Here is a 56,399-nt window from a genome sequence, read left to right as displayed (position 1 = left end):
GTTCCCACAAGTCATCAGGCACAAGTTCAGCAGCCACCCAACCAATCCTGCCGAGACAACACTCAACTGCCAAGCCCCACAACGAACGTCATTCTGAAACGGTCAGTTACTACGCATATGAGTTGATGCTCTGCTGCTATCGCCGAATGGTATCGGTACGAACGAGCCCAGCCTTCCCGATACTCGTCCCGACCGGGAGCTGCACACCCAGATCCCGGTCCCGGGCTCCGGGCACTCTTGTGTCCCGGAGTTCCCGGCCGCCCGGCCAACCCGGCCACCGGACATCCGGAAGGGACACACCCCCATGAACAGATCCCGCACCAGACTTCACGCCGTTCTCGGTGCCGCCGCTCTCATCGGCTCGCTCGCCGTCGCCCCCTCGGCGTTCGCGGCGCCCGCGGCCGGCGCGGCCGAGCCCGCCTCCACGAACGCCACGTCGGCGTACGCGGGCTCCGCCGAGAACGCGGCCGCCAACCGGGCATTCTTCGACGCTGTCATGAAGTCGGCGCTGAAGAAGCAGGCGGCGCAGCCGGGCATACAGCTCGTCACCGTCCGGTACCGCACGACGCGGGCGCCGAGCTTCCGCAGCCAGATAGCGCGGAGCACGCAGATATGGAACTCCTCCGTCAGTAACGTGAAGCTCCAGGAGACCAGCTCCACCGCCGACTTCGAGTACCGCGAGGGCAACGACTCGCGTGGCTCGTACGCCTCCACCGACGGGCGCGGCCACGGTTACATCTTCCTGGACTACCGGCAGAACCAGCAGTACAACTCGACGCGGGTGACGGCCCACGAGACGGGCCACGTGCTCGGTCTGCCCGATCACTACTCGGGCCCGTGCAGCGAGCTGATGTCCGGTGGCGGCCCCGGCACGTCGTGCACCAACGCCTACCCGAACGCGCAGGAGCGGCAGCGGGTCAACAGCCTCTGGGCCAGCGGGATCGCCACCTTGAAGGACAAGGGTGAGCTGACGAAGGTCCGCTGACCCCCGCACGTCATCGCCGGGCGGACGGTCGTCCACCGCTCACGGCCTTCGTGCCGAGCCGGCCGCGTGCGGCGCACTCTTCTCCTGCGGGGGTACCGACACCCGGGAGGAGAGGTTGCGCCGCCGCGGCCGGTGGAGATCCGCGGTCTATCCGTGCAGCGGCCGGAGCGGGGTCACCGGACTATCCCGTCCGGGCGCCTTGTGCCGTGCGCCGCGAGAAGCGATGACCGCGGTTGCCGCGTTCAGCAGGTGCCGTCCGACACCGCGAGGCCCGTGCCCGCTCCCGCCGTTCTGGCCACGATGTTCGGCACGCAGGCGGCTTTGTCGAGGGAGTGGGCGTAGGGGATGCTCACCGTGGTGTTTGACGTCGGGTTGGGGCCCGCCGGGTTGTATTCGTCGTCGGCGGGGGACCAGGTCACCGAGTCGAAGGTGTTGCCGCTGACCTGCCAGTAGCCGGCCGCGTCGGTGTAGAAGGTGCCGAGGACGTCCTTGGAGTTCTTGAAGTAGTTGTTGTCCACCCTGGCCTTGGCTCCGGCCCGGGAGTTGATGCCGGACTCGTTGAGGCCGGTGTAGTAGTTGTTGTAGATGTGGGCGGTTCCGCCGCGGAGCAGGGGCGTGCGGGAGTCGATGTTCTCGTACTTGTTGTGGTCGTAGGTGATGTAGCTGTTGGAGACGTCGCTCTCGCTGGAGCCGACGAGGCCGCCACGCCCGGAGTTGCGCAGGATGCTGTACGACAGCGTCACGTACTGGGTGTTGTTCTTCATGTCGAAGAGGCCGTCGTAGCCCTCGGACTCCCCGCCGGACGCCTCCAGGGTCGTGTGGTCGACCCAGACGTTGCGCACGTCGCTCTCCATGCCGATGGCGTCGCCGCCGTTGGAGGTGGGGGAGCCGGACTTCTTGACGTTCTTGACGGTCACGTTCCGGATGATGATGTTGCTGGAATCGCGGATGTGGATGCCCAGTTGATCGAAGACGGCGCCACTGCCGACGCCGATGATCGTGACGTTGCTGATCTGCTTGAGTTCGATCACGCCGGCCGCGGTGTTGCAGCTGTCGCCCGACACCTTCGTGGTGTTGGAGTGCTTGATCGTCCCCTCCACCTCGATGGTGATCGGGGTGTCGTCGGCGGCGCGGGTGCACAGGGCCGTGTGGATCGCGGTGCCCGTCGTGGCCCGCACCGTCTTGCCGCCCGCGCCGCCGGTGGTCCCGCCGTTCTGCGTCGCGTAGCCGGTGGCGCTACCGGCAGCGGCCGTGGCCGCGGCCGGGGTGGTGGGTTGCGCCGACGCCCGGGGCAGCGTCAGTGCGGTACCACTCGCGGCGGTGACGGCCAGCGCGGCCAGCGTGACCTGCAGTCTTCCTGAACGTGCTCGGCTCATGGTCGGCTCCCTGTTCATCGTCGGATCCCGGGCGTCCTTGTCCCGTGTGCCGTAGTCGTCGCGGTGGCGCCGGGGGTTGCCGCCTGGGCGCGGGTAATCGAGGATCCCCGGGAGGGCGGGCGGCGGCACCGCGACCTGGCGGGTGTGGCGGTTCAGCGGTCCGACGGCCAGGCAGATCGCCGTCGAGGACGTCTTTGCCTTCGAGGATCTGCACCTCAAGCCTTCGAGGACCTGCACCTCAAGTCGTCCCTGTCGTTGGACAAGAAGGACTATCCGACCGGCGAGGAGATACAGCTGGCCGTGGAGGCGGCGGTCAGCGCCACCACCGCAGCCAAGCACCACTTCCACCGCCTGCGGCGCAGCGCACGCCACCACCTCGGCTTTGTCGCCGCCCGCATCCAGCCGTTCCTGCTGGCGCTGTGTGTTCCCGGCTTCGGCTGGGCGGCAGCCCAGCGGGAACTCGACAGCGCCGAGCGCCCCGCCGAGGTCCTCAACTGGCTCATCACGGCTCAGCCGAATCGGCGAGCACAAGCGGCTCGCAAGCGAAGTACGGTCAGCGGCACGTCTTTCGTCACCGCCACGGCAAACCCGCCAGCCACACCGGTGGCCGATCGCTCCCAGCCGCAATCCCTGCAAAGGGGACGGTGACGCGGAGGCTGGCAAGCCCGCTTAAGGAGCGTGCCTCGCTCGATATCGAGCGGAGGCACGGACACCTTCCCAGTCACCGATCCGTTTTGTGTACACAGACTTTGCCCGGATCGTGCACCATGGTCTTGGCTCGACCGCACCTCTGGGAGCCGTCATCTACCTGCGACCTTCCCGTCAGATCGGCTACCCTACGTGCTACGGGTGGGACTAGGGGTGATGAGGCTGGCGGGAGCATTGCCCTTTCCTGTTACGAGGACCTGCCCGTCAAACATGAGACAGGGCTCTACCCACCCCTGCAATATCGCAGCTGGAACCTCAACCCCAGAGCCAGGACGACCTCGCCGCCGGGGGACTGACGCCGGGAACACGGGTGTACCCCAGCGATATCAGCCAATTCAACGGGATCGACTTCACATCTCCCTTCACTGAGGCTGAGGGTGAAGTGGTCCTGCGTGTGCCGGAGGATGTGGTGAAACACGCCTTCGCCGGACTGATCGGCGAGTCGTACGTTCCGAAGGACTGGGGTGGCGAGCGCTCCGACCTCTACACATCACGAGTGTTCGTCCGCGGGCGCCAGGTTTCGGCCGCCTGGCTGTTCAAGGGGCCCGGCCACCCGCGCGCCATGGACGTCAAGGCCCTGGGCAAGAACGGGACCAAATCGATCGACTGTTCACCGAGCCCGCGGAGCTACTCGTTCTGCAGCACTGTCATCAGATCAAGCCGAGCGTGGTTGGCATGATGGACGCTTACGCCCACGACGCCCGACGCCCGCGCTCCTACATGACCATCGACGGGGCTGACACCGGACGCATCCTGAGGTCGCTGGGCATGCTCGCAGCAATCCCAGCAAGTCTGCCTCAGCAGCACCAGCGAGCGGGAGCCCCAAGGCAGGGTGAGCTCTTTCACCGCGACCACTTGATTGAGTGACGAGCTCGATACCCGCAACGCACAAGGCTCCCGTGCCGTTGGCGGTGATCTCGAAGCCTCAACCAACAAGCTCAGGCGTCATGTCGGTCCGTATTCACTCGACCTTCCGCACGTCTTGGTCGAGTGGGGCACTATGCGCATCAGGCTGCTGCCCTCGCTGCTCGTGGCAGTGAGGGCAGCAGTCGTCAGGCGGCGTGGGCTGCGGGCAACTGCGAGGCCCACGTCGTGACCTCGGTCAGGTGCTCGGGCTGCAGCCCGAGGTGCGGCTCGGGCTGAATGAGGATGGTCGCCGTTCCCTTCGCAGTGCGCTCCACCGCCCATTCATGGTCGAGACTGGTGAAGTCGTCGTCGATCCAGACGGCGGGGCTGTCGCCCAGCCAGGCGTCGACGTGGTCGCGCTTCCACAGGTAGCCGTTGGGGTGGCTGGTGGTGATCTGCGGACGTGGGAGATCGATATACGGCAGCGTCGGGAGGCCCAGGAGGGGCCCGATGAGGGTGGTGGCGTCCTGGCGCCAGCTCGTGCACCAGACCGGGGTGACCAAGCCGGTGCGGACGACGTCCAGGAGCAGACGGCCGTGGTCGGGGTTGAGCCAGACCGTGACCGGGTTGTCGGCGCTGCGGCCGGCGGGGACGACCTCGTGGCGAGCGTGTGTAGCTGGGGTGGTCCCGTCCGCGTCGGGGAAGGGTATGAGGACACCGTCGACGTCGAGGAGCAGGTAGGGCGGGCGCATCGGTCCTCCAGAGGCCGGGCGAAGGCGGCTGTCAGAGCTTGCGGGCGCGGATCAGCAGGGTGGTGGGCCAGTGGCCCATGCGGGGGTCGTGGAACTTCTGGGCCGAGGTGAGCCAGAAGCCAGCCTGGCTGAGGTGCTTCTCCCACCGGTCCGTGGAGAACTCCCAGCGGGCGATGGGGAGCCGGGTGCGGTCGGGCAGGGTGACGAAGTCGCGGCGGGGCCGGTCGTCGCCGGAGGGGCTGCGGCCGCCGCGCTGTGGGTGCGGGACGGAGAAGGCGAGCACCCGGCCGGGCGTGAGGCGCTGGGCGACAGCCGGGAGCAGGAGCTCGGGGGCGACGAGGCCGACGGCGCCGAAGACGGAGTAGACCGCGTCGAACTGCTCGTCGGAGGCTTGCAGGTAGTGCAGGGCGTGGCCGGCTACGAAGGTGAGGTTGTTCAGCCGTCCGTAGTGGGAGCGGGCGCGGCGGACCTGGAGGCCGACCAGGTCGACGCCGGTGACGTGGGCGCCGTGGCGGGTGGCGAGGTGGGCGGCGTTGTGGCCGGGGCCGCAGCCCAGTTCCAGGAGCCGCTTGGCGCGCAGGTCGGGGCCGAGGATCTCTGCTCCGGGGCCATGGCCGGGTTTCGTGGTCCATTCCATCCGGGCGGGTACGGAGAGGGCTTCGGCGAGTCCGGCGGCGGTGCGTTGGAGGGCGTGGGCGTGCCATGGGGATGCCCGGGCGAGCACGTCAGATCTCCAGGAGGTGGAGGACGTCGGTGAGGTGGCGGCGGACAGCCTTGATATAGGCGGGGTCGGTGGCCGGGTCGTCGATCCAGCGGACGGACTGCTCCATGAACCACTCGACGGCCCACATGCGGTGCCAGCCCAGGGCCCAGTTCTCGGCGGTGACCCCGCCACGCGGGGCTAGGGCGTCGGGGGTGCCGCCGGCGGTGACGTACTGCTCCAGGAAGACGCGCAGGCGCACGGGGTGCGGCGGATCGATGGTGCCGTGCCAGCTGGCGAGGTCGAGCAGGCCGGGGCCGGTGAAGGCGCGGGCAAAGTCGAGCAGCCGCCAGCCGCGCTCGCCGATGTGGAGGCTGGTGGGATGGAACTCGGAGTGCACCCAGCCGAACGGCTCCAGTGTCGCTCCGGCCGAGCGGGCCTCGGCGGCCTGGGCGATACGGCCGAGCGCGTCCTCGACGTCGTCGGCGTCCTGCCACCGGTCGGCCTTGCGCAGCCGTTCGAGATGCTCCGTCGCCCGGACCGGCAGCGTCCGCAGCCGCTCCTGGTCGAGGACGGGCAAGGGCGGAGCGGTACGGGTGCCGTGCAGGATCACGGCCGCGGCGACGCCGTCGAGGTCGTCGGCCTCGCGGACGGACGGTCCGAGGTCCTCCATGAAGATGCCGAGCCAGCCGTTCAGGACGGCGGAGGCGTGGACCTGGGGGACGGGAACCCCGAGGGTGTGGGCAAGGCGGAGGGCCTGGTCCTCGCTGTCGAACGGCTTCCTGGCGTACTTGAAGATGGCGGTGGCACCGTCGTGGAAGGTCACGCGCTCGACGCCGGACATGGACCACACGCGTACCTCCTCCCGTACGGCGGTGGTCTGGCCGGTCATGGTGAGCAGGTTGTCGAGGAGTTCGGCGCTGGGGTTCGTGGTCACGAGAGGGCTCCGGGGGGACGGTGGCGTCCGGGGCGGGCGAGAGGTGCCGGCCCGCCCCGGAGCCTGATCGGGTGGGGGTTACGCGGCGGGGTTCACGCGGTGGGCGTAGATCTGCTCGATCCAGCCCTGCTTGAACGCGGCGAGGTCGTCGCGGAAGTTCGCCATCGAGGCACCGTAGGGCGCGACCACGCCGCCGGACTGGTCCGGCACGGACTGGCAGCCGTGCACGAGCCGGCCGCCGAGCGCGGCGTGGGCCTTGATGGACTCGATCCGGCGGTGCTCGTTGAACCAGCCGCCGTGGTAGACCTCGTCGAGCATCCCGCCCATCTCGTCGTCCAGGTCGAAGACGACGGACGTGGCGGCAGGGAAGAACCAGCACGGGCCGACGTTGGAGATGTGCCCGTCCAGCCCGACCTTGTTGAGCGCCATGAGCGTGGCCGCCTCGCGGAGCATCCGCAGGTGGTCGGCGGTGATCTGCGGCAGGCCGAGGCTAGCCAGGTGCTCGTCGCGGAAGAGGTACGCGTACACCTCGTACGCGGTGGCCACGACGCGGGCGGGGTCGGAGGTGGACTCGCTGTGCTGCTTGATGAAGTCGAGCGCGAGCTGCTCGACCGCGCTCTCGGTCGTCTCGTCGACGTCCAGGAGCTGGGCCTTGACCAGCTCCCAGTCGGCGACGAGCCAGGTGTTGGACTCGAAGCGGAAGAAGTGCTGGGCCGGGTCGATGGTGATGCGCCGGCCGTCGACCTGGATGCCGGGCAGGCGGCTCCAGCGCGGGTCGAACGCCGCGGGCAGCTCGACCGTGATGGCCGTGGTGTCGATGGTGGTCACCGTGTCTCCGTCTCTGATTGGCCGGATTCGGGCACAGGAATGCTCGAGCCTGGTGTGTGCGTACGGAACTTCGGGGTGCCGCCCGGACCAAGGTGGAGCCTGGATCACGGTCGCACCATTCCGGGCGGCTGCTGATAAGTGAACCGGTGGTCACGCTCAGTGGGTACGGTGGAAGGCAGTTGAAGCGGTATACGCGGTTTACAGCTCCAGGGCGGAGGCGATCGTGGCAGCCCAGAGAGACCCCAACTCCCGTTTGCGTGACGTCATCGCTGCGGTCGACTGCACCTACGAGGGCCTCGCCAGAGACGTGCGGTGCATTGCGTCCGAGAACGGCGAGATCCTCCAGACCAACAAGTCGGCCATCTCGCACTGGGTGAACGGCACCCGTGCCCCGTCGGGCCGGGTAGGCCAGTACCTGGCCGAGGCGTTGTCCCGTAGAGCGGGGCGTACGGTCACCCGTACCGAGATCGGCCTGCCCGTCGGTGATGCCGAGGAGCCGGCGGAATCCGACCCCGTCCTCGCCGTCGCCGACCTGGGCCGCGCCGACGTCGAGCGCCGCCGCTTCCTCGCCATCGCGGCCTTCACCACCGCCGGCGTCGCCATGCCGCTCGGATACGACCACGAAGCCACCGCGCGCATGCTCCGCGCTCGCACCGGCACGTCCTTGGTCGGTGCGGGGGACGTGGACGTCGTACGCCAGATCACCGCGGCCTTCAGCGCCGCCGACGAGCGCCTCGGCGGTGGGCACGGCCTGACCACCGTCACTGCGTACCTCGCCGACACAGCCGCCCCCATGCTGCGCGGACGCTTTCCCAGCGAAGCGTTACGCCGGGCCGCCTTCGGTGCCGTCGCTGAACTCGCCTACCTCGCAGGGTGGAAGCACCACGACCTCGGCCAGGAAGGCGCCGCCCAGCGCTACTACCAGGTCGGCTACAGGCTCGCCTGCGAAGCCGACCCCCACGGCCACGCCGCCTGGATGATGCGCGCCCTCGCCCACCAGGCCCTCAGCCTCAAACAGCCCCACCACTGCGTCGACCTCGTCGAAGGCGCCCTCCGCACGGGTCTCGGACATGTCGACGGCCAGACCGAGGCTCTCCTCCACATCACCCACGCCCGCGCCTACGCCGCCACCGACGAGAACCCGTCGGCCGCACGCGCCCTGCTCGCCGCCGAGGACGCCCTCCTACGGGACGACGGCCCCCAGCCCAGCTACTCCCACGTGAGCGGCCCCGCCGCCGGCACCGTGGCCAGCCACACCGCCCGCACCTTGACCGATCTCGCCGACCACATCGGCACCGAACAGCAGCACCGCGACGCCCTCACCCGCTGGGACCCCGAGAAGTACAAGCGCGTCCACGCCCTCACCCACGCCGACCTCGGCGACAGCCTCGCCGTACAGGCCCGCGCCGACGAAGCCGTCGCCGCCTGGACCCAGGCCCTCGCCCTCATGGAGGGCATGACCTCCGACCGCACCCGCAAGGCGATCACCTCGATCCGTTCCACCCTCGCGCTCTACCAGCGGCGCAAGGTGCCCGGCGCCGCCGATCTCGCCCGCCGCGCCCGCGAAGCCCTCGCCTAACATGCCCAACAACCCGCCCGACGAAGGGAACACCGTGACCCAGCGGACCGACGACCAGCCGAAGGCCCTCAAGCCGGCGCTCGAATCGATGACCCTGCTGGTCGCCGCCGTCATCGTCCACGACAAGGCCACCAACCGAGTCGTCCTCCTCCAGCGCAGCGAGAACGCCAAGTTCGCCCAGGGAATGTGGGACCTCCCGGTCGGCAAGAGCGAGCCGGGCGAGCCCATCACCGAAACCGCGGTCCGCGAGCTCTATGAGGAGACCGGCCTCACGGTGAAGCCCGAGTCCCTCAAGGTCGCCCACATCATCCACGGCGCCTGGGGCGTCGAAGCCCCCAACGGTTTCCTCACGGTCGTCTTCGCCGCCCACGAATGGACCGGCGAACCCGAAAACCGCGAACCCCGCAAGCACTCCCAGGTCCGCTGGGTCAATGCCAACGCCATCCCCGAGACATTCGTGGAAACCACCTCAAGCGCCCTCCACCGCTACCTCGCGGGAGGCCCAGACGTCTCCGTGGATGGCTGGCAATAGAAAGGTGCAGCGCCCAGATTTGGACCCTTTCACTTCTATGCGTCCGCGGCCGCTCTAGCCATATCTTCGGAGCTCCGGCAGTACTGCCACAGCTGAGACCTCCGTCGTATGCTTTGCGGGTGACACTGCCAAATTGCGGACCCTCCCCTATCTCGATTAACACCATGCGGGCAACTTTCGCCGTGCGCTGGTCCCCTGGCACGTCACCCGGAGAGCATATTTCCGCATCAGTAGGAAGCGCTCTGGGCGGGGAACCGGTCGCCGCTCGTGTAGTCCTGCAAGTCATCAGGCCCGCAAATGCAAACCATGAAACCGTGATGCTTTCCCATGTGGCGGAGATGGTCACCGGCAGCGGACCAATGCACCCATTGATTGCCGATCTGGCGACTGGCAGTTGGGACGAGCCACTTTGCCTCGCCACAGTCATGTGCGAGCTCCCAAGGGTCGCAGACGTAATTTGGGATTCTGCCGATGGCGAGCCCTTCACCGTCAGCTACTCTGGGCTCAGCCGGATGGCCGCCACCCCGGCATCGGCCGCCGCAAGCTGTCACGGCTCATCGTGCAATGGCCTCACTCCCGCCGCCACGACCTGTCAGAACGATGCCAGGACGGTCAGGGTGGGCACAGGGCCGATCAAAGCGATGGAGCTGCGTTACAGCCCGTCCTGTCGCGCGGCCTGGGGCCGGTTCCGCCTGAACGCGCCCGCCGGATCGAAGATCGTCATCAAGAACACCCGGGGGAACCAGTACACCACCCGGGGCAGCGGTCAGTTCTACGGCGTCATGGTCAACGACAAGGACATCAAAGCTTGGGCCTGCGGCTACTGGAGCGGCCAGACTGACTGCACGGAGTCGTACTGACCACGCCGTAGAGGACGGGACGCCGCACGGAACAAAGCGTGGATTCGCCGCCCTTTGCGATGCCGGCGCGCGGCGCAAGTAGTGCTGCCGCCGGCCATCTGCCGGGCTCAACTTCCCTACGTCGGGACACGGTCGCTGTCCTGACCGGCTCACCCCGGCCAGACAGCCCCGCCGGGAGACGTACGGCGGCGGAGAAGCTGTCCTCAGGTCTGTTCGGTGAGGAAGGACACCACGGCGTCCAAGAACTGTGCCTGTCCTTCGATGTTGGCCATGTGCACCGTGGGCAGGACGGTGAACCGGGCGCCGGGGACGGTCGCGGCCAGTTCCTTTCCGTGGGCGGCGGAGGTGACGGTGTCGTGCTCGCCCGCGATGACCAGTGTCGGGTTGGGGATGAGCGTGACCGTGCGGCGCAGGTCGTAGTCGCGCACCGCGGCCCAACTACCGGCCACGCCCTCGCGCCGCGTGGCGAGCAGCGTGCGGCGGAAGCCCTCGACAACTTCGTTGTCACCCTGCAGCATGCGGGCCGGGAACCAGTTGTGCAGGAAGTTCTCCGCGGTGGCCCGCATGTCGGGGGCTTCCAGCAGATCGGCGATCGGGCGGTCCCACTGCCCGGGCGGGCCGAGGTAGGCGGCGGTGTTGGAAAGCACCAGACGGTCGACGCGCTGCGGAACGTGGATCCCCAGCCACTGCGCGACGATGCCGCCCAGGGACAGGCCCAGCACGTGCACCCGCTCCAGGCCCAGGGCATCGAGCAGTTCGACCACGTCGCGCCCCAGCCGGTCCAGGGAATACGGGCCGTCCGGGACATCGGAGGCGCCGTGGCCGCGCGCGTCGTAGCGCAGCAGCCGGAAGTGCTCGCTCAGCGCCGGCACCTGGCCGTCCCACATGTGCAGGTCGGTACCGATGGAGTTCGAGAGCAGCAGCACCGGCTTGTGCTCGTCGCCGTCGAAACGGTAGGCGATGCGAACGCCGTCACCGGTGGTGATGGCAGTACGAACGTGAGAAGTCATGTCAGCTCCAGTGATCGGGCGGCAGCGGCTATGCGCTCAGCCTAGGAACACCGACCGGCGGAGTGCTATTACAAAGATCGGACGAGCCTTGTAGGTTGGCTGGACAATGACGGACTTCACGCTTCACGAATTGCAGTGCTTCAACGCCGTGGTGCTGGACGGAGGCTTCCAAGCGGCCGCCGAGCGGCTGCACCGCTCGCACCCTTCGGTGTTCGCGGCGGTCGCCAAACTGGAGCGCCAGCTGGGCCTGGAGCTCCTTGACCGCTCGGGCTACCGGGTGCGGCTCACCGAGGCGGGGCACGCCTTCCACCGCAAGGTGCGCTTCCTGCTGCACGAGGCCGAGGAACTGCAGACCTACGCCGCGCAGCTGGCGATGGGCGAAGAGGCCGAACTGCGCGTGGTGCTGGGGGATTTGTGCCCGCTCCCGCCGGTACTTGAGCTGCTCGGTGCTTTCTTCGCGCAGTGCCCGCAGACCCGGCTGCACCTGTAGTTCGAGACGGTCACCGGTCCCTGGGAGCGGCTGCTGGAGGACGAGACCGACCTGATCGTGCACCGCGTTCCCAAAAGCGACGTGCGGATGGAGTGGATCGATCTCGGCCGCGTTGCCCTGGTGCCCGTCGTGGCGCCCGGTTTCCTGCCCTTCCCCCCGGACACCGACATCACACCGCAGCGGATGCAGGCCTTCACCCAATGCGTGGTCCGGGACTCGGCGCGGCATCCGTCCGAACAAGGCCACTTCCTGGTCGACGGCGCGCCCCAGAGCTCCGTTCCGGATCACCTCATGAAGAAGGAACTGATCTTGCACGGCATGGCGTGGGGACACGTGCCACGGTTCATGATCGAGAGCGAGTTGCGTGACGGACGGCTGCTTTCCATCGCCGGACGGCACTTTCCCGGCGTGGTCGAGGAACTCTCGGCAGCGCGCCGGCGTGATCGGCCGCACGGACCGGTCGCCGACCAGTTGTGGAACTTCCTGACCCGCCACGCACCGCTCCTGCGCCCCGCGCTGGGCCGCGTGCCCAAGGCGAAGAAAGCGCCGGGCCACGGCAGTTGAGGGGGTTTGGCGACAGCGGTGCGGGCGCTGGACGGGGGCGTGCCCCGCGCCGAGTCCGGGCCGCTTGCACACGCCTTCGCGGGTTCGAACCTGACAAACGTCATGTCTTCCTGTGAACAGGGTCGTTCCAAGGGTGGAGGGATGGACGGTGTGGCGCACCGAGGATGGAGTCGTCCGCCGCGCCCACCTGATCAGACGGGACCCTCCCATGCCCCATACCCACCCGAGTCTTCGCCCCGACCGCCGCAGAGTGCGCCTGGCCACCGTGGCGTCGACGGTCCTGCTGTCTCTCGCCGTCGGTGTGCTTCCGGCCGGGGCCGCCGCCCCGCCATCGCACTCCGTCCCGGCCGCCGCATCCACCGTCTCCGGCACGTCCGACCTCGACCGGAAGGCGCTGCGCGCCTCGCTCGATGCGTTCCACCAGGCAGGGATGTACGGGGCCTATACATCGGTCAGGGACGGGTCCGAGCGGTGGCGGGGCGCGACAGGCGTCGCCGACATCGGCACCGGGCGGCCGATGCGCCCCGACTACGAACACCGGATCGGTAGCATCACCAAGACCTTCACCTCGGTGGCCGTCCTCCAGCAAGTGGCCAAGGGACGCATCGACCTGGACGCTCCGGTCGGCGACTACCTACCCGAACTGGTGCCGGGCGAGCGGGGCCGAAAGGTGACGGTGCGGATGCTGCTCAACCACACGAGCGGCATCGCGGACTACATACTGCCGGCCTTCCCCAAGCTGCTGACGGACCCGCAAGGCGCCCTGGACGAGGGCCGGTTCCGGGAGCTGGCGCCCGAGCAGCTGGTCCGCCTGGGCCTGGAGGCCGAGCCGCAGGCCCCGCGCGGCACATACGCGTACGCGAACACCAACTACATCATCGCCGGACTGCTGCTGAAGAAGGTCACGGGCCAGGAGCCGGAGTCGTACATAACCGAGCATGTCATCCGCAAGGCCGGACTGCGGCACACGTACTTCCCGCGCTCGGCCCGCATCCGAGGGCCGCACGCCAAGATGTACGAGTCGCTCTACGGCGCCATCGAACCGGCACGCGACTACAGCGTCTACAACATGTCCTGGGCCGGGACCGCCGGAGCGATGGTCTCCACGATGAACGACCTCAACGACTTCTACCGCCAGCTCCTGGGCGGGAAGCTGATCGGCGCGGCGGAGCTGCGGGAGATGAAGACGACGGTTCCCGCGTACGAGCCGGAGGAGGGGCAGGAGGCGGCGATGCGCTACGGCCTGGGCCTGTACACCCTCAAGATGCCCGACGGCGGCTGGTACTGGGGCCACGACGGCGGCGTGTTCGGGGCGGGGACCTGGGCACTGTCCACGCAGGACGGGCGCCGCCAGGCCGCGATCGGCTACAACCTCATGAAGTACGAGCGGTACGCCGAGGACGGCACGCCGCTGCCGGACCCGATCGGCCAAGCGCTGTTCGCCTACATGAGCGGAGCGCTGAGCGGCACCCCTGCCGAGCGGGCCCCCGGCACGGCGCCTGTGCCTGTGCCTGTGCCTCTGCCTCTGCCTGTGCCCCAGCGTCTGATCGCCCCGGAGCAGCTGCGGCGCTAGGACGCCTGCCCCGCTGTGATCAATCGCCGGGACAGGACACCGGCCCAGCGCCGGGTACGGGTTCGAGCACGAAGACGGGGATCACGCGGTCAGTCTTCTCCTGGTACTCGGCGTACGGCGGATACGCGGCGACCGCGCGCTGCCACCACCGGGCCTTCTCGTCCCCGGCCAGCTCACGGGCCGTCATCTCCCGGCGTCGTGAGCCGTCCTGGAGCTCCACGTGCGGGTCGGACTTGAGGTTGAAGTACCAGACAGGATGATGCGGGAAGCCGCCCTTGGAGGCTACTGCGGCGTAGCTGCCCTCGTGCTCCACGCGCATCAGCGGGATCTTCCGGATCTTGCCGCTTTTCGCGCCGCGCATCGTGACAATGACAACGGGCAGGCCCGTGTCCCAGAGCGTCGTACCCTGCGTGCCGTTCGAACTCTCGTACAGCTCGACCTGTTCGCGAATCCACCGTGCTGGACTCGGCCCGTACTCGCCCTCGAGCGGCATCGCCTTCACCCCACCATCGCGCGCGGATTATGTGGCGCAGTTCAACACATGCGTCGCGCGGACGCGAGACCGCGAGAGACATCCCCGCATGCCCCCGCTGCGATGCTTGCTCTCCTGCCCGTGAAGCGCCTGTGAATACCCTGTGGAGTTCGTGTCGGTGCAGCCGCTTATGCTGCACCGGACGATCACGCGGACCAGGGGAGGGCGCGGCATGCTCGGCAGGCTGTTCGGCAGGGGCGAGGAGAGACCGGAGGCGGATCCGTACGCCCTTCCCGTCTCGCGCAGGCAGAAGAACGGGATGTATACGCTGCGGGCGCTCGGGGACGTGCGAGTGCTCGCGCTGGTGGAGGCGGCCGACGCCGGTGACTGGGAGGCGGTCAAGGCGGCGCTTGCGCCCTTCGATCTCGGCCGTGACCACCACGTCCTCGGTGAGCTTGCCGACTTGGACGGTGTGCAGGGGTGGATCGGCCGGGCCGTCAGGGAGGACAAGGAGCACCGGGCGACCGCCCTGCTGATATCCGGGGCACGGCACATCAGCTGGGGCTGGGAGGCGCGTACGTCCGCCCGCGCCGTGAATGTCTCGCAGGAGCAGTGGCGGGTGTTCCGCGAGCGGCTCAACATCGCCGAGGAGCAGCTGTTCGAGGCCGCTGAACTGCGGCCGGAATGGGTCACGCCGTGGCGTCGCCTGCTCACCTCCGGCCGCGGCATGTCGGTGGGTCACGCCATCAACGAGACCCGCCTGCACGCCGCTCTGCGCCGCGACCCGCTGGACCTGGAGACGCACGTGGAATGGCTGTCGCAGATGCAGCCCCGCTGGGGCGGCGAGCCGGGCCAGGCCCTGGCGTTCGCCCGTGACGCCTTCGCCCGCGCTCCGCAGGGGCACCGTCTCGGCTGTGTGCTCGCCATGGCGCACATCGAGGACTGGGTCGAGTCGGACAACGGGGCGTGCCTCGAAACCCCCGAGATCCGCGACGAGTTGCGTGATGCGGCCGACCGGACCATCCTTCACCCCGCCTATGTACGGCGCCCGGGCTGGCAGCGCGACTTCAACATGTTCGCCATGGCCCTCTCGCTGGCCGAAGAGCGCCATACGATCCGGCGCGTCTTCAAGTCGCTCGACGGTGCCTACACCAGCTGGCCGTGGAGTTTCCTCGCCGAGCCCGAGAAGCGGTTCGCCCGTCACCACCGGCACGCCTGAGCCCACACCGCGCGCCCCGGGTTGCCCGTCACCACCGGCACGCCTGAGCGCACACCGCGCTCCCCGGGCCGCCCGTCATCACCGCCACCGCCGGGGCACGCCTGCTCCCGGTCCGCCCGCCACACGTTCGCTCCTCCCACCCCGGACTGCCCATGACTCTGCCCCACACCGCCGCGACCCCGGCCGGCGCTGATCGCACCTTCCAGGTGGATCTGCGCGGTCTCGTCGATCTCCTCTCCCACCACCTCTACTCCAGCCCCCGTGTCTACCTGCGCGAACTCCTGCAGAACGCGGTGGACGCGCTGACCGCCCGGCACGGCCTCGCACCGGAGGCCCCCGCCGAGGCCTTCGGTATCCGCCTGTACGCAGACGGCGCGGTGGTGCGCGTCGAGGACGACGGCGTGGGACTCACCGAAGCCGACGTCCACGCCTTCCTCGCCACGATCGGCCGCAGCAGCAAACGCACCGAGCAACTCGTCGAGCAACGCGGCGACTTCATCGGCCAGTTCGGCATCGGCCTGCTCTCCTGCTTCCTGGTCGCCGACGAGATCCACGTCGTCAGCCGTTCCGCCCGCACTCCCGACGCCCCCGTCGTGGAATGGCGCGGTCGCGGCGACGGCAGTTACACCGTCCGCGCCCTGCCCGCCTCCGCCCGCCCCCGGCCCGGCACCACCGTCACGCTGACGCCGCGCGCCGACGCGGGCGAGTGGACGCGGCCGTCGCAGGTGCACGCGCTGGCCCGGCACTTCGGCTCCCTGCTGCGCCACCCGGTGACCTTCGACGACGGCACGGGCGGCTCACGCGGCCCCGGCGCCCGTATCAACGCGGAGCCCGCACCCTGGGCGCGTACGCACCCCACACCCGGGGCCCGTTCCCGCGCCCTTGCCGCCTACGGCGAGGAGGCCTTCGGGTTCACGCCGCTGGACACCATCGAGCTCGACCTGCCGGCCGTGGGCCTGAAGGGCATCGCGTGCGTGCTGCCCGAGGCGGTGCCGGCCGGGCGCCGCCACGGTCACCGAGTGCACGTCAAGGGCATGCTGCTGTCCGAGCAGGCCGAGGAGATCCTGCCCGAGTGGGCGTTCTTCGTGCGCTGCGTCGTCGACGCCGAGAGCCTGCGCCCGACCGCGTCCCGCGAGTCCCTGTACGAAGACGACACTCTCGCCGCCGTCCGCGAGGCCCTCGCCGAGCGGCTGCGCGCGTGGATCGCCCGGGCCGCCGCCAGCGACCCCGACCTGCTCGCCCGCTTCCTGCAAGCCCATCACCTGGCCGTGAAGTCGCTGGCGGTGCACGACGACGAGATCCTGCGGATGCTGCTGCCCTGGCTGCCGTTCGAGACCAGTGACGGGCACACCACCCTCGACGCATTCGCGCGTACCCACCGCACCGTGCTCGTGACGTCGAGCGTGGAGGAGTTCCGGCAGATCGCGGCGATCGCCTCGGCCGCCGGCCTGGGCGTCGTCAACGGCGGCTACACCTACGACCGTGAACTGGTCCACCGGCTGCCCGAGATCAGGCCCGAGGTCAGCGTCGCCGACCTCGACCCGGCCGTCCTCACCGCCCACCTGGACCCCGTCGACCGCGAGACGGAACTGGCCGCCGCGGCCTACCTCGCCCGGGCCCGCGACGCCCTCGCCGTCTTCGACTGCGACGTCGCGCTGCGCACCTTCCAGCCCGCCTCCGCCCCCGCCCTCCTCATCGACAGCCGCGAGGCCCGGCACGAGCGCACCCGCTCCCAGCTGGCCCGGGAGCAGGAGGGCGGCCTGTGGGGCGACATCCTCGGCGCCCTGCGCCAGGAGGCCCCGCGAGCCCAGCTGATCCTCAACCAACTCAACCCGCTGGTGCGCACCGCCGTCGCCATCGATGAGCCCGAGCTGGCCCGCACCAGCGCCGAAGCCCTCTACGGCCAGGCCGCGCTGCTGTCCCGGCGCCCGCTCAGGCCCGCCGAATCGAGCCTGATCAACCGCTCCTTCCTCGACCTTCTCGCCCACGCCCTGCGCAAGGACAGCTGACGATGCCGACCGCACCCCAGACCACCGACGCGCTCTACGAGGCGCTGCAGGAGAACGACCGGCGTCCCTACGGCCGCACCCGCACCCTCACGGCCGAGGAACTCGTCGACGCCGCCGAGCAGTTCGCGCAGCCCGTCCCGCTCGTCCACGCGCTGCTCGAACTCCAGGAGGCCTACACCTACGGCTCCGAGCCCCGTAAGTCGCCCGTCGTCTTCGCCCGCCTGATCACCCTCTTCGACGAGCAGCCCGACGTCTTCGACGAGCGCCTTCGCCACATGCTGTTCTGGCGGTTCAAATGGGTGGCGCACGCCCTGCGCGCCCTGCCCGAGGTACCGCTGTCCAGCCTGCACCAGTGGCTCACGGAGATGCGCGACCGATACGTGAAGGCAGACCTGGGCCTGCAGCCCTACTACGGACAGGCCTACCAGCTCGCCGCGCACCTCGGTCAGGACACGGACCTGGCCTACGAGCTGTGGGCGGGCCGCACCCGCACCCCGTTCAGCGACTGCGAGGCCTGCGAAACCTGCGAGCGCGCCCGCCACCACCTGGCGGCAGGCGACGACGAGCGGGCACTGCGCGCCTGGGAGCCCGTCCTCGCCGGCAAGGAGTCCTGCCAGGAGGAACCGGCCCGCTCCATCTCGTACGCCCTGTTGCCCCTGGTGCGCACCGGCCACACCGAGCGGGCCCGCGCACTGCACCTCGCCGGCTACCGCGGCTGCCGCCGCAACCCCTCGATGTCCGGCGAGGTCGGCAGGCACCTGGAGTTCTGCGCGCTGACCGGCAACGAGGCACGCGGTCTCGAACTGCTCGCCGAGAACCGGAACCTGTTCGAGGAGGTGGACTCGCCGCTGGACCTGTTCGACTTCCTCACCGGCGTGGAGGTCCTCCTCCAGCGCGTCGAAGTCCTCGGGCACGGTGATCTGCCCGCCGCCGGATACGCGGGACGTACCTGGACGGTGGCCGGCCTGCGCACCGAGGTGTGCCGCCGCGCCGAGGACCTCGCCACCCGCTTCGACGCCCGCAACGGAACCACGGCCCACACCGACCGCCGCAGAACCCGCCTCGACCGTGCCCCGCTCCTGGACGCGCTGGAACTGACCCTGCGCACCCGCGGCCTGGACGAGGTGGCCCCGGCCGCGCCGGCCGCAGCGCCCGTCGCCCCCGCGACCGAGCTCGTCCCCGAGTCGTTGTCCGAACTCATCCTCCGGGCACGGGCCCTGGACGAGCAGGGTCACCCGGACGAGGCGGACTGCTGGAAGCGGCTGCGCACGCTCGTCACCGCCCGCTCCTACACCCACCCCCGGGACCCGGCCGTGGGCCCGCTCGCCCAGTTGCGCGCGGACCTGCTGACCGACGAGGCCAACCGGGCCGCCCACAAGGACGAGTACGCCGACGCCGCCGCCCTGCACGAAGAGGCCGCGGGCCTGTACGAAGACGCCGGCGCACCGGGCCAGGCGGCCCTCGCCCGCGCCGGCGCCCTGCTCGCCGAAGCCGAAATCCCCGCACCGGAGGGCGACGGGGCCGAGGCGAAGACGAGCATGCTGCTGGCCGCCCACGCGACCATGGTCAGCCTGCACGAACAGACACCTGGCCTCGTCCCCTACCAGGAGGCCCGACTGCTGCGCATGCGGGCGACCGCGCTCGCCCTGCGCCTGCAGACATCGCGCAGCCCCGAGCACGTCGAGCCGGTCTTCGCCGAGATCAACCTGTTGCAGGCCTTCGCCACCCGGCACGACCTCGCCGCACAGCTCTCCGGCGCCCGGCTGCTGCGGGCCACCACCCACGCCCTCTCCGGCGCCCTGCTCGCCGCGGTCACCGAGGCCGACGCCCTCCTGGACCAGCTCAAGACGCACGGCCCCGCCTGGCACCTGCCCCGCACGCTCGCACTGCGCGGCCGACTCCAACTGGGCCTGCAAGACGCGCAAGGCGCGCACGCGGACCTGACCGAGGGCCTGCGCCTGGCGGCCGACTGGCCGGCCGAGGCGGTCGACGCCACCCGCCTCCACGGCGATCTGGCCGAAGCCTGCATGCGCCTTGACCGCCCCGACGAGGCGCTGCGGCACCTGACGCGATCGGCGGAGCTCGACCTTCGTCACGGCAACCGCGTCGACGCGTTCTGCACCTACAGCAACGCGGCTCAGCTCAGCCTCGATCTGGGACGCATCGAGGACTGCATCGCCCTGCTCGACTCCCTCCTGGCCGAACCGGACGTCGCCACCGGCGAGCTGGACGACCGCCTCGCGGCCCAACTGCGCCTGATCCGGGCCCGGGCGCTGCACGCCGGGGAGGACCTCAAGGCCGCCACGGTGGAGTTCGCCGCCCTCGCGGCCGAATCGGCCGGCTGGGACGACGACCCGGCCAGCCACGCCATGATCGCCGGCGAGACGGCCGTACTCCTCGGCGAATCCGGCGAGTTCGACCGGGCCCGCGAGGCCGCCGACCAAGCGCTCGCCGCCCACGCCAGAGCCCCTCGTTACGAACAGCTCAGCAACTGCCTGCGCGAACTCGCCCTGCTCCAGAGCCGCCAACAGGGCGCCGACGGCCTGGCCGGTGCCCTCACCTACCTCGCCGACGCCGGCCGGATCGCCGACGAGGCCCGCGCCGCCGGGTACGAGACCCACGGCCGCTCCCTGGACACCGCGCTGGCCTACGAATACGGGCGGGTCAACGCACACGCCGGTACGTATGAAGACGCCCTGGCAGCCCTGGAGAAGGCCCTGGCCCTGCTCGGCGAACCGGGAGCGGAGGACGCGCATCGCGCCGGTGAATGGGCCGAGTGCGTCCGTCTCGCGAGCGCCGTGGAGGGCATCTACCTCGAACGCCCCGCCCCCGCCCTCACCCGCCTCGAAGCGGCGATCTCCCGCCTGGTCACCCTGGGCCACACCGAGGACACCGAGCCGCTCACCTCTTTGGCCGCCCGGCTGCGCGACGAGGAGTAACGCGGCCGGCCGCGCCCGCCCCGATGGCAGTGGGGTGGGCGCGGCCGCCGTATGGCGAAGGGAGGGGGTTAGGCCGCGAGAGCCCAGAATGCCCGGTGGCTCGGCATGACGTCGGCGGCGGCGACTCGGTCTTCGCACTGCTCGCAGACGGCGGCATGCGCACAGGTCTGCGTTGGTGCCGCATCGGGCTGGGGCTTGCGGGCGGTCAACCAGACCGCAATATAGGCAGGCCCGGTCGTGATCACAGCTACTGCTATCTCGGTGATGGCCATCGGTCTCACCCCCCGGCACGCTCTTGGTTACGTCTCACCATAGGAGCGGGCGGTGTTGGTGGGAAGCAACGGATGCGGAAGAACGCGAGCGAGGCTGGATCAGGCTCGGTATGTGGCTGGATGCGGATGCCGAGGTGCGCTGCTCCCGTCCTCCGGCGCGAAATCAGGCCACAGGGAGAGGAATGTGATGGGGGACAGGGGACGGCTGCATGTCAGTACGGAACTGGCGGGGGTGCTGGAGCGGATCGACGCGCTCGGCTCGATGCTCGACGAACGGGCCGAGGCAGCCGAGGAGTTGGGAAGACTGCCGCAGGAGACGGCGGGGGCACTGCTGGCGGCCGGGATCGTCCGGGCCGAGCTCCCGCTGAGCCTGGGCGGATACGAGTTCGCACCGCGGCAGCTGATCGAGACGGTGGAGCGGGTGAGCTACCACGACGCCGCGGCGGGGTGGACCATGTTCGCGCTGCAGCTGATGACCGGGACCACTGCGGCGTACCTCGCCGGCGAGGCGGCGGCCGAACTGTTCCCCGATGTACCGAACGGGAAGTACGCGCTGCTCTCCGGGCACGGCACGCGCCCCGGCCGGGCCGTCCCCGTGGAGGGTGGTTATCGGGTCAGCGGCCAGTGGCAGTTCGCCTCCGGGATGGCGCACGCCACTCACATCCACAGCGCGATCCAGGTCGAGGGCACCGGTGAACTGCGGGTCCTGGCGATGCCGAAGGCGCAGGTGACCCTGGACGGCAACTGGGACGTGCTCGGCCTGCGCGCGACAGACAGCGTCGACTACCACTGCACCGACGTGTACGTGCCGCACGAGTACACCTACGTCGCGACCACGGACACGCCGGTCAACGGCGGTGCCGTCTACCGCCTGGGACTGGTCGACTTGTCGGCGATCGGGCACACGGGGTGGGCCCTCGGCGTCGGACGGCGGCTCCTGGACGAGCTGAAGCAAGTCGCCGCGGAGCGGACCGGATCGCGGGCCGCCGCGGTCGACACCTCCCAGTTCCACGCCGAGTACGCGACGGCGGAGGCCGGGTTCCGGGCGGCCCGGGCCTGGGTGAACGACGTCTGGCAGGGCGTCGAACGGACTCTGGATGAGGGCGGGTTGCCGAGCACGGAGCAGGACACTCTGATCCGTCTCGTCCTGAACCACACGACTTCGACCGTGTACGAGGTGGGCCGCACCGTCCACCGCTGGGCCGGCTCGGCGGCGATCCGTCGCGGCCCGGTCGACCGTTTCCTGCGCGACCTCGGCACGGGCACGCAGCACATCACGTCGAGCCCGGTCGTGCTCCAGAACTGCGGCAAGTGGCTGAGCGGTGCCCGGCCGGACGCCCGTTGGAGTTTCCTGGACCTGGCCTGACCGTCACGGCCGGGCGGGAACGTGCATGCCCGGTCTGGACGAGGAGCGGCGTGCGACCAGTTCCGGCCGGAGCACGACCTGCCGGTGGGTGTGTTCCACGGGGGAGGCGGAGGAGGTCTTGTCGATGAGCAGGTTGGCCGCTTGTGCTCCCATGAGGCGCGCGGGGCGCCGGACGGAGGTGAGCGGTACGGCTGCTGCCGCGGCGTGCTCGATGTCGTCGTAGCCGACAAGGGCGATGTCCTCGGGGACGCGGATTCCGGCTTCGAAGAGTCTTTGCAGGACTCCGGTCGCCAGCAGGTCGTTCGCGCAGAAGACGGCGGTCGGCAGGGTGCGCATGCCCAGGATCCGGGCTGCGGCGTCCCGGCCCGCGGTCACCGTCATTTTCTCGCAGTCGAGTTGCGTCACCGCGGAGGCGGGCAGCCTGGCCCGGGCCAGGGCTCTGAGTGCTCCGCGGCTGCGGGCCTGGATCTGCGGCAGACGGGCGGGGCCGGCGACGAACAGAATGGACCGGTGCCCTGCGGCGAGCAGGTGGGCGGTCGCCAGTTCACCGCCGAGGACGTCGTCGACGGCGACCGAGCATGCGTCGCGGCCGGGCCTGGAGTCGTCGACCACCACCAGGGGCATCTCGCTGCGCCGCATCGCGGTGATCGACTGTCCGGACGAATCGGTCGGGGCGATCAGTGCCCCGCGGATGCGGTGCTCGATCAGCAGTGACGCGTAGCGCGTCTCTTCGGCGGGGTCGCCGGCGCTGTTGCAGACCATGATGCCCAGTCCCGCCCGGCGGGCGGCTTGCTCCGCGCCCTGCACCAGGGCGATGCAGAAGGGGTTGGCCAGGTCGTGCACGACGATGGCCATGATCCGTGAGGGGCGTCCGCGCAGCACGCGTGCGGTCTCGCTGCGTACGTAGCCCAGGCGGTCGATGGCCCTCTGGACCCGCAGCCGGGTGGCGGGGGAGACCCGGTCGGGCTGGTTGTAGACGTTGGAGACGGTGCCCAGGGAGACACCGGCCTCCCGGGCGACGTCGATCATGCCCACGCGTTGCTTCACGGTTTGTCTCTCAACTCCGTTGTCACACCTGCTCGGGCGCGGCCGTGGGTGCGGTGGTGCTGGAGCGCACCACCAGCCGGGGGGTCATGGTGGCCTGCACGGCACGGTCGCGCCGGCCTTCCACCCGCTCGATGAGCAGGCGGGCGGCGGTGGCACCCATGTCGTGTCCGGCCTGGTCGACGCTGGTGAGCTGGACGGTGGCCAGGTCGGCGACGGCGGTGTTGTTGTAGCCGGCGATGGAGACGTCCTGCGGGACCCGCAGGCCCACGTCGTGGGCCGCGCGCCAGACACCCAGGGCGGCGACGTCGGCGCCCGTCATGACGGCGGTGGGGCGGCGGGCGGCTGACAGCAGGTGCAGGCCCGCCTTGCGGCCGCCTTCGTCGGAGTAGGCCGCCTTGCAGATCTGTACGTGATCGCCGAGCCCGTGCCGTTCCATGGCCTGTGTGTAGCCGCGGGTCAGTTCGATCTCCGGGGTCTGTTTCCAGTGGCTGGCGCGAGAGCCGGGGGAGGAGACCAGGGCGATGTCGCGGTGGCCGAGTGCGACCAGGTGGTCGACGACCAGGGCGGCGCCGGCCGCGTCGGCGTCGGCGACGGAGTCGTGGGCGTCGGATGCGTCGTGGTGGCCGATGACCACGGTGGGGGTGTCGCGGGCGACGGCCAGGACTTCTTCGCGCGGGGTGCCCGGCGCGATCAGGATCAGTCCGTCCATCTGCCGGTCGACCATGGAGCGAATGACCTTAGCCTGGTCCCGGGCGCCGAATCCGGCGGCACCGATCATGATCGTGTAGTCGCTGTCGCGCAGTTGGTCGCGCACACCGTCGAGGATGTCGGCGAAGAAGGTGTTGCGGATGTTGTCCAGGAGGACGCCGATCGTGTAGGTGCGGCCCCGCATGCCGCGGGCGGCGGCGTGCGGCCGGTAGTCGAGGGCGGTCATGGAGGCGCGGACCTTCTCCCGCATCGCCGCACTGACTCCGTAGGCGTTGCGCAGCACCTTGGACACCGCCGCGGTGGACACGCCCGCGTGCTGGGCCACGTCGGTGATGGTCACGCGTTTTCTCTGTTCAGGCTCCGGCATGCTGCGCGCCCTCGGCTCTCACTCGATGATGTAACGGTCTACATGATTTCTGCCCATGAGCGCCAGATGTGCGCGGGCTTTCCTCGATGTTACGCCGTCATGTCTTGACGTTGGTGCGGACTGCGTGCACTGTGGTGCCACTTCGCGTGGAGAACGTTATACAAACTCTCCGCTGCATCCCTGCCTCTTCCCGCAGGCCTCGCCGCACCCTCCGTTCAACGATGACTGGGAGCACGCCGTGAACACCGACTCGTCCGCCGCCAGAAAAAAGGGCCGGCTCGCCGCTCTGACCGCGAGCACCGCCGCACTGGCCCTCTTCACCGCAGCCTGCGGTGGCACCGGAGGCGGATCCGCCTCTGCTCCCAAGAACTTCAGCTACCTGACCGTCAACGAGAACTCCACGGTCAAGACCGCCCTGGGCACCCTGTCCAAGGGACGTTGCGCGGACGAGCACAAGGCGCTGCCGCTGAAGGTCGAAAGCGTCCCCCAGAGCGGCCTCGACCAGAAGCTGCAACTCCTGGCGGGCCAGGACGCGCTGCCCGTGCAGTTCGCCGCGGGCAACGCCCCCGCCCTGACCGAGCAGCTCTACAAGTCCGGCAAGATCGCAGACCTGGAGAAGGAGCTCGACAAGCTCGGTGTCCTCGACCGGGTCGAGCCCGCCGCGATCTCCACCATCAAGGCCCTGTACGGCGGGAAGATGCAGGTCCTGCCGTACGAGTACAACATCGAGGGCATCTTCTACAACAAGAAGATCTTCGCCGAGAACGGCATCGAGGTGCCCGGTACCTGGAGCGAACTGACCGCGGCCGCGGCCAGGCTCGAGGCCAAGGGCACCCAGCCCTTCTCCGCCTCGGGCCAGCTGGGCTGGCCGCTGACCCGCCTCATCAGCGGCTACCTGTACCGCAGCCTGGGACCGGACGCGCTGCAGGACGTCAAGGACGGCAAGGCCAAGCTCACCGACCCGGCCTACGTGAAGGCCGCCCGACAGGTCGCCGATCTGGGCAAGAAGGGCTACTTCGGCAAGGGCGTCGGCTCCATCGACTACGACACCTCCTTCAACCAGTTCCTCACCGGCAAGGCCGCCATGCTCTACATGGGCAGCTGGGCGCTGACCAACATCGCCGACCCGAAGCAGAACACGGTGGGCGCCGACAACATCGGCTTCATGCCCTTCCCCGCCGTCACCGGCGGCAAGGGCTCCGTCGACCAGTACCCCTCCAACGTCGGCCTGGGCATCACCCTGGGCAAGAACACCGACGCCAAGACCGGCGACTGGGTCACCTGCATCGCCGAGAACTACGGCAGCACCGCCCTCAAGGACCAGGGCTCCATATCCGGCTTCAAGACCAGCACCGACGTCAAGGACGCCAACGAGGTCACCGGACAGGTCCGCAAGACCATCAGCGACTCCAAGCAGAACGTCCTGTGGTTCGAGGCCCTCTTCAGCACCAAGGCCACCACGGTCAGCCAGACCAACGCGGCCGGCCTGGTCAGCGGCAGCATGAGCCCCAAGCAGTTCATGCAGACCGTGCAGGACGCCCTGTCGAGCAAGTGAGGCGCACGCACTGACGGTTCGGGCCCGCCGGGCCTGAACCGCCCGCCCCGCCCCACGCCTCCTTCACGAAGTGGACTCCACCCATGCACCGCGTCCTCGGTGACCGCCGGGCCGTCCTGCTCCTGCTCGGCCCCGCCCTCCTCGTCTACTCCCTGATCATGCTGGTCCCGACGCTGTGGTCACTGGGATACAGCTTCACCAGCGGCAACACGATCGACGGGTTCACCGGCAACGGCCTGGACAACTTCCACCGCCTGTTCACCGACCCCGACGTCCGTCACGCCCTGTGGTTCACCGCCAAGTACGCGGTCGCCGTCACCGTCGGTCAGGTCGTCGCCGGCTACCTCCTGGCCCTGCTCTACGTCTTCTTCCTCAAGAAGGCCTCCGCGCTCATCCGCACCCTCGTCTTCTTCCCCGTGGTGCTGCCCACCGTCGCCGTCGGACTGCTGTTCAAGAACCTCTTCCAGGTGGGCCCCCAGACCGGACCGGTCAACTCCCTGCTCAACGCCGTCGGCATCGAATCCATCGACTTCTTCGGCAGCTCCGGCCACGCCTTCTGGGTCCTGATCGGCATGGACATCTGGCGGTCCATGGGCTTCTACGCCGTCCTGCTCTTCGCCGGACTCGTCGACATCCCCGACGAGGTCCTGGAATCGGCCCGCCTGGACGGAGCGGCCGGACTGCGCCTGATCCGCCACATCGTGCTGCCGATGTCCTTCCCGGTACTCATGTCCTCACTGATCTTCAGCATCAACGGCACCCTCAAGGCCTTCGACTCGATCATCGCGCTGACCAACGGCGGCCCCGGCAACAGCACTTCACCGCTGACCCTCTACATGTTCCAGACGTCGTTCACCTACGGCGACTACGGCTACGGCAGCACCATCGCCCTGCTGCTGACCATCGTGTGCCTGCTGGTGACCCTGGTCGTCTTCCGCGTCTCCCGGCGCGACCTCACGAAGGACTGAAACCCATGGCCCTCGACACCACCCGCACCCAGGCCACGGGCACCTCCACCCACCCCAGAACCCCCGCCCCGCGGCGCGCCCCGCGCCGCCGAGGCGGCACCCGCCTGTGGGTCAAGATCGTCATCACGCTGCTGCTGATCGTCGAGATCTACCCGCTGACCTGGATGTTCCTCACGTCGCTGAAGTCCAACAGCGACTACCTCAACCACTCCACCTGGAGCCTGCCCAGCACATGGGAGTGGGGCAACTACGCCGAAGCGTGGACCACCGGCAACATCGGCCTGTACGTCCAGAACAGCCTCCTGGCCGTCGTGCCCGCACTCGCCCTCATGCTGCTGCTCGGCACCGCCGCCGGATTCGCCCTGCAGATCATGGTGTGGAAGGGGCGCAACCTCACCCTGCTGGTGTTTTTGACCGGCATGATGGTGCCCCCGCAGATGATCCTGCTGCCGCTGTTCACCGTCTACTTCCAGACCGGTCTTTCCGGCACCCTGTGGCCCCTCATCCTCACGTACACCGGCACCGGACTCCCGCTGACCGTCTTCATGATGGCCACCTACTACCGGTCCGTACCCCGCGAACTGTTCGAAGCCGCCACCATCGACGGCGCCGGCATCCTGCGCGCCTTCTGGACCATCAGCGTCCCCCTGGTCCGCAACGCCCTCCTCACCGTCGGCCTGGTCCAGTTCTTCTTCATCTGGAACGACCTCCTCATCGCCCTGACCTTCACCAACAGCCAGGACCTGCGCACCATCCAGGTCGGCCTGCTCAACTTCACCGGCGACTTCGGCGCCACCCAGTACGGCCCCCTGTTCGCCGCGATCTGCCTCAACGTCTTCGGCACGCTCGTGATCTACCTCTTCCTCAACCAGAAGGTGATGAAGGGCCTCACGTCCGGCGCCGTCAAGGGCTGATCACCACCGCCCCCGGTGACCACGCCCACCTCATGGAAGGCCCCTCCTCTGTGACCTCTCAGCCCGCCCCCGTCACGTTCGAGCACCTGCGTGACGGACTCGGGATCGGCATCCCCGAACCCCGCCTGTCCTGGCACACGGACGCACCCGCCCCCCAGGAGGCCTACGAACTGGAAATCGACCGCGACGGCCGCATCCACCGCACCGGCCGCATCGCCGCCGGCATCCGCCATCTCGTCCCCTGGCCCACCACCGCCCTCTCCTCACGCGCCCGCGCCCACGTGCGCGTGCGCACCTGGCACGGCCCCGAGACCCCCTCCCCGTGGAGCGCCCCCTCCACCGTGGAAGCCGGCCTGCTCGAGCCCGCCGACTGGCACGCCCGGCCCGTCGGCGCCCCCTGGAAGGAGAACCCCGACAGCGACCGCCGGCCGGCCCGCGTCCGCAGGGACTTCACCCTGGCCAAGACCGTCGCCCGCGCCCGCCTGTACATCACCGCCCACGGCCTGTTCGAGGCCGAGATCAACGGCCGGCGCGTCGGCGACGACGCTCTCGCCCCCGGCTGGACCGTCTACGGACAGCGCCTGCGCTACTACACCTACGACGTCACCCGCCATCTCGCCGAGGGCCCCAACACCATCGGCGCCTGGCTCGGCGACGGCTGGTACCGCGGCCGCATCGGCTTCGACGGCGGCACCCGCAACATCTACGGCACCGACCAGTCCCTCATCGCCCAACTCGAAATCACCCACACCGACGGCACCACCACCACGATCCCCACCGACGCCACCTGGCAGGCCGCACCCGGCCCCATCCTCACCACCGGCCTCTACGAGGGAGAGACCTTCGACGCGCGCCTCCACGACGCGTCCTGGTCCACACCCCGGCACGCCACCGCCGGCTGGCAGCCCGTCGCCGTCCACCACCGCGACCCGCACACCCTGACCGCCCCCCAGGGACCACCCGTGCGCTGCACCCGGGAGATACCACCGCGCACCATCACCCGCACCGACGACGGCCGCTACCTGCTCGACTTCGGCCAGAACCTCGTCGGTCGACTCCGCATCACCGCCACAGGCAAACCCGGCACCCGCATCACCATGCGCCACGCCGAAGTCCTGCAGAACGGCGAACTCGCCACCCGCCCCCTGCGCGAGGCCGTCTCCACCGACACCCTCATCCTCGACGGAGCCGCCCTCACCTGGGAGCCGCGCTTCACCCTCCACGGCTTCCGCTACGCCGAAATCACCGGCTGGAGCGGCGAACTGACCCCGGATCACATCACGGCGCGCGTCTACCACACCGACATGCGGCGCACCGGCTGGTTCGAGTGCAGCGACGAACAGATCAACCGGCTGCACGAGAACGTCGTATGGAGCATGCGCGGCAACTTCGTCGACCTGCCCACCGACTGCCCCCAGCGCGACGAACGCCTGGGCTGGACCGGCGACATCCAGGTCTTCGCCCCCACCGCCAGCTTCCTGTACGACTGCGCCGGCATGCTCGACTCCTGGCTCACCGACGTCGCCGCGGAACAACTGCCCGACGGCACCGTCCCCTGGTACGTCCCCGTCATCCCCGGCGGACCCCAGTGGACACCGATCCAGCCCGGCGCCGCATGGGGAGACGTCGCCACCCTCACGCCCTGGGTGCTCTACCAGCGCTTCGGTGACCTCGAATTCCTGCGCCGGCACTTCCCGATGGCCCGCGCCTGGGTCGACCTCCAAACCCGACTGGCCGGACCCGGCCGCCTGTGGAACAGCGGCCGGCAGCTGGGGGACTGGCTCGACCCGGCCGCACCGCCCGACGACCCGGCCGCCACCCGCACCGACCGCTACCTCGTCGCCACCGCCTACTTCGCGCACTCCGCCCGCCACCTCGCCCGAAGCGCGGCGGAACTGGGCGAGAGCGACACGGCGCGCGCCTACGACCTGCTGGCCGACGAGGTAGCCCGGGCCTTCCGCGGCCGCTACCTCCTGGCTTCCGGCCGTATGACCAGCGACAGCCCCACCGCCTACGCCATCGCGCTCGTCTTCGACCTCCTGGACACCGACGAGCAGCGCGAGCAGGCGGGCAACCGCCTGGCCGAACTCGTCGACGAGAACGACGCCAAGATTGCGACCGGGTTCGTCGGCACCCCGCTGATCTGCGACGCGCTCACCGACACCGGCCACATCGACGCCGCCTACCGGCTGCTGACCCAGACCGAGTGCCCGTCCTGGCTGTACACCGTGACCATGGGCGCGACCACCATCTGGGAACGCTGGGACAGCATGCGCCCCGACGGGACACTCAACCCGGGCGGCATGACCTCCTTCAACCACTACGCCCTGGGCGCCGTCGCCGACTGGCTGCACCGCGTCGTCGCCGGCATCTCCGCCACCCGGCCCGGCTACCGCACCATCGAGTTCCGCCCGCGCCCCGGCGCCGGACTGACCTGGGCCCGCGCCCGGCACACCACCCCCCACGGTGACGCCGCCATCGCCTGGGAACTGTCCGCGGGCGTGCTCAGCGTCGAGGTGACGGTACCCGCCGGCTGCACGGCGATCGTCCACCTGCCCGACCGCCCCGCCGTTGCCGTCGGACCGGGCAGACACGAGCTGTCCGACCAGGTGACCGACGACCGGGCAGCCTGAGACTCCCCGCCGCCCGGCACCACAGCCGCTCCGCGGGACGGCGGGGACCCACGGCGGTGCCGGCGCGAACCTGACCCGCGCCGGCAGCGCCGTTCCGGGCCGGCGTCGCGCTCTCGGTGAGGGGGAGAGCGCGACGCCGCGCTCCTGGCCCTCTCGGCTCAGCAGCCCGCCGATTCCGCCTGGACACGCACGGGAGCGTCGGTGAGGCGGTGGATGTCGTCGACGGTCACACCTGGTGCCGTCTCCACCAGGGCAAGACCGTGCTCGGTGACGTCGAGGACCCCGAGGTTCGTGATGATGAGGTCGACGCACCGCTCTCCGGTCAGCGGCAGGGCACACTCCTGGAGGATCTTCGCGCTGCCGTCCCTGGCGGTGTGCTCCATCAGCGCGATGACGCGGCGCGCACCGTGTACGAGGTCCATGGCGCCGCCCATGCCCTTGACCATCTTTCCGGGGATCATCCAGTTCGCGAGGTCTCCGGCGGCGGAGACCTGCATCGCGCCCAGGACCGCGAGGTCGATGTGCCCTCCGCGGATCATGCCGAAGGAGGTGGCGGAGTCGAAGAAGCTGGCGCCGGGCAGCACGGTGACGGTCTCTTTGCCCGCGTTGATCAGATCCGGGTCGAGGGCGGCCTCGTCGGGATAGGGGCCGGTGCCCAGAATGCCGTTCTCGGAGTGCAGCACGACGTGCACACCGGCCGGCAGGTAATTGGGGATCAGCGTGGGCAGGCCGATGCCCAGATTCACGTAGGAACCGTCCCGCAGTTCCAGGGCGGCGCGGGCGGCCATCTGCGCGCGGGTCCAGCCGGTGGGTGTGCTCATGCGCGTACGGTCCTCTTCTCGATGGTCTTGGCCGCGGCCTGGCCGGCGGTGAGCGCGACGACGTGCTGGACGAAGATGCCGGGCACATGCACGGCGTCGGCGTCGATGTCGCCCGGCTCGCACAGCTCCTCGACCTCGGCGATGGTGACGCGGCCGGCCATGGCGGCGAGCGGATTGAAGTTCGCGGCCGCCTTGCGGAAGACGAGATTGCCGTGCCGGTCGCCCCGCCAGGCCCGTACGAGGGCGAAGTCGGTGGTGATGCCGTGCTCCAGGACGTAGGCCGAGCCGTCGAAGGCGCGCGTCTCCTTGGCCGGGGACGCCGTGTGCACTTGGCCGTCCGGGCGGTAGCGCCAGGGCAGACCGCCGTTGGCCACCTGGGTGCCCACGCCGGCCGGGGTGAAGAAGGCGGGGATGCCGCTGCCGCCGGCGCGCAGCCGCTCGGCGAGGGTGCCCTGCGGGACGAGTTCGACTTCCAGTTCGCCGGAAAGGTACTGGCGGGCGAACTCCTTGTTCTCGCCGACGTAGCTGCCGGTGACACGGGAAAGGCGCCCGGCCTTCAGCAGGATGCCCAGGCCGTGTCCGTCGGTGCCGCAGTTGTTGGACACCACCCGCAGGCCGGTGGCGCCGTGCTCGTGCAGGGCGCGGATCAATGTGTCCGGGATGCCGCTGAGGCCGAAGCCGCCCACCGCAAGGGACGCGCCGTCGGGGATGGCGGCGACCGCGTGGGCGGCCGAGGTACTGACCTTGTCCATGAGATGTCCTTTCAGCCGGGCCGCACGGCCGACCAGCCGCCGTCCACGACGAGATGGGCCCCGGTGATGTACGAAGCCTCGCCGGAGGCGAGGAAGACCGCCGCGTTGAGGACGTCGTCCGGCTGCCCCGCGCGGCCCAGCGGAGCGCGTTCGGCCCCTCCGGCGGGGGCGGCCGGGTCGGTGCCGTCCGGGTCGATGCCGCCGGGGCTGATGCAGTTGACGCGGATCCCGCCGGGGGCTCCTTCGGCGGCCAGTTGGCGTGAGAGTGCGACGATGCCGCCGGCGGCTGCCGCGTGCGCGCCCAGTCCGCGATCGGGGGAGCCGGCCACCGCCGCGGCGGAACCGACCGTGATGATGCAGCCGTCACCGAGCGTCAGGTGCGGCCAGGCGGCCTTCGCGCACAGCCATACCGGGTCCAGCTGGGCCCGGACGGCGGCCGTGTAGTCGGCGAAGGACTGCTCTTCGATGTGGCCGCAGCGCACGGCACCGGCGTGGGCGAACAGCACGTCGATGCCGCCGAAGGCGGCCACTGCCTCCTCGGCCCACGCCCGGACGCTGTCGGGGTCGGCGGCATCCAGCTCGACCGGGTTGAGGGCGATGCCGCCGGCCCGGCCGATGAGGCGCTGGGTCTCAAGGGCCAAGGCGTGGTCGCTGTCGCCGCCGACGACGAGAGCGCCTTCGGCGGCGAAGCGCAGTGCGGCGGCACGGCCCAGAGCGCGGCCGGAGCCGGGGACCAGTGTCACCTTGCCTTCCAGCCGTCTCACGGCGTGGCACCTGCCGCGTCCAGGGCGTCCGAGATGGACTTCACGCCGCCGTGCGCGGTGAGCCCGCCGTCGACGGGGAGATCGGCGCCGGTGATGAACGAGGCGGCGTCCGAGAGCAGGAACGCGACGACCGCGGCGACGTCGTCGACGGTTCCGGTGCGCCCCAGCGGGGTTTCGCGCAGGTTGGCTTCCCGGAAGGCGGGGGCCGCGGAGGCCGTCATCTCGGTCTCGATGAACCCGGGGTGGACGGTGTTGACGCGTATCCCGCGCGGTCCCAGGTCCAGGGCGGCTGCCCGTGCCAGGCCTCGTAGTGCCCACTTGCTGGAGGTGTAGGCGACCGGGTAGTGCGCCGTGAGCGCGGCGGACGAGCCCACGTTGACGATGGAGGCCCCGGAGCGCATCAGCGGCGCCAGATGCTGCATGCCCAGCAGCGGCCCGGTGACGTTGACGCGGTGGACGCGCTCGAAGTCCTCGGGCCGTACCTCCGCGAGGCGGGCACGCCAGGTGATGCCGGCGTTGTTGACCAGCCCGTGGATGTGCCCGTGGGCGCCCGCGAGTTCATCGGCCAGCTCTCGCCACGCCCGCTGGTTCGTGACGTCGAGCAGGCGGCAGTCCTCGGCCTCGCTCACGTCTACGGCGATGACGCGCGCCCCGTGCGCCGTCAGCGTCTTGGCCTGTGCCGCTCCTTGGCCGCGGGCGGCGCCGGTGACGACGATGACCCTGCCCAGGAGGGGGCGGGGGTGCGGGTCGCTCACGGCCGCTCCCGGAGGCGGCGTCGGCCCGCGGGAAGCGGAACCGGGGCCACGCCCGGCACCACGGGCACGGACAGGGTGCCGATGCCTTCCACGGTGAGTGCGACGGTGTCGCCGGGCTTGAGGGGCGGCGGAGTCTGTTCCCCGCGCACGCCCCACAGTTCGGCGAGGCAGCCGCCGTTGCCGCAGGTGCCGGACCCGAGCAGATCGCCCGGCACGACCCGGGTCCCCCGTGAGGCGTAGGCGACCATCTCCTCGAACGTCCAGCTCATGTTGGACAGCAGATCGCGGCCGACGACCACGCCGTTGACCTCGGCGGTCAGGGCCAGGCGCAGGAAGCCCTCGCTGTCGCGGTAGGGCTCGAGCTCGTCGGCGGTGACCAGGCACGGACCGATGCTGTTGGCGGTGTCCTTGCCCTTGCACGGGCCCAGGCCGACGTTCATCTCGGCGGATTGCAGGTCGCGTGCGGACCAGTCGTTGAGGATGGTGTAGCCGATGATGTGGTCGCGGGCCTGCTCGGGGGTGAGGTCATGGCCCTCGCGGCCGATGACGGCGGCCACCTCCAGTTCGAAGTCCAGGACATCGGAGCCCGGCGGCATGGGGACGGCGTCTTGGGGGCCGAGCACCGCGTGGGGATTGCTGAAGTAGAACGTCGGGGCCGCGTACCACTGTTCGGGCACTCCGCTGACGCCGTTGACGGCACGGCGCACGCCCTCGACGTGTTCCTCGAAGGTCACGAAGTCGCGCAGGGAGGCGGGCTGGAGCGGCGGCAGGAGCCGTACGTCGGCCACGTTCGGGCCGGGCGGCACGTCCAGGGCCTCCGCGCCCCGTTCGAGCAGGGCTGGCAGGCCGCCGCCGGCCGCGATGACCTCGGTCAGGGATCGCACGCCGGGGAGCGGGAAGAGGGTGCCGTCCGCTTCGAGGACGGCCACCCGCACGGAGTGGTGGTGCTGGTAGGTGACAAAGCGCATGGGAGGCAGCTGCCTTCGCTCGGACCCGGGGGCGTGCCGGTGCTGATCAGGGCACGGATGAGACCGGCACGCCCCCGGGAGTCGGATCGGTCAGACCGGCGGGGCGATGAACACGCCGCGGTCGACGTCGTTGAAGGACTCCTTGGCGACCATCTCGTTCATCGCGTTGGCGGTGCCCCACTGGTCGGTGACTTCGGGCTTGGAGAAGTCGTAGACGTGGGGATGCCAGGTGTCCTCGTCCAGGAGTTCCAGCTCGGTGGTGTACTCCACGGTGTTGCCGTGCGGGTCGAGGAAGTAGGTGAAGGTGTTGTCACCGGCCAGGTGGCGGCCGGGCCCCCACAGTTTCCGGAATCCGGCGCGCATCACGCGGCCCGAGCCGCGCATGTACTCGTCCAGGCCGCGCATCTCGAAGGAGATGTGGTGCAGGGCGGTGTGCGGGCCCTTGGCCAGGGCCATGGAGTGGTGCTGGTTGGAGATCCGCATGAAGTGCATGACCTCGCCCATGTGCGGCGAGGACAGCGTGTCGGAGAGGCGGAATCCCAGGTGCTGCTCGTACCACTGGCGCGTGCGGTCCAGGTCGGGGGAGTTGAGGACGACGTGGGAGAGCTTGACCGGGATGGCCTCCTTCTCCTCGATCTTGCGGTGCCGGCGCACGGCGACATCGGCCAGGACCTCGATGGTGCGACCGTCGACGTCGAAGAACCGGAAACCGTAGCCGCCGCCGGGGGTGTCGACCGTTCCCGGCCGGCCGAGCAGCTGCACGCCGCCGGCCAGCAGCCGCTCGGCCAGGGTGTCGACGTCCGCGGCCGATGCGGCACCGTAGGACACCAGGTCCAGTCGCTTCTCGTCGGCCTTGCGCAGCCGCACCACGTACTGCTCGGGCGATCCTTCCGCGGCCAGGAACGAGATGCCGGAATCCTCTTCGACCTTGGTCAGGCCCCACACGCCGGCGTAGAAGTCGAGTTGCTTGTCGTAGTCGGGCACGGCCAGATCGACGTGCCGCAGATGGGTCAGCAGGCGCGATGTCATGGTGGTCCTCCTTCAGGAGAGATCGAGGAGTGCGGAAGCGGTGGCTCCGCGGATGGCTTCGAAGTCGGCGTCGTCCAGGTGTGCGGCGCGCAGCGCCCCGAGGGGGTCCGGGGAGCCCATGTCGAAGGGGAAGTCGGAGCCGAGCAGCACCCGGTCGGCTCCCGCTGTGCGTACGAGCTCGCGCAGCACGTGCGGGTCGTGGACCAGGGAGTCGAAGTACAGGCGCGTGAGGTAGCTGCTGGGAAGGTGCGCGCAGGTGGCGCCCGCGTCCGGGCGGGCCTGCCAGGCGTGGTCGGCGCGGCCGATGTGGGTGGGCAGATAGCCGCCGCCGTGTGCCGCGATGATGCGCAGGCCCGGGTGGCGGTCGAGGACGCCGGAGAAGATCAGGTGGGACAGGGCGACCGCGTTCTCGGTGGGCTGCCCCACGGAGTTGGACAGGTACCACTGGTCCAGGCGCTCGTCCAGCGTGCAGCCGAAGGGGTGCAGGAACAGCAGTGCCCCTGTCTGCTCGGCCCGCGCCCAGAAGGGCTCGAGGGCGGGGTCGGAGAGTTCGCGTCCCGGGGCGTGGCTGGAGATCTCCACGCCCAGCAGTCCCGCTTCCAGCGCGTGGTCCAGTGCCGAAACGGCCAGTTGCGGGTGTTGCAGCGGCACCAGGCCCAGGCCGCGCAGCCGCGACGGTGCGGCCGAACAGTGCCTCGCCACGGCCTCGTTGGCCAGGCGGAACACCTTCAGCGCGAGTTCCTCGTCGGCCCAGTAGTGGTAGTGCGAAGGAGAGGGGCTGACCAGCTGGACGTCCACCCGCTGTTCGTCCATGGCCCGCAGCCGGGCCGAGACGTCGGTCAGGCGGGCGAACCGCTCCTTGATCATCTCGCCGCTGGTCTTGAGCGCGGCCGGGCCGTTGCGCCGCGCGTCCAGCGCCCTGGCCTCCTCGAGACCCGGCTGCCCGGCGACCAGCTGCTCCACTTCGGGCAGCAGTACATGGGCGTGGACATCGACGGTGTGCGTCACGGGCGCTCCTGCAGCTGGGACATGGTGCGGGCCATCAGGCCGGGAACATCGGCGTCCCGGACCTGGTCGAGCTGCCACTGGCCCAGCTGCACCGATGCCTCGACGACCGCCCGTACGCGCCCGATGCGCCGCTCGTAGTAAGCGTTCAGGAGCGTGTCGTCCCAGGTGCTGTTGGCGGTCAGCAGCTCGGAAAGGACCAGGGCGTCCTCGAGCGACATCGCCGCGCCCTGGGCGAGGGTGGGCGGGCAGCAGTGCGCGGCGTCGCCGATGAGCACCACCCGGCCGCGGTGCCAGGAGCCCTCGACCAGCATCCGGTCGAACCAGGTGTAGTTGACCTGTGCGGGGTCGGTGATGGTCTTGGTGATCTCGGGCCAGTGGCCGCCGTACGCGGAGGCCAGGCGGACCATTTCGTCGGCGTATGTCTCGGGTGGGATCGTCGCCCGGTCGCGGTTGGCCTCCACGACGTAGGCGTACAGCGTGTCTTCGCTGGTGGGGCAGTAGCCGGCGATGTAGGCGGGGCCGCCGTAGGCGAGGTCGGTGCGGGTCACTCCCCGCGGGCGGGGGGCGGCCACGCGCCAGATCGCCATGCCGGTGGGCTCGGGCTTGTCGCTGATGCCGATGGCGGCGCGGGTGGCGGAGTTCAGGCCGTCGGCGGCGACGACGAGGTCGTAGCGCGCTTGGTGGCCGTCGCTCAGACGGACGGTGACGCCGTCGTCGTCCTGCCCGACGATCGTGGCGGTGGTGCCCAGACGGACGGTGGCGCCGCTGGCGCGGACCGCGTCGATGAGGGCCTGTTGCAGCTGGGGGCGCTGCATGCCCACGGTGGCGGGCAGGTCGTCGCCGCCGGTGCGCAGGTCGTCCTGGACGTGCAGGACGGTGCCGTCGGGCGCGGTGATTCCGACCGAGCCGAAACCGTAGCCGGACGCACTGATCTGCTCCCACACGCCCAGGTCGCGCAGCACTCGCAGGGCGTTGCCCTGCAGGGTGATGCCGGACCCGGCGGTGGCGTTCCAGTCCTGCCTGGCTTCCACGAGATCGACCGCGACGCCGGATCGGCGCAGCAGGATGGTCAGGGCGTTGCCTGCCGCGCCGCCTCCGATCACGAGGACATTGCGAGAGGGGGCCATGGAGAACTCCTTTGTCCCGGTGGCTACTTGACGGCGAGCGGGTTGATGGGGGAGCCGACCGCTCCGGTGATGGGCAACGGTGGTGCCGCCAGGAAGAATGCGAAGACGCCGTCGGACGCGCAGTCGTCGGCGAGGGCTTCCAGGTTCCACATCTCGCCCACGAGCAGGCCCATGTTGGGGATCACGACCTGGTGCAGGGGCTGGAAGGCGGCCTCGAACTCGTTGGGGCGGACCTCGAAGCCCCAGGTGTCCGTCGCGATCGCGGCGATCTCGCTGCGGTGCAGCCATTCGGCCGTGGTGAACGACAGGCCCGGGGCGGGTCCGCCGGCGTACTCGCCCCAGCCCTCGCGCCGCACCCGGGCCAGCTGTCCGGTGCGCACCAGCACGATGTCGCCCCGTTCGACGCTCACTCCTTGGGCGCGGGCGGTCTCCTCCAGGTGTTCGGCGGTGATGGCGAATCCGTCCGTGAGTTCGCCGTCGGTGCCGATCGCCCGGCCGACATCGAGCAGGACGGCGCGACCGGCGATCTGCGCGGCCATGTGCTCGATGCCGGTCACCAGGTCGCCGTCCGAGGTGACCGTGGTGGCGGCGTCGCGTCCGTTCCATGCCTTGCCGTGGTCGAAGATGTGGCCCAGGCCGTCCCACTGGGTGGAGCACTGCAGCGGCATGGCCACCACGTCGTCGGCGCCGCCGATGCCGTGCGGCAGGCCCTGGGTGCCCAGTGCGGCGTCCGCGCCGGTGTCCAGCATGGTGTGGACGGGGTTCGTGCGCCTGCGCCAGCCCTTCTGGGGGCCGTTCATGTCGAAGGGCTGTGCCAGGGAGAAGCTCACGCCGCGGCGGACGAGGGCCGCGCCCTGCCGCCGCTTGTCCTCGGTGAGGAAGTTCAGGGTGCCCAGGCGGTCGTCGGCGCCCCAGCGCCCCCAGTTCGAGTAGGCCTTGGCGGCCCGTGCGACGGCGCCCTCGGGGTCGTTGCGGTCGAGCCTCATGCCGGCACCTCGGCCACGCATCGCGTGCGCTGGGCGCCGAGGCCGGTGATGGTCGCGTCCATCACGTCGCCGTCGCGCAGCAGCCTGCCCCAGTGCATGCCGTTGCCCGCGGGACTGCCGGTCAGGACCAGGTCGCCGGGCAGTAGTTGCACGGTCTGCGAGATGTAGGAGATCAGCCGGGCGACCGAGAAGATCATGTCCTTGGTCGACTCGTCCTGCATGGTCTCGCCGTTCAGCTGCAGCGTGACCTGCAGGTCGTCGAGGGCCGTGACCGACTGCGCGGGCACGATCCAGGGGCCCAGCGGGGTGAAGCCGGGCGCGTTCTTGCTGCGCAGCCAGTCGGTGCCGATCTGCGGCATGTCGCGGCGGAAGACGGTGGCCCGGTCGGTGAGGTCGTTGGCGATGGTGTAGCCGGCCACGTGATCCAGCGCCTGCTCGGCCGGGACGCGGGAGGCGGGGCGGCCGATGACGGCGGCCAACTCCAGTTCCCAGTCGGGCTTCTTGGCCCAGGCGGGCAGTATGACGTCGTCGAAGGGGCCGGTGATGGCGCTCGGCAGTCCGATGAAGACGTACGGCAGATCGTCGGCGGCACGCCGGTCCATGATCTGGGCGGCTTCGGCGCGGGCCTCCTCCGCGCTCAGCCCGTCCGAGCCGTCACGGTGGGCCACATGCAGATCGATGACGTGCTGGCGGTAGTTGGCGCCGGACTGCAGCACCTGCCGCGGTGCGATCGGCGCATGCACCCGGAACTCGCTCACGAGCGGGTCATCACCGGAGGGGCGGGCGGCCAGTTCGGCGAAGGCGGGCGACAGGCGGGGCCAGTCCTCCATGACGCCCAGCATCGTCAGGCCCGCGTCGTCGAAGGCCCGGCGCAGATCGGCCACGGAGCCGTCAGGGCGGATCAGCGCGGGAAATGCCTCCCGGCCGGAGGTCGACAGGGTTCCCAGGGCGTAGGGGCCGGTAAAGAGCGCGGGAGCGGCTGCGGGTTTCACGAACATGTCCTCCTGATTGCGGTGTGACTAATCTGGCCCCCACACCCCTGATCAGGGAAATCGATTCTGTGGATATGCTTTATCCAGCAGACGAATACCTCTGGCGCCGCGCCCGAATGAAGGTCCCGTGAACCTCTCCAGCCTCGATCTGAACCTCGTCGTCGCCCTGCGTGCCCTGCTCGAGGAACGCAACGTCACCCGCGCCGGCCAGCGCGTGGGCCTGTCCCAGCCCGCGATGAGCGCCGCACTGTCCCGCCTGCGCCGCCACTTCGACGACGACCTGCTGGCACGCACCGGCGCGCACTACGAGTTGACCGCCCTCGGGCAGGTCTTGATGGAGCGCACCTCCACCGCCTGCGACCTTCTGGAGCGCCTGTTCAGCAGCCAGGCCGACTTCGATCCGGCCACCGAGAGCCGCACCTTCACCCTGATCGCCTCCGACTACGCCGTGGCCGTCTTCGGCGCGGCTCTCGGCCGCCTCGTGCACGCCGAAGCGCCGCACGTCAGGCTCCGCTTCTCCCAGACGCCGACGACCGTGGTGGAGGACCTCGGCGTCCTGCTGAGCACGACGGACGGCCTGCTCATGCCGCACGGCGTGGTCGGCGACGTGCCCCGCACCGACCTCTTCCGGGACGAGTGGGTCTTCCTGGTCGCCGAGACCAACACCGAGGTCGGCGACCACCTCACCCGCGCCCAACTGGCCCAGCTTCCCTGGGTGACCTACCAGCGCACCTACGACGCACCCGCCGTGCGCCAGCTGGGCATGCTCGGGATCGAACCCCGCGTCGAGATCTCGGTGGACAGCTTCGCCATGCTGCCCTTCATGGTGGCCGGCACCAACCGGATCGCCCTGGTCCAAAAACGCCTGGCCGAGCTGATGGGCAGCCTCTCCGACGTACGCGTCATGGAGCCTCCCTACGAGGCGGTGCCGCTCCGAGAAGCCCTGTGGTGGCACCCCCTCCACCGGCACGACTCCTCGCACATCTGGCTCAGGCAGGCCGCCCTGCGTGTCGCCGCGGAGCTGGGCGAGTCCGGCACGCGGTAGGCACACACGGGCGCGGCCCCACGGGATCGCGAGGCGAGAGCACGCCGGAATTGAAATGCTTCAACGCGGCTGACCGGGGCCGTCCCTGGTCAGAGAAGCGGAAGAAAGACGTCAGCACCAAACGGTTGACCCGCTGATCAACCCCGCATAATTTCCCCTGCGTTGACCGAGACGTTTCCCTCAAGAACGCCTGCCGGTACGGAAGCAACGTCGTGGGGCGCGACACACCTGACCGTGCGCAAGGACAGGCCGCGAAACGGCTCGGCACTTCCCGAGCGCCGCTGGACCAGCGGCTGACCCACTCCGGCCATGCCCGGCGGACCCGCGATGCCCCGACCCGAACGGGAGCTGAGGCGGCCGCCCGCGGTCCATGGCTGCCACCCAGTTTCGGAGAGCCGCCAGTGAATCGACGCACCTTCCTGTCCGCAGCCACCATCACCGCCGTCACGGCCGGCATGGCCCCCCTGCTCACCGGCCGGGCCGGCGCACAGACAGCCGACACCCCCGGCGGGCGGGCCGACGCCATGCTCGCCAAGCTGACCGCGGCGCAGAAAGAAGCCCTCGTCCGCTGTGACTTCCAGGCGCTGACCGGCCCGGGCATCCCCGCCCTGACCATGGTGGACGCCTCCGCCGGACTGCGCGGGGAGAAGGGAGTCACCGCCTTCCCCGTCCCCGTAGCCCAGGCGGCGTCCTTCGACACGGACCTCGTCAGGGACATCGGCACCGCCATCGGCACCGAAGGACGGGCCAAGGGCTACAACAACCTGCTCGGCCCGACCGTCGACATCACCCGGACCTGGCACTTCGGCCGGCAGGCCGAAGGCATGGGCGAGGACCCGGTGCTGGCCGGGGAACTCGGCACCGCCGCCACCGTAGGCATGCAGAGCCGGCACGTGGTGGCGACCGTGAAGCACTTCGCCGCCTACACCCAGGAGACGAACCGCTTCTTCACCGACGTCAAGGTCAGCGACCGCGCCCTGCGCGAGGTGTACGCCGGTCCCTTCCGCCGCATCCTGCGAGCCGCCCCGACCACATCGGTCATGATGGCCTACCCCAAGATCAACGGATCCTTCGCCACCCAGAACCCCGCCCTGTTCACGCTCCTCAAGGACGACTTGGGCCTCACGGGCTACACCGTGCCCGACTTCTGGGCCGGCGACGACCAGGTCGCCGCGGCCAGAGCCGGCATGGACCTCGCCGGACTCGGCCCCGGCGGCGTCAAGATCACCGCCGGTCAGCTCACCGACGGATCCATCAGCACCGAACGACTCGACGACGCCGCCCGGCGCATCCTCACCGCCATGTACGCGGCCGGCCTGTTCGACCACCCCCTGCCCGCCCCGGCCGACAACGTCAGCAGCCGTGCCCACCAGGACCTCGCCCACCGCGCCGCCGTCGGCTCCACCGTGCTCCTGGCCAACCGCGCCGGCGCCCTTCCGCTGCCCGCCTCGCTCAAGAAGATCGCCGTCATCGGCCCGGCGGGCACCGACACCTACACCGGTATCGCCGGTTCCAGCTATGTCGACCCGGGCCCGTGGACCACACCGGCACAGGCCATCCGCGCCCGCGCGGGCAGCACCGGCGTCGTCACCGCCCAAGGCACCAAGGGCGACGTCCCGCTGACCCCCGTCCCCGCCGCCGCCCTGCGCACCTCCACCGGCGCCGCCGGACTCGGCGTCTCCTACTACGCCGGCGGCGAGGCAAGCGGCACCCCGGTGGCCACCGGCACCGCCCAGAACATCGACTTCACCTCGGCCCCCGTCGACGATCTCCCCGCCGTCTGGTCGGCCAAGTGGACCGGCACCCTCACCCCGACCGTCACCGGGCTGCACCGGTTCTCGCTGCTGCCCGCCGGAACCGCCCGACTCAAGATCGGCTCCGCGACCGTGGTCTCCGGCACCCGCCACAGCCGGCGCTTCTTCCTGGGCCCCTACGACTATCCCCTGCACGGGACCGCCGAACTCACCGCGGGCCGCCCGGTCACCGTCGAGATCACCTACACCAACGCCACGGCCGACACCGGCACCTGCGGCCTCACCCTGGGCTGGCAGCCCGAGTCACTGATCCCGGCCGCCGTGGACGCCGCCCGCGGGGCCGACGCCGCCATCATCCTCGTCAACCGGGTGGCAGGCGAAGACATGGACCACCAGCAGCTCGACCTGCCCGGCGACCAGAACCAGCTCATCAGCCAGGTCGCCGCCGTCAACTCCCGCACCATCGTGGTCCTCAACACCGACGGCCCGGTGGCCATGCCATGGGTCGGCAAGGTCGCCGCCGTCCTGCAGGCCTGGTACGGAGGCAGAGGCATGGGCACCGCGCTCGCCGCCGTCCTCTTCGGCGACAGCGACCCCGGCGGACGCCTGCCGGTCACCTTCCCCAAGGACGCCACCCAGGGCCCGGGCACCAGCCAGACTGCCTACCCGGGGGTGAACGGCACCGTCACCTTCGGGGAGAACACGGCCGTCGGCTACCGCTACTACGACACCAAGAACCAGACCCCCCGCTTCCCCTTCGGCCACGGCCTGTCCTACACCGCCTTCACCCACGGCTCGCTCGAAGCGGCCTGGGACAAGACTGCACAGCAGGCCACCCTGGCCGTGACCGTCACCAACACCGGCACCCGCACCGGCACCGCCGTCGTCCAGGTCTATGCCAGCCTGCCCAGCGGCGCCGCCGCGGAGCCCCGGCGCCTGGTCGCCTTCCGCAAACTGTCACTGGCCGCGAAAGCCTCCAGCCGCCTGGAAATCACCATCCCGGCCGACGACCTGACGGTGTGGCAGTCCGGCAAGTGGCAGCTGACCCCCGGCACCTACACCCTGGCCGTCGCCCACTCCTCCCGCGACCTCACCGCCCAGCGCACCATCAGCGTCAGCTGACCCCACCCGCCCCGGGGCCCTGCCACGCGGGGCCCCGGGGCATCGCACGCGAACCCCTACCGCCGAAGCCCGGCCCGCCTCCCTCACCACCGCCAGGAGCCACCCCCGTGTCGCGCACCAGACGCCTGACCCTGAGCGCAACCGCGCTCACGCTCACCCTGACCGCGGCCGGCTGCGGCCCGGGGCACGGCGGCGGGACGCGGCTGACGGTCATGGCCAACGTCACCGACAAGGTCGCCATGAACTCCGTCGTCAAAGCCTTCCGCGAGAAGCACCCCGACATCACGGTCGCCGTCACCTACGCCGACACCACCACCCTGCAAAAGACGCTGCCCCACGACCTCGCCGCGGGCAAGGGCCCGGACGTGTTCACCGTCTGGCCCGGCAGCGGCAACCCCGCCTCGGTCATCGCCCTGGCCGACCAGGAAGCGCTGACCGACCTCAGCCTGCGCCGCTTCGCCTGGCACCTGCCCGAGGACGTCGCTTCCGTGGCAGGCCGACGCAACCACATCGAGATGGTGCCCGCCAGTTACAGCGCCATCGGCGCGATCTACGCCACCCAGACCCTCGACGACATCGGCGGCAGCAGGCCCACGACGTACACCCAAGTCCTCGCGCTGTGCGACAAGGCCCGCGAACACGGCAAGGTCCTCTTCGCCCTGGGCAACAAGACCCCCTGGGTCACCCAACTCATCTCGTACGCCCTGGCCGGCGGCACCGTCTACGCGGACAAACCCGAATTCGCCGACGACATGGAGCTGGGCCGCACGAGCTTCGGCCAGTCCCGCTGGAAGACCGCCCTGAACAAATACCTGCAGATGAACGAACGCGGATGCTTCGGCCCCGACCCCCTGTCCACCACCTACCAGAACAGCCTGGACCAGGTGGCCTCGGGCAAAGCGGTCGGCATCGTCCAGGTGGCGACCACGCTCGCCGAGCTGCGCCGGACCGCCCCGGACCTCGGCTTCGTGATGCACGCACTGCCCGCGACCGACGACCCGGCACAGACCCGCATGCCGGCCGCCGTCTCGGCCGCCTACGGCGTCAACGCCCACAGCACACACGTGAAACAGGCGAAAGCCTTCGCCGACTTCCTGGGCTCGGCCAAGGGGCAGAACCTCTACAACGGCAAGGGGGTCACCCTTCCGGCGATCCCCAACCCGTCCTTCAGGACGGACCCCGCCGTCGCGGAAGTCGCGCGCCGGCAGAAGAACGGGACGACCGTCCCCTTCATGGACCAGACGTGGCCCAACTCCACCGTCCAGCAGACCCACTTCCGGCAGATACACCGGCTGTTCGCCGGCAAAGCCACGGTCCCCGGCGCACTGAAGGCCATGGACCACGCCTACCGAGCCGGGGCGTCGGACTGACCCACCCCCCGGCCGGCTCTCCCCGCCCGGGCGGGGAGAGCCGGACCGCTGGTCCGTCGCCCTACGCGGCAGGCAGCGGGACTTCCGAGGTGACCTGGGACTTCGCCGTACGCCCGCGCATGGCGAACAGCAGCACACCGGCGGCGGCGAACACGGCGCCGGTGGCCACGTACAACGCCCGCGGCGTCGCGCCGGCATCCAGCAGCCAGCCCGCCGCAGAGGGCGCGATGATGGCGCCCACCCGGCCCACGCCGATGGCCGCACCGACACCGGTGGCCCGCAGCTGCGGCGCGTACACCGCCGGAGTCAACGCGTACAGGCCCGCCACACACCCGTTGACCGCGACGCCGATCACGGCGCCGAGGCAGAAGGCAAGCGCCAGCGTGCCGGTCGACGCGGCGAAGGCCACCACCAGCACTCCGGCCGCGAAGAGGTAGCCGCGCAACACGCTCGCCAGTGCGAACCGAGCGGCCAGCGCCCCCAGCAGCGCGCTCCCGAAAACGCCGCCCACATTGAGCAAGGTGCCCCCGGTCAACCCCTGTGACGAGGACATGCCCGCCTCGACCAGCAGCGTCGGCGTCCAGCTCGTGACGAAGTAGAACGCTGCCATCACCAGGAAGAACGCCCCCCACATCACCAGGGTGGGACGGCGCAGGCCGCCCGCGAGCAAGGTCGCGAAGCCCACCCGCCGCTGACCGTCCCCGGCCCGGACCGCGGGCAGCTCGCCCAGCTCGGGCTGTCGCATACGCCGGGCGATCGCGTTGATCCTCTCGAGCGCCCGCGCCGGCCTGCGCGTGAGAAGGAAGTCCAGGGATTCGGGCAGGCAGAAGAACGCCACCGGGATCACCAGCAGCGTGGCGATCCCTCCGACCAGGAACACCGAACGCCAGCCGTGATGGTCGATGAGGGCCACCGATGACAGGCCTCCCACCGTCGCGCCGATCGCGTAACCGGTCGAATTGAGACTGACGGCCAGGCCGCGCCAGCGCCGGGAGGCGAACTCGCCCGCTATCACGTTGCTGCAGGCGAGCACCGCACCGATACCCATACCGGTGAGCAGCCGCAGCAGCGCCAACTGTTCCCAGGACTGGCTGGCCGAGGACACCATCATGCCCACCGCCGCGATGCCAAGGCCGGCCAGGATGACCGGGCGCCTGCCGACGCGGTCCGCACGCGGAGCGAGCAACAGCGCGCCCAGCGCCATACCGGCCAGACCACTGCTCAGCAGCAGGCCCAGAGTTCCCGAGTTCAGTGACCACTGTCCCGACACCGACTTGCCGGTGAACGACATCACCAGCACATCGAAGCCGTCGAGTGTGTTGAGCAGGACACAGACCGCGATCGCCCGCCACTGGAATCGGGACATGGGCCCCTCGTCCAGGGCCTTTTGCAGGGCGGCGCTCACCGGACGCCCCATCGGGCGTTGCGGGACACGAGATACAGACACATGGCAGCACTCCGTTGTCGACTGCGATGAATTGACTGCTGGGTGAGGGCTCACGGGCTCACGCGGCGGCCCAGCGCAGACATGGTCGGGGCAGGCCGGCCGGGGCGGACAGCCCCGTTCCCGGATGCCGGGAAAACAATTGCCGCGTGCGGACGCCGCTCAGGACGTGCTCGTGTGCAGCGCGCGCGAGACGGCATGGCTGGTGCTCCGGACCAGGTCGGCCAGTGCCCCGGTGGACATCGAACCGTGCCGGACGACCAGTGACACGGCAGCCAGCACCTCTCCCGCGGGAGACAGGACGGGCGTGGCGACGGACAGCGTGTCCAGCGACAACTGGCGGTCGCTGACGGCGTATCCGCAGGCGCGGACCTGGGCGAGCACGCGGCGCAGCCGCAGCGGATCCCTCAGGGTGAACGGCGTGTGGGCCGGCGGCACGACCGACAGGGCCGCGTCCTGCACGTGGGCCGGGGCGTATGCGAGCAGTACCAGGCCGGCACTGGTCGCCGTGCTGTCCAGTCGGCCGCCGACGCGGGTCACCGTGGGCACCGCGTTGCTGCCGCCCAGGCACTCGAGGAACACGATCTCGGTGTCCTCCCGCACGGCAAGCTGGACGTTCTCGCGGGTGCTCTGGCACAGGTCTTCCAGGTGGGGCAGTGCGCTCTGGCGCAGCCCTTGGCCGCGGGGCGCGAGGGAGCCGACTTCCCACAGGCGCAGCCCGATGCGGTAGCCGCCCTGCGGGTCGCGCTCGAGTGCTCCCCATGCCAGCAGTTCGCCGAGCATGCGGTGCACGGTTGACACCGGCAGCCCCGAGCGGCGGGCGAGGTCGCTCAGTGAGAGACGGGCGTGCTGGGCGGAGAAGGCGCCCAGGATCTGCAGGGCGCGGCCGATCACCGGTCCGGTGCCGGGTCTGGCCGCGGGTGTCGGCCCTGCTTCCGCAGCCGCCGCGGAGGCGGCATCCGTGGCCGGGCGGTGGCTTGTACGGGGCACGGTGCGACTCCTCTTCCGGGCACTGGGCCGGTGGCCGGCGTGCGGGAAACAGGCGCGCGGCCGTGGTCCGGTCCGGGCGCCTCAGCCGTCGCCGCCCGGCTCCTCTTCCATGAAGGCGATGCGGCGCAGGCTGTCGATGGTCAGGGCACGCTGCTCTGGGGGCAGCAGGTGCAGCAACTGCTCGTTGACCCGTTCGGCCGGTGGGATCAGTGTTGCGAGCAGGTGGCTGCCCTGTTCGGTGAGTTCGAGCAGGGTCCGCCGGCGGTCCGCCTCGTCGCGGACCTGGCTGACGTGCCCCTGGTCCGTCAGGCGGCGGATCATCTGGTTGATCGTGGAACGGTCCAGCGAGGTCAGACGGGCCAGCGTGCGCTGGTCGATCCCTGCCTTCCGGGAAAGGGCGTTGAGCACGGCGAACTGCTGCGAGGTGATGTCCCGTGACACGTGCTGGAACCACAGGGACGTGTGTACCTGTTCGGCACGTCGGATCAGGTGCCCGATGTAGTTCTGCAGGTCCAGTGGGTGCGTCACGGTTTGTGTCTCTCTGTGCCGACGTGGTGTCGCCCGGCGGCGGCCGACCGCTTGAATTCTAGGGGCGCCACCACGCCGCTGCGGCGCTCGCCTAGCGGCCGGGGCGCTGCTCGTAGGGGATGGCCTGCGAGCCGTCGACGCCGACCTCGAGGCGGCCGACCTGCTCGATGTCGACGACGACGCGGTCGCCGTGGGCCAGCGGCCCCACCCCGGCGGGTGTTCCGGTCGCGATCACATCGCCCGGGTGCAACGCCATCACCGACGAGGTGTACGCGATCAACTGCCGGACGCCGAAGATGAGATCCGCGGTGTTGGCACGCTGGCGCGTCTTACCGGCGACGTCGCACCGCAGTTCCAGCGCGTCGGGGTCGGGGATCTCGTCGGCGGTCACGACCCATGGCCCGACAGGGGTGAACGTGTCGAACGACTTGCGTGTGGAGCGGTCCTCGCCGGAACGAACCGTGATGTCCAGCACGCAGGTGTAGCCGAACACGTAGTCCAGGGCGTCCTCGGCGCGCACGCGTGAAGCGGTGCGGCCGATGACCACGCCCAGCTCGCCCTCCTGATCGGTGCGCTTGTCGCTGTAGGGCAGCACGATGTCCTGGCCGGGCCCGATCACCGAGGAGTTCGCCTTGAGGAACACTCCCAGGTCGGCAATGGACGTCGAGTACTGCATCTCGGCCTTGTGGTCGAGGTAGTTGACCGGCGCGCCGACGATCTTTCCCGGGCGGGGGAGCGGTGCCTCCAGGACAGCTTGGGCCAGCGGAACGCGTGCGCGGCCCGACAGATCGAATTGCCGCGCACCGTCGCGGTCGACGAGCTCGATGTACTGGTGCAGTGCGCCGGACGGCGTGGTGGTGGACGGAGCGAGCAGGTCGGTCACATCGACGAGGTCTTCGCCGTCGACGAGCCCGAGCCGCCCCTTGTTGAAGAGCGCAAGGCGCATCAGTGCCTCCTTGTTGGAGAAGTCAGAGAACCGGGGGGAGGGAAATGGTCAGGCGCCGGGGTCGGCGCTCTGGCTGCGGTACAGGCCCAGCGAGCGCATGACCGGCTCGTCGCTGTAGGAGAAGAGGACCGCGTCCTTGGACCCGGACGTGTTCACGTGCCGGTAGGACGCCCAGCCGGGCACCGCGAAGGTGTCGTGCCGGGACCACTCCAGCCGCACCCCGTCGACGATCGTGGCGCCCTCGCCCCGTACGACGCTGAAGATCGTGGAGGCGGTGTGCTTGTGACCCGCCCCCTCGAACCCGGGCCGCAGCCGCTGCACCCGGCAGCCGATGGTCGGCATGACCGGCCCGCCGGTCCACGGGTTGGTGTACTCCAGCACGATCCCGTCGACGTCGCTGCCCGTGGCGCTGTCCGCGATCGCGTCCAGCGCCCGCTCGGTCTCGGCCCAGGTGTAGCGGGTGACCGGCGAGTTGGGGCCCTCGGGGGACAGCCACGCCGGAGTGAGCCGCCCGTGCAGGAACTGCCGGCTGCCCGCGTCGTCGGGCCGTGTGACGGGCTGCAGGCGCTCGGGATACTTCTCGTAGAAGCCCGCTTCGAGCGCGTTCACCAGCGGGTAGTCGAGCGCGTCGAGCCAGATCATCGGCTCGCTGCCTTCGTGCGTGTGGTCGTGCCAGTGCCAGCCGGGGGTGAGCAGCAGATCGCCCGGTGCCATGAAGACCCGCTCGCCGTTCACGGTGGTCCATGCGCCGCTGCCCTCCAGGATGAACCGGAAGGCGTTGGAGGTGTGCCGGTGTGCCTGCGCGGTTTCCCCGGGGAGAATGATCTGCAGCCCCGCGTACAGGCTGTTCACGGTGGCCGGCGGATCGGCAAGTCCCGGATTGACGAGCATCAGCACCCGTCGTTCGGCCTCCTCCAGCGACAACGTTTCGGAGAAGTGCAGCAGTTGGGGCCGCAGCTCGCGCCAGCTCCAGCGGTAGGGCACCGCCCGGCTTTTGGGCTCGGCGGGGAACAGGTTGCCGTAGAAGCGCCACAGCGGCGCAGCGCCGAGGTTCTCCAGCGCCTTGTACGCGGGATCGTCGGTCATGGTCTCCTCCACTCGTGTCACAGGGCGGGAACCGCGGCCGCGGCCGGGGTCCACACCCAGGAGATGTCGTCGAAGTCCTCGGGGGAGCGGGCGGAGAGCAGCATGTTGCGCAGCGTGGCTCCCATGCCCTCGAGGTGGCAGATCTCGCCGAAGCGGCGGGCGTTGGTCTGGATGCGCGCGGCTCGCTCCCGGCGGACGGCCGCGTACGCGGCGAAGGCGTCGCCGGGGTGGGGGTGATCGTGCAAGGCCCTGCCCAGTGCGACGGCGTCTTCCAGAGCCTGGCAGGCGCCCTGGGCGAGGTATTGCAGCATCGGGTGGGCCGCGTCACCGAGCAGCACGATCCGCCCGTGGACCCAGTTGTCGGTGGGTCGCCGGTCGAAGAGCGGCCAGCGCCGCTGGCGGGAGATCAGCGGCAGCGCGTCGCGGACCGTCTCGCAGGCGCCGGCGAAGCGCTCCTCCAGCTCGGCTTCGGTGCCCCAGTCGTCCGAGTCCGGCGTGTAGCGGTCGCTCTCGAACACGGCGACTTGGTTGTAGAGCTCGCCGCGGCGTACCGGGTACTGGACGAGGTGCATGCGGGGCCCGGCCCAGACCATGACGGCTTCGGATGCGGCGTGCCGGGACATGCGGCCGGTCATCCGCTCCGTCGGCAGCGCGCCGCGGAAGGCCACGTACCGGGAGCAGACGGGCTGTCCGTCGCCGACCAGGGTCTGCCTCAGGCGTGAGTACAGGCCGTCCGCCGCGATCACGGCGTCTGCGGCCAGCGTCTCGTCGGACTCGGCGAACGAAAGCCTGGCCTGTGACGGGTCCTGTTCGGCGCTGGTGACCGTGTGTCCGGTGCGCAGGGTGATGGCGGGGTGGTCCGTGCAGGCTGCCAGGAGGGCGGCGTGCAGGTCGGTGCGGTGGGTCACCAGGTAGGGATGCCGGAACCGCTGGGTGTAGGCATCGCTGCGCAGATCGAGCGAGGTGATCTGATCGCCGGTCAGGGCGTCCATCATGACCAGGCGCGGCGGGGTGACCGCGTGCTGCCGGACGGCGTCCAGCACGCCGAGCTCGTCCAGCGCGTGCGAGGCGTTGGGGGCGAGCTGCAGGCCCGCGCCGATCTCGCCGAACTGGGCGGCCCGTTCTACGAGGGTTACGCGGTGTCCGGCGCGGGCGGTGGCCAGGGCGGCGGCGAGGCCGCCGATGCCGCCGCCGACGACGGCGACGTGTGACGCAGGAGATGTGGGCATACGGCCTCCTTTGAGCTGATGGGACGGAGGGCTCGGAGGCGCAGGGGGGAGGGCGGTCCCAACGAGATAGTCTGAGATAGTCCGTACGCCAACCATTGGTGTGCGGACGATATTAAGCAGGTGTTACCGCCAGGTCAACGGTGGCGCGTTGGGCAGTCCCGGCCGGCGGCCCGCCTGGCGGGCGTTCGCCGGTGCTCGCGGGGGCGACTCGGCGGGTCAATGGCCTGGGTGTGAATTTGCGGTCACGTGATGGCGTTCCCGGCAGCTCGAACTGACCCTGTGGGGGTGGGGGTTCGGCTAAAATCTGCCTGGACCATCTCTCATCCCGGCATAACGTCGATGCGGCCGGAGAGCATGCCGCCCCGCTTCAGGTCGAGCCGAGTCAGGGGCCTCGCTCACCGATGCGCGGGCGGGAGTTTCAGACTCTCCAGGTGCGCAGGACCTCGGCGACGGTGTAGACGCTGATCCTGGTTTCGCGGACCTTGCGGACGAGGTCCGACAGGGCGCCGTAGGGCGGATCGATCCCCTCGCCTGACTGATCCATGTACTGGGCGGCGACAAACACGGCGAAGAGGCTGTTGCGGTGCGGCAGCGGTTCCAGTTGCACGATCGTGTGCAGAAGCGCCGCGGCGCGCCATGCGGCGTCCGGATCGGACGCCTCCAGAGTCGGCATCCGCGTCTTGTGCCGCGCGACCGCCGCGACGAGCGCGGAGTAGTCCGCGACGGAGACGTCGTCGTTGTTGTCGAGGGCTGTCTCCTGGATGTCGAGCAGCCAGGAGACGTCGATGTGCAGAACCATCAGGCGGCTGCGGTCCGGTTACCTCGCTGCGAGGGCGGCACCTCGTCGGGGAAGGCGGCGTCGAACTCCGGTCGGAGCCGGTCCGCCCACATCGCGGCGCCGGCGACGAACTGCTTGCGCTGCATCTCCCGTACCCCGAGGTCATGGAGGTAGGACTTCAGGCTCTTGCCCTCGGCGGCGGCCGCCGCGCGCACGCCTTCCATCTCTTCTTCGGAGAAGGACACATTCAGTGATGGCATACCTCCCATGGTACCTACCTGGTGCCAACTCATGCCATCCCTTCTCGGAGACCCGCGCCGGGGGCCGTGAGGGTTCTGGTTCCTGTGACCGCATGGCACCATCTGTTGGCGTGGAGTGGTCGAGTCTGGTCGGGACGGGGCTCGGAGCCGTACTGGGAGTGGGAGCTACCTTGGTCGGCGAGCACGTGCGCTGGCGGCGTACCGCCAGGGACAGCAGGCTCCAGGATCGCCGGACCCTGTACGCGGACTGCCTCGTCTCCTTTCGCAGGGCGCACGAGGCCATGCGGTTGGCCGCCGACGAAGAGCATGCGAACCCGCAGGTCAGAGCGGCCAGGATTCGCCAGGTACACCAGGCGTCGGGATGCGATGAGGCACGGGAACGGCTGATCCTCACGGCGTCCCGGGATGTGGCGGCGGCGATCGACGCGTCGTACATCTCGCTGCGACAGATCCGCGAGGTACTCGCCTCCGGTGCCACCGTGCCGACACCGGATTATCAAGCGGCCAGGCAGGCGCACCGAGAGGCGACGGAAGCGGCTCGCAACGTTCTGCGCCGCGATCTCGACTCCCTGGACATCTGAGCAGCTCCGCCCCTGGATCCGGCGGTGCGCCTGCCGTCAGCAGCGGCCGATCCCGGGCTGCTGTGAGGGCCCCGTGCGCGGCGTGGGGGGACGACTCGCACCACGCCGCGCCGGCGCCGGATCAGCTCTGCGCCCCGCGACCTTCCTCCGTGGCGTCGTCGAGCGCGCGGTTTATCTCCCGGCAGATGTCGTCGGCGGGGGCGGGCAGGTACATGTCCTGGTGCGTGCTGTCGATGTCGTGCTCCTTGATGGCGCCGGTGATGTGGCTGCGCCACAGGTCCGCGTACGAGCCGTTTCCTTCGGCCGTCGCGTTGAAGAACAGTGCGTCCCCGCGGTAGATCGGTGACGTGAAGCTGCGCAGCATCGTGGTGTGGCCGACGATCACGGAGACCGCGTTGTCGACGAACGTCTCTTGGTCGCCGGCGCCGGCGGGGCTGATGAGGTGTTCGCCGAAGTAGGCGCGGATGTCGTCGGCGTGGGGCGGCTCGTAGTGTTCGAAGAAGGTGCCGGGAACGCTGTCGAGGAGGGCGAGCAGCGCCACCTCGTGCCCTCGTCGCTGCAACTCGGCGGCCATGGCGTGGGCGAGGGTGCCGCCCAGGGAGAGGCCGAGGAGGTGGTAGGGGCCCTCGGGCTGTGCTGCGAGGACTTCCTCGACGTAGTCGTCGACCATGGCGTCGATCGACCCGGGCGGCCGGGTCGCTCCGTCGAGTCCCTTCGCCTGGATGCCGTAGACGGGTCGATCCGCGGGCAGCCGTCCGGCGAATCCGAGGTAGATCCAGCACAGCCCGCTGCCGGGGTGGATCCACCACAGCGGTGCCTTGTCCCCGCTCGTCCTGATCGGCAGTACGGACGCGAACGGGTCCCCCGAATCGGCGGCGTCCCCGTCGGTGGCAAGCCCGGAAGCCAGCCCGGCGACGGTGGGTGACTCGAACACCAGCCGGAGCGATGTCTCCACACCGAGCACCGTGCGGATCCGGCTGACCAGTTGAGTGGCCAGGAGTGAGTGTCCGCCGAGGGCGAAGAAGTCGTCGTCGACGCCGACCCGATCAAGGCCGAGCACCTCGGCGAACAGGCCGCACAGGAGCTCTTCACGGGAGTTGCGCGGAGCCCTGCCGGCGGCCGGCCCCGACTGGTCCGGCGCCGGGAGAGCGCGCCGGTCCAGCTTGCCGTTGGGTGTCAGGGGCACCTCGTCGATGGCGACCACGACGGAAGGCACCATGTGTTCCGGCAGCCGCTCACGCAGATGGGACCGCAGCCCGGCGACGAGATCCGCCGGGTCCGCGAGGGGGCCGCCGTCGGCTTCCGCGGTTCGGTCCGCGGCCGGTACCACGTACGCCACAAGACGCAGGCCGCCTGTCGGGCCGTCGGCGACCACCACGGCCTGCGCGACATCCGGGTGCGTCAGGAGCGCCGCCTGGATCTCGCCGGGTTCGACGCGGAAGCCGCGGAGTTTGATCTGGTCGTCGGCCCGTCCGGTGAACCGCAACTGGCCGTCCGGCTGCCGCTGGACGAGGTCGCCGGTGCGGTACATCCGCTCTCCCGGCGCGCCGAACGGGTCGGCCGGGAACCGCGCGGCGGTGAGGCCGGGCCGGTTCAGATAGCCGCGGGCGAGGCCGGGACCCGCCACGTACAACTCGCCGGTCACTCCCGGCGGGACGAGCCGCAGGGCCGCGTCCAGGACGTATACGCGAGTGGCGCCCGCCGGGCGGCCGATCGGCGGGGCAGTCGCGCCAGGGTCCAGCGGGCCCGTCCAGGTGGCGACCACCGTGGCTTCCGTCGGCCCGTACGAGTTGATCATCCGGCGTCCGGGGGCCCACCGTGCCACGAGATCGGGCGGACAGGCCTCGGCCCCGACGATCAGCGTGCGCAACTCGGGCAGTGCCCCGGCCGCCCCTGGCGGCACGGTGGCCAGGGCCGCGGGCGGGATGAGCGTGTGACTGATACGCCGCTCGGCCAGGACCTCGGCGAGGCGCTCGCCGACCAGCGGCCCCTCCTCGCCCGTCACCAGCGTCGCCCCGCCGAGCAGCGAGGAGCACAGCTCCAGGACGGAGGCGTCGAAGCTGGGGGAGGCGAACTGCAGGAACCGGTCACCGGGGCCGACCGCGTACTGCTCCACGGCGGCCGCAGCGAAGCCCGCGAGCCCGCGATGCGAGACCACCACGCCCTTGGGGGCGCCGGTGGACCCGGACGTGTAGATGACGTACGCGGCGTCCGCGCCCGACAACGGCCACCCGCGCTCCGCCTCGGTCAGCGCGGCGCCGCCGGAGCCCGCCAGGGACGCGGCGTCCCCGGGGTCGTCCGGGTGAAGGACGAGGACGGACGCTTCGGGCAGGCCCGCGGCGGTCGTCGCGTCCGCAAGGATCACGCAGGCCCCGGAGTCCGCCAGCATGTACCTGATCCTCTCGTCCGGGTAGCCGGGGTCGACCGGCAGATACGCGCCGCCCGTCTTGAGCACGGCCAGCCAGGCCACCGCCAGCGCCGCCGAGCGCGGCAGCGCCACGGCCACCACGGACTCCTGCCGCACCCCGGCCCCCAGCAGCCGGCGAGCCAGCAGGTTCGACCGGGCGTCGAGTTCCCGGTAGGTCAGCGTCTCGTCGTGGTCGATGACCGCGACGGCGTCCGGGGCCTTCGACACCTGGTGGGCGAAGAGTTCCGGGAAGGTGGCATGAGGGGTGGCATGGGGCAGGGGCGCCGCCGTGTCGTCGAACTCGCCGATGAACTGGTCGCGTTCGGCCGGTGTCAGGACTTCGACCGAACCGACGGCCAGGTCCGGGTCGGCCGCGAGACTGCGCAGGACAAGTCCGAGGCGCTCGGCGACGCTCTCCGCCGCCGCGTGGTCGAAGATGTGGCGCTGGTACTGCATGGCCACGCGCAGCCGGGGTTCGGAGCTGCCGATCACGCCGAGCGGGTAGTGGGTGCCGCTGAGCGATGAGAGGCCGGTGAACGTGATCCCGGCGGTCGTGTGCGCCTCGGTGAGGCCCGCCCGGTCGATCGGATAGGACTGGAAGCCCACCATGGTGTCGAAGAGGGTGCTCAGGCCGGTGTCCTGCTGGATCTGTGCGAGGCCGTAGTGGTGGTGGTCGAGCAGCACGGCCTGCCGGTCCCGCAGGCGCGTCAGAATCTGGGCGAAGGTGGCGCCGGGGGCGCATGTCACGCGTACGGGAAGGGTGTTGATGAACAGGCCGATCATGGTGTCGATGTCCGGGACGGCGGGCGGGCGGCCGGACACCGTGGTGCCGAACACCACGTCCTGGCGCCCGGTCAGCCGGCCGAGCAGCACGGCCCAGGCCGCCTGGACGACGGTGTTCAGGGTGACGCCCAGATCGGCGGCTTGCCGTTCCAGCGCGCGGGACGTCTCCACGGACAGCGGCACTTCGAGCTGTCCGATCCCCTCGCCACGCCCGTCTTCTCCGTCATCGCCCTCCGCCCGCCCGGCCGTGTTGTCCGGGCACAGCAAAGTGGGTTCGTCGAGTCCGTCGAGTTCCCCGGCCCAGGCGCGGGCGGCCGCGTCGTGGTCCTGCCGGGCCAGCCAGGCCAGGAACTCGCGGTAGCCCCGCGTACGCGGCAGCACCGAGGGGTCACCGTCGGAGCCGTACAGCCGCAGCAGGTCCTGCATCAGCAGCGGCAGCGACCAGCCGTCCAGGATGACGTGGTGGGCGGTGAAGACCAGTTCGGCCCGGTCGGGGCCCATGGTCACCAGGGTCATGCGCACCAACGGCGGCTTTTCCAGGTCGAAATGGATCCGGTCGTCCTCGGCCAGGATCTGCTCGAACGCCGCCTCCCGCTCTTCCCCGGGGAGGTGGCTCAGGTCGGTCTGCTGCCAGGGCAGCGGGACACTGTCGAGGACGAGCTGGA

46 protein-coding genes and 3 pseudogenes are annotated in these 56,399 nt (G+C 70.2%); 21 read left to right on the top strand and 28 right to left on the bottom strand.

Features of this window, described 5'->3' with window-relative positions:
* Window positions 1–304 precede the first annotated feature (304 nt).
* Window positions 305–985 (top strand): snapalysin, encoded by a 681-nt coding sequence (snpA, locus tag IE226_RS39080; protein ID WP_190086279.1) that lies wholly within the window; start codon window positions 305–307, stop codon window positions 983–985.
* 245 nt (window positions 986–1,230) lie between these two features.
* On the opposite strand, the pseudogene IE226_RS39075 reads toward snpA, so the two are convergent.
* Window positions 1,231–2,361 (bottom strand): annotated as a pseudogene (locus IE226_RS39075) (pectate lyase family protein); the annotation flags it as partial.
* A gap of 450 nt (window positions 2,362–2,811) precedes the next feature.
* On the opposite strand from IE226_RS39075, the pseudogene IE226_RS39070 reads away from it, so the two are divergent.
* A pseudogene (locus IE226_RS39070) lies at window positions 2,812–3,009 on the top strand (relaxase/mobilization nuclease domain-containing protein); the annotation flags it as partial.
* A 370-nt stretch (window positions 3,010–3,379) separates the two neighbouring features.
* On the top strand, window positions 3,380–3,748 hold the full coding sequence (locus IE226_RS39065; protein ID WP_190086277.1) for a hypothetical protein: 369 nt from the start codon (window positions 3,380–3,382) through the stop codon (window positions 3,746–3,748).
* A 373-nt stretch (window positions 3,749–4,121) separates the two neighbouring features.
* On the opposite strand, the gene IE226_RS39060 is transcribed toward IE226_RS39065, so the two are convergent.
* From IE226_RS39060 to IE226_RS39045, 4 genes are all read right to left on the bottom strand, one after another.
* On the bottom strand, window positions 4,122–4,667 hold the full coding sequence (locus IE226_RS39060; protein WP_190086276.1) for an HAD domain-containing protein: 546 nt from the start codon (window positions 4,665–4,667) through the stop codon (window positions 4,122–4,124).
* Between the two features lie 31 nt (window positions 4,668–4,698).
* Complete coding sequence (locus IE226_RS39055; RefSeq protein ID WP_190086275.1) at window positions 4,699–5,391, bottom strand: class I SAM-dependent methyltransferase; 693 nt, start codon at window positions 5,389–5,391, stop codon at window positions 4,699–4,701.
* Between the two features lies 1 nt (window position 5,392).
* A complete protein-coding gene (locus tag IE226_RS39050; protein WP_190086274.1) occupies window positions 5,393–6,304 on the bottom strand; it encodes a phosphotransferase family protein in 912 nt (303 codons plus the stop codon).
* 78 nt (window positions 6,305–6,382) lie between these two features.
* A complete protein-coding gene (locus tag IE226_RS39045; protein WP_190086273.1) occupies window positions 6,383–7,132 on the bottom strand; it encodes a hypothetical protein in 750 nt (249 codons plus the stop codon).
* 223 nt (window positions 7,133–7,355) lie between these two features.
* Here IE226_RS39045 and IE226_RS39040 point away from each other — a divergent pair, with 223 nt between their 5' ends.
* From IE226_RS39040 to IE226_RS39030, 3 genes are all read left to right on the top strand, one after another.
* A complete protein-coding gene (locus tag IE226_RS39040) occupies window positions 7,356–8,711 on the top strand; it encodes an NsdA family TPR-like regulatory protein (RefSeq protein ID WP_190086272.1) in 1,356 nt (451 codons plus the stop codon).
* Window position 8,712: 1 nt separating this feature from the next.
* Window positions 8,713–9,243: an NUDIX domain-containing protein gene (locus IE226_RS39035; RefSeq protein WP_190086271.1), complete on the top strand. Its 531-nt coding sequence runs from the start codon at window positions 8,713–8,715 to the stop codon at window positions 9,241–9,243.
* Window positions 9,244–9,560: 317 nt separating this feature from the next.
* Window positions 9,561–10,103 (top strand): DUF2690 domain-containing protein, encoded by a 543-nt coding sequence (locus IE226_RS39030; protein ID WP_229871843.1) that lies wholly within the window; start codon window positions 9,561–9,563, stop codon window positions 10,101–10,103.
* Window positions 10,104–10,306: 203 nt separating this feature from the next.
* Here the strand turns inward: IE226_RS39030 and pcaD are convergent, their stop codons facing one another.
* Window positions 10,307–11,113, bottom strand: a complete 807-nt coding sequence (pcaD, locus tag IE226_RS39025; protein ID WP_190086270.1) for a 3-oxoadipate enol-lactonase — start codon at window positions 11,111–11,113, stop codon at window positions 10,307–10,309.
* Between the two features lie 106 nt (window positions 11,114–11,219).
* Between pcaD and IE226_RS44460 the strand changes: the two genes are divergently transcribed.
* From IE226_RS44460 to IE226_RS39015, 3 genes and pseudogenes are all read left to right on the top strand, one after another.
* Window positions 11,220–11,603, top strand: a complete 384-nt coding sequence (locus IE226_RS44460) for a LysR family transcriptional regulator (protein ID WP_229871842.1) — start codon at window positions 11,220–11,222, stop codon at window positions 11,601–11,603.
* A 24-nt stretch (window positions 11,604–11,627) separates the two neighbouring features.
* A pseudogene (locus tag IE226_RS44455) lies at window positions 11,628–12,167 on the top strand (substrate-binding domain-containing protein); the annotation flags it as partial.
* A gap of 208 nt (window positions 12,168–12,375) precedes the next feature.
* Window positions 12,376–13,740: a serine hydrolase domain-containing protein gene (locus IE226_RS39015; protein ID WP_190086269.1), complete on the top strand. Its 1,365-nt coding sequence runs from the start codon at window positions 12,376–12,378 to the stop codon at window positions 13,738–13,740.
* A gap of 19 nt (window positions 13,741–13,759) precedes the next feature.
* Here the strand turns inward: IE226_RS39015 and IE226_RS39010 are convergent, their stop codons facing one another.
* A complete protein-coding gene (locus IE226_RS39010; RefSeq protein ID WP_190086268.1) occupies window positions 13,760–14,233 on the bottom strand; it encodes a nitroreductase family deazaflavin-dependent oxidoreductase in 474 nt (157 codons plus the stop codon).
* A gap of 211 nt (window positions 14,234–14,444) precedes the next feature.
* Here IE226_RS39010 and IE226_RS39005 point away from each other — a divergent pair, with 211 nt between their 5' ends.
* The 4 genes from IE226_RS39005 to IE226_RS38990 all read left to right on the top strand — a co-directional run bounded on the left by IE226_RS39005 (window position 14,445) and on the right by IE226_RS38990 (window position 22,017).
* Window positions 14,445–15,431: a hypothetical protein gene (locus IE226_RS39005; protein ID WP_190086267.1), complete on the top strand. Its 987-nt coding sequence runs from the start codon at window positions 14,445–14,447 to the stop codon at window positions 15,429–15,431.
* A 152-nt stretch (window positions 15,432–15,583) separates the two neighbouring features.
* A complete protein-coding gene (locus tag IE226_RS39000; RefSeq protein WP_190086266.1) occupies window positions 15,584–17,440 on the top strand; it encodes an HSP90 family protein in 1,857 nt (618 codons plus the stop codon).
* A 2-nt stretch (window positions 17,441–17,442) separates the two neighbouring features.
* Window positions 17,443–20,379, top strand: coding sequence for a hypothetical protein (locus IE226_RS38995; protein ID WP_190086265.1), 2,937 nt, complete (start codon window positions 17,443–17,445; stop codon window positions 20,377–20,379).
* Between the two features lie 459 nt (window positions 20,380–20,838).
* Window positions 20,839–22,017: an acyl-CoA dehydrogenase family protein gene (locus IE226_RS38990; protein WP_190086264.1), complete on the top strand. Its 1,179-nt coding sequence runs from the start codon at window positions 20,839–20,841 to the stop codon at window positions 22,015–22,017.
* A 3-nt stretch (window positions 22,018–22,020) separates the two neighbouring features.
* On the opposite strand, the gene IE226_RS38985 is transcribed toward IE226_RS38990, so the two are convergent.
* Both IE226_RS38985 and IE226_RS38980 read right to left on the bottom strand, forming a co-directional pair.
* Entirely contained in the window at window positions 22,021–23,064 is a 1,044-nt protein-coding gene (locus IE226_RS38985) for a LacI family DNA-binding transcriptional regulator (protein WP_190086263.1), read from the bottom strand.
* A 22-nt stretch (window positions 23,065–23,086) separates the two neighbouring features.
* Window positions 23,087–24,112 (bottom strand): LacI family DNA-binding transcriptional regulator, encoded by a 1,026-nt coding sequence (locus tag IE226_RS38980; protein ID WP_229871840.1) that lies wholly within the window; start codon window positions 24,110–24,112, stop codon window positions 23,087–23,089.
* Between the two features lie 265 nt (window positions 24,113–24,377).
* Here IE226_RS38980 and IE226_RS38975 point away from each other — a divergent pair, with 265 nt between their 5' ends.
* The 4 genes from IE226_RS38975 (at window position 24,378) to IE226_RS38960 (ending at window position 30,209) form a co-directional block, all read left to right on the top strand.
* Complete coding sequence (locus tag IE226_RS38975) at window positions 24,378–25,694, top strand: ABC transporter substrate-binding protein (protein WP_229871839.1); 1,317 nt, start codon at window positions 24,378–24,380, stop codon at window positions 25,692–25,694.
* Window positions 25,695–25,777: 83 nt separating this feature from the next.
* On the top strand, window positions 25,778–26,662 hold the full coding sequence (locus tag IE226_RS38970; protein WP_190086260.1) for a carbohydrate ABC transporter permease: 885 nt from the start codon (window positions 25,778–25,780) through the stop codon (window positions 26,660–26,662).
* A 5-nt stretch (window positions 26,663–26,667) separates the two neighbouring features.
* Window positions 26,668–27,576, top strand: a complete 909-nt coding sequence (locus tag IE226_RS38965; RefSeq protein ID WP_190086259.1) for a carbohydrate ABC transporter permease — start codon at window positions 26,668–26,670, stop codon at window positions 27,574–27,576.
* 50 nt (window positions 27,577–27,626) lie between these two features.
* Window positions 27,627–30,209: a family 78 glycoside hydrolase catalytic domain gene (locus IE226_RS38960; protein WP_229871838.1), complete on the top strand. Its 2,583-nt coding sequence runs from the start codon at window positions 27,627–27,629 to the stop codon at window positions 30,207–30,209.
* 158 nt (window positions 30,210–30,367) lie between these two features.
* On the opposite strand, the gene IE226_RS38955 is transcribed toward IE226_RS38960, so the two are convergent.
* The 10 genes from IE226_RS38955 to IE226_RS38910 form a co-directional block, all read right to left on the bottom strand.
* Window positions 30,368–31,030, bottom strand: a complete 663-nt coding sequence (locus IE226_RS38955) for a CoA transferase subunit B (RefSeq protein WP_190086257.1) — start codon at window positions 31,028–31,030, stop codon at window positions 30,368–30,370.
* A complete protein-coding gene (locus IE226_RS38950; RefSeq protein WP_190086256.1) occupies window positions 31,027–31,782 on the bottom strand; it encodes a CoA transferase subunit A in 756 nt (251 codons plus the stop codon). Before IE226_RS38950 ends, IE226_RS38955 begins: the two co-directional genes overlap by 4 nt.
* Window positions 31,783–31,793: 11 nt before the next feature.
* Entirely contained in the window at window positions 31,794–32,546 is a 753-nt protein-coding gene (locus IE226_RS38945) for an SDR family NAD(P)-dependent oxidoreductase (protein WP_190086255.1), read from the bottom strand.
* A complete protein-coding gene (locus tag IE226_RS38940) occupies window positions 32,543–33,301 on the bottom strand; it encodes an SDR family NAD(P)-dependent oxidoreductase (RefSeq protein ID WP_190086254.1) in 759 nt (252 codons plus the stop codon). Before IE226_RS38940 ends, IE226_RS38945 begins: the two co-directional genes overlap by 4 nt.
* Window positions 33,298–34,269, bottom strand: a complete 972-nt coding sequence (locus IE226_RS38935) for a fumarylacetoacetate hydrolase family protein (protein ID WP_190086253.1) — start codon at window positions 34,267–34,269, stop codon at window positions 33,298–33,300. The genes IE226_RS38940 and IE226_RS38935 overlap by 4 nt, the downstream gene beginning before the upstream one ends.
* Before the next feature lie 90 nt (window positions 34,270–34,359).
* The gene (locus IE226_RS38930; protein ID WP_190086252.1) at window positions 34,360–35,298 is read right to left on the bottom strand and encodes a VOC family protein; all 939 of its coding nucleotides are present in this window, start codon (window positions 35,296–35,298) and stop codon (window positions 34,360–34,362) included.
* Window positions 35,299–35,310: 12 nt separating this feature from the next.
* On the bottom strand, window positions 35,311–36,306 hold the full coding sequence (locus tag IE226_RS38925) for an amidohydrolase family protein (RefSeq protein ID WP_229871837.1): 996 nt from the start codon (window positions 36,304–36,306) through the stop codon (window positions 35,311–35,313).
* Window positions 36,303–37,433, bottom strand: a complete 1,131-nt coding sequence (locus IE226_RS38920; RefSeq protein WP_190086250.1) for an FAD-dependent oxidoreductase — start codon at window positions 37,431–37,433, stop codon at window positions 36,303–36,305. Before IE226_RS38920 ends, IE226_RS38925 begins: the two co-directional genes overlap by 4 nt.
* Window positions 37,434–37,456: 23 nt before the next feature.
* On the bottom strand, window positions 37,457–38,419 hold the full coding sequence (locus IE226_RS38915; protein WP_190086249.1) for a cyclase family protein: 963 nt from the start codon (window positions 38,417–38,419) through the stop codon (window positions 37,457–37,459).
* The gene (locus IE226_RS38910; RefSeq protein ID WP_190086248.1) at window positions 38,416–39,417 is read right to left on the bottom strand and encodes a fumarylacetoacetate hydrolase family protein; all 1,002 of its coding nucleotides are present in this window, start codon (window positions 39,415–39,417) and stop codon (window positions 38,416–38,418) included. Before IE226_RS38910 ends, IE226_RS38915 begins: the two co-directional genes overlap by 4 nt.
* Window positions 39,418–39,538: 121 nt before the next feature.
* Between IE226_RS38910 and IE226_RS38905 the strand changes: the two genes are divergently transcribed.
* The 3 genes from IE226_RS38905 (at window position 39,539) to IE226_RS38895 (ending at window position 44,702) form a co-directional block, all read left to right on the top strand.
* Window positions 39,539–40,456 (top strand): LysR family transcriptional regulator, encoded by a 918-nt coding sequence (locus IE226_RS38905; RefSeq protein ID WP_190086247.1) that lies wholly within the window; start codon window positions 39,539–39,541, stop codon window positions 40,454–40,456.
* A gap of 401 nt (window positions 40,457–40,857) precedes the next feature.
* A complete protein-coding gene (locus tag IE226_RS38900; RefSeq protein ID WP_190086246.1) occupies window positions 40,858–43,332 on the top strand; it encodes a beta-glucosidase H in 2,475 nt (824 codons plus the stop codon).
* Between the two features lie 107 nt (window positions 43,333–43,439).
* Window positions 43,440–44,702, top strand: a complete 1,263-nt coding sequence (locus IE226_RS38895) for an ABC transporter substrate-binding protein (RefSeq protein ID WP_229871836.1) — start codon at window positions 43,440–43,442, stop codon at window positions 44,700–44,702.
* Between the two features lie 61 nt (window positions 44,703–44,763).
* Here IE226_RS38895 and IE226_RS38890 read toward each other — a convergent pair whose 3' ends face one another.
* The 8 genes from IE226_RS38890 to IE226_RS38855 all read right to left on the bottom strand — a co-directional run bounded on the left by IE226_RS38890 (window position 44,764) and on the right by IE226_RS38855 (window position 51,963).
* Complete coding sequence (locus tag IE226_RS38890) at window positions 44,764–46,107, bottom strand: MFS transporter (protein ID WP_190086245.1); 1,344 nt, start codon at window positions 46,105–46,107, stop codon at window positions 44,764–44,766.
* 201 nt (window positions 46,108–46,308) lie between these two features.
* Window positions 46,309–47,136 carry an IclR family transcriptional regulator gene (locus IE226_RS38885; RefSeq protein ID WP_229871835.1) on the bottom strand — a complete coding sequence of 276 codons (828 nt, stop codon included), beginning with the start codon at window positions 47,134–47,136 and terminating at the stop codon, window positions 46,309–46,311.
* 81 nt (window positions 47,137–47,217) lie between these two features.
* Entirely contained in the window at window positions 47,218–47,664 is a 447-nt protein-coding gene (locus IE226_RS38880; protein ID WP_190086244.1) for a MarR family winged helix-turn-helix transcriptional regulator, read from the bottom strand.
* 91 nt (window positions 47,665–47,755) lie between these two features.
* Entirely contained in the window at window positions 47,756–48,610 is an 855-nt protein-coding gene (locus tag IE226_RS38875) for a fumarylacetoacetate hydrolase family protein (RefSeq protein WP_190086243.1), read from the bottom strand.
* 48 nt (window positions 48,611–48,658) lie between these two features.
* The gene (locus tag IE226_RS38870) at window positions 48,659–49,696 is read right to left on the bottom strand and encodes a cupin domain-containing protein (RefSeq protein ID WP_190086242.1); all 1,038 of its coding nucleotides are present in this window, start codon (window positions 49,694–49,696) and stop codon (window positions 48,659–48,661) included.
* A gap of 17 nt (window positions 49,697–49,713) precedes the next feature.
* Window positions 49,714–50,925 (bottom strand): FAD-dependent monooxygenase, encoded by a 1,212-nt coding sequence (locus IE226_RS38865; protein ID WP_190086241.1) that lies wholly within the window; start codon window positions 50,923–50,925, stop codon window positions 49,714–49,716.
* A gap of 418 nt (window positions 50,926–51,343) precedes the next feature.
* Window positions 51,344–51,724: a toxin Doc gene (locus IE226_RS38860; protein WP_190086240.1), complete on the bottom strand. Its 381-nt coding sequence runs from the start codon at window positions 51,722–51,724 to the stop codon at window positions 51,344–51,346.
* Window positions 51,724–51,963, bottom strand: coding sequence for a hypothetical protein (locus tag IE226_RS38855; protein WP_190086239.1), 240 nt, complete (start codon window positions 51,961–51,963; stop codon window positions 51,724–51,726). The genes IE226_RS38860 and IE226_RS38855 overlap by 1 nt, the downstream gene beginning before the upstream one ends.
* A gap of 92 nt (window positions 51,964–52,055) precedes the next feature.
* On the opposite strand from IE226_RS38855, the gene IE226_RS38850 reads away from it, so the two are divergent.
* Window positions 52,056–52,544, top strand: a complete 489-nt coding sequence (locus IE226_RS38850; protein WP_190086238.1) for a hypothetical protein — start codon at window positions 52,056–52,058, stop codon at window positions 52,542–52,544.
* A 121-nt stretch (window positions 52,545–52,665) separates the two neighbouring features.
* Here the strand turns inward: IE226_RS38850 and IE226_RS38845 are convergent.
* Window positions 52,666–56,399, bottom strand: a 3,734-nt coding sequence (locus IE226_RS38845; protein ID WP_190086237.1) for a non-ribosomal peptide synthetase, incomplete at its 5' end; no start/stop codon positions are given.

It is taken from the genome of Streptomyces longisporoflavus, from assembly GCF_014649775.1.
In the GTDB taxonomy this organism is placed as follows: domain Bacteria; phylum Actinomycetota; class Actinomycetes; order Streptomycetales; family Streptomycetaceae; genus Streptomyces; species Streptomyces longisporoflavus.
The sequence above is the reverse complement of the archived record's forward strand: the minus strand, read 5'-3'. Positions and strand labels throughout refer to the sequence as shown.

Bases quoted from the DNA above. Each gene is read 5' to 3' on its own strand.
- snpA (WP_190086279.1), top strand. From the start codon at position 305: ATGAACAGATCCCGCACCAGACTTCACGCCGTTCTCGGTGCCGCCGCT.
- IE226_RS39060 (WP_190086276.1), bottom strand. From the start codon at position 4,667: ATGCGCCCGCCCTACCTGCTCCTCGACGTCGACGGTGTCCTCATACCC.
- IE226_RS39035 (WP_190086271.1), top strand. From the start codon at position 8,713: ATGCCCAACAACCCGCCCGACGAAGGGAACACCGTGACCCAGCGGACC.
- IE226_RS39030 (WP_229871843.1), top strand. From the start codon at position 9,561: ATGCTTTCCCATGTGGCGGAGATGGTCACCGGCAGCGGACCAATGCAC.
- pcaD (WP_190086270.1), bottom strand. From the start codon at position 11,113: ATGACTTCTCACGTTCGTACTGCCATCACCACCGGTGACGGCGTTCGC.
- IE226_RS44460 (WP_229871842.1), top strand. From the start codon at position 11,220: ATGACGGACTTCACGCTTCACGAATTGCAGTGCTTCAACGCCGTGGTG.
- IE226_RS39015 (WP_190086269.1), top strand. From the start codon at position 12,376: ATGCCCCATACCCACCCGAGTCTTCGCCCCGACCGCCGCAGAGTGCGC.
- IE226_RS39010 (WP_190086268.1), bottom strand. From the start codon at position 14,233: ATGCCGCTCGAGGGCGAGTACGGGCCGAGTCCAGCACGGTGGATTCGC.
- IE226_RS39005 (WP_190086267.1), top strand. From the start codon at position 14,445: ATGCTCGGCAGGCTGTTCGGCAGGGGCGAGGAGAGACCGGAGGCGGAT.
- IE226_RS39000 (WP_190086266.1), top strand. From the start codon at position 15,584: ATGACTCTGCCCCACACCGCCGCGACCCCGGCCGGCGCTGATCGCACC.
- IE226_RS38995 (WP_190086265.1), top strand. From the start codon at position 17,443: ATGCCGACCGCACCCCAGACCACCGACGCGCTCTACGAGGCGCTGCAG.
- IE226_RS38990 (WP_190086264.1), top strand. From the start codon at position 20,839: ATGGGGGACAGGGGACGGCTGCATGTCAGTACGGAACTGGCGGGGGTG.
- IE226_RS38970 (WP_190086260.1), top strand. From the start codon at position 25,778: ATGCACCGCGTCCTCGGTGACCGCCGGGCCGTCCTGCTCCTGCTCGGC.
- IE226_RS38965 (WP_190086259.1), top strand. From the start codon at position 26,668: ATGGCCCTCGACACCACCCGCACCCAGGCCACGGGCACCTCCACCCAC.
- IE226_RS38955 (WP_190086257.1), bottom strand. From the start codon at position 31,030: ATGAGCACACCCACCGGCTGGACCCGCGCGCAGATGGCCGCCCGCGCC.
- IE226_RS38950 (WP_190086256.1), bottom strand. From the start codon at position 31,782: ATGGACAAGGTCAGTACCTCGGCCGCCCACGCGGTCGCCGCCATCCCC.
- IE226_RS38935 (WP_190086253.1), bottom strand. From the start codon at position 34,269: ATGCGCTTTGTCACCTACCAGCACCACCACTCCGTGCGGGTGGCCGTC.
- IE226_RS38930 (WP_190086252.1), bottom strand. From the start codon at position 35,298: ATGACATCGCGCCTGCTGACCCATCTGCGGCACGTCGATCTGGCCGTG.
- IE226_RS38920 (WP_190086250.1), bottom strand. From the start codon at position 37,433: ATGGCCCCCTCTCGCAATGTCCTCGTGATCGGAGGCGGCGCGGCAGGC.
- IE226_RS38915 (WP_190086249.1), bottom strand. From the start codon at position 38,419: ATGAGGCTCGACCGCAACGACCCCGAGGGCGCCGTCGCACGGGCCGCC.
- IE226_RS38910 (WP_190086248.1), bottom strand. From the start codon at position 39,417: ATGTTCGTGAAACCCGCAGCCGCTCCCGCGCTCTTTACCGGCCCCTAC.
- IE226_RS38875 (WP_190086243.1), bottom strand. From the start codon at position 48,610: ATGCGCCTTGCGCTCTTCAACAAGGGGCGGCTCGGGCTCGTCGACGGC.
- IE226_RS38870 (WP_190086242.1), bottom strand. From the start codon at position 49,696: ATGACCGACGATCCCGCGTACAAGGCGCTGGAGAACCTCGGCGCTGCG.
- IE226_RS38865 (WP_190086241.1), bottom strand. From the start codon at position 50,925: ATGCCCACATCTCCTGCGTCACACGTCGCCGTCGTCGGCGGCGGCATC.
- IE226_RS38860 (WP_190086240.1), bottom strand. From the start codon at position 51,724: ATGGTTCTGCACATCGACGTCTCCTGGCTGCTCGACATCCAGGAGACA.
- IE226_RS38855 (WP_190086239.1), bottom strand. From the start codon at position 51,963: ATGCCATCACTGAATGTGTCCTTCTCCGAAGAAGAGATGGAAGGCGTG.
- IE226_RS38850 (WP_190086238.1), top strand. From the start codon at position 52,056: ATGGCACCATCTGTTGGCGTGGAGTGGTCGAGTCTGGTCGGGACGGGG.